The following is a 57,671-nucleotide window of genomic DNA, read 5'->3' on the forward strand; positions in this document are numbered from 1 at the left end:
CGTTAAAATCTACACCACAGACTTGAGAGCCTAAGGTCGGATACGACGTCCGGACTGCGTTCAGAATAAACTGGCCGGTTTACTCTGAACAGGGGGAATAATACAAGGTCGGATAAGCGAAGCGCCATCCGACATCGCCCCCCTAAATAACAGACAAAAAAATACCCGGCCGAAGCCAGGTATTTACCATCAATCAATAAGCACTAGCGACGAGCGCGAACGACCTGATACTTGCGGGTCAGATACTCGACCGGCGCACTCCAGACGTGCACCAGACGGGTGAACGGGAACAGCAGGAACATGGTCATGCCCAGCACCAGGTGCACGCGGAAAACAAAGGCCACGCCGTCCAGATGCTCAGATGCACCGCCCTGGAAGGTCACAACGGATTGCGCCCAACCCACCAGCTTCATCATTTCACTGCCGTCCATATGCTGCGCCGAGAACGGAATGGTCAGCAGGCCCAGCGCGCACTGTACGACCAACAGCGTCAGAATCAGGATATCTGCTGCGGTAGAAGTTGCACGAACACGCGGGTTGAACAGGCGACGTTTTAGCAGCAGGATGCCGCCAACCAGCGTCATCACGCCACACGCGCCACCGGCAAGCATGGCCATCTTCTGCTTCACGTCGATAGGCAGGAAAGACTCGTACATCCAGTGCGGCGTCAGCATCCCCAGGAAGTGCCCGGCAAAAATCCCCAGGATCCCGATATGGAACAGGTTCGACGCCAGATTCATGCCTTTTCTGTCCAGCATCTGGCTTGAACCCGCTTTCCAGGAGTACTGGCCGTAGTCGTAACGCAGCCAGCTGCCTACCAGAAATACCGTACCGCAAAGGTATGGATAGATGTCAAAGAAGAACACATTCAGAAAATGCATTATCACTGTCCTCCGATATTCAGATACTGCGGAGCGACGGCCCCGGCAAAACGACGCTGGTGGCTGCTGATTTCAGATTCGCCGCAGCCCTGGTCGGCAATAAATTTCACCTGTTCTTCTTCCCACACCGCGTCCAGCGCCTGTGGGGTATCGTCACGGGCTTCATCGGCAATCTGCTGGCTAACGCTCTCCACAACCACATCGCTTTGTGACAGACCGATCATCACGTCGAACAGCACCGCATATTTGCTTTCACGCTGCTTGAGACGCGCGCCCAGCAGAGCCAGAATCGGCGCGATATCCTGCAAGCCACCCCGCGCTTCAGATTCTGAGCGCTGGGAGAGGTATTCAAGATAAAGCGGCAGATGGTCCGGCAGCTCGCGGCTGTCGATTTCCATACCGGCCTGTTCGTACTGGCCCATCAGATTAACCATCGCCTGGCCGCGATCCCGGGACTCACCGTGTACGTGTTCGAACAGCAGCAGCGACGTTGCGCGGCCGCGGTCGAACAGTTCGCTGTAGCTCGCCTGGGCGTCCAGCAAATCTCCACCGCAAAGCGTGGAGATAAACTCATTGAGCTGTGCGGCTTGCTGCAGATCCAGCGCAACACCATCGGCTAAAGCATCGCGAAGCTCCTGCTGGTGCTGCCACAGGGCAGCGTCCGGGTATTCGAGCAGGCGTGAAATTACCAGAAGTTCAATCATGCTTGCGGCTCCGTTTTGCTGGAAACGTCAATGGCGTCGATGCGGCGGCTGTTGAACAGGTTGAACTTAGAGTCCGACCCGTGGCAGCCGTCGCCGAAGCTGAAGCCGCACCCTTTGCTTTCCGGGAAGGCTTCTGCCGCCAGCTCGCGGTGGCTGGACGGCACCACGAAACGGTCTTCGTAGTTGGCAATCGCCAGGTAGCGATACATTTCCTGCGCCTGGGCTTCGGTCAGGCCGACCTCTTCCAGCGCGCGGGTATCTGTAACGCCTTCCACGGTTTCAGCACGCTTATAATGGCGCATCGCCATCATACGTTTCAGGGCGCGCAGCACCGGCGCGGTATCCCCGGCGGTCAGCAGGTTCGCCAGGTATTCAACCGGAATACGCAGGCTTTCCACGTCAGGCAGAATGCCGGTATGCGGCAGCTCACCCGCATCGGCCGCAGACTGAATTGGCGACAGCGGCGGCACGTACCAGACCATCGGCAGCGTGCGGTATTCCGGGTGCAGCGGCAGCGCCAGCTTCCAGTCCATCGCCATTTTATAGACCGGCGACTGCTGGGCGGCGGTGATGACGCTGTGCGGAATGCCGTCTTTCAGAGCCTGCTCGATAATTTTCGGGTCGTTAGGGTCAAGGAAGATACCCAGCTGACGCTCGTAAAGATCCTTTTCGTTCTCGGTGCTTGCTGCCTGCTCAATGGCGTCCGCATCATAAAGCAGCACGCCCAGGTAGCGGATACGGCCTACGCAGGTTTCGGAGCAAACGGTCGGCTGACCGGCTTCGATACGCGGGTAGCAGAAGATGCACTTCTCTGACTTGCCGCTCTTCCAGTTAAAGTAGATTTTCTTGTACGGGCAGCCGGTGATGCACATACGCCAGCCGCGGCACTTGTCCTGGTCGATCAGCACGATGCCGTCTTCTTCACGCTTGTAGATGGCGCCGCTCGGGCAGGTCGCCACGCACGCTGGGTTCAGACAGTGCTCGCACAGACGCGGCAGATAGGCCATGAAGGTGTTTTCGAACTGGCCGTACATCGCCTTCTGCATGTTTTCGAAGTTCTGATCTTTGGCGCGCTTTTCAAATTCGCCGCCGAGGATCTCTTCCCAGTTCGGGCCCGCTTCGATTTTGTTCATGCGCTGGCCGGTGATCAGCGAGCGCGGACGGGCGATCGGCTGATGCTTGCCTTCCGGCGCGTTGTGCAGGTGCTGGTAGTCGTAGTCAAACGGCTCGTAGTAATCGTCGATGCCTGGCAGGTGCGGGTTAGCAAAGATTTTACCCAGCAGCAGAGCACGGTTACCCATGCGCGGCTGCAGCTTACCGTTGATTTTACGGATCCAGCCGCCTTTCCATTTCTCCTGGTTTTCCCAGTCGTTCGGGTAGCCAATGCCCGGCTTGGTTTCCACGTTGTTGAACCACGCGTACTCCATGCCTTCACGGCTGGTCCAGACGTTTTTACAGGTCACAGAACAGGTGTGACAGCCGATGCATTTATCAAGATTCAGCACCATGCCGACTTGTGAACGAATTTTCATTTTACGCTCTCCTGTTTCTGGTCGTTGCCTTCACCGTCTAACCAGTTAATGTCTTTCATCTTGCGGACCACCACGAACTCATCACGGTTGGAGCCCACGGTGCCGTAGTAGTTGAAGCCGTAAGCCAGCTGCGCATAGCCACCAATCATATGGGTTGGTTTCGGGCTGATGCGGGTCACCGAGTTATGGATACCGCCGCGCTGGCCGGTGATTTCAGAACCCGGCAGGTTCACGATACGTTCCTGGGCGTGGTACATCATCGTCATGCCTTCCGGCACGCGCTGGCTCACTACCGCACGCGCGGTCAGCGCACCGTTTTTGTTGAACACTTCGATCCAGTCGTTGTCCTCAATGCCCAGATCTTTGGCATCGATTTCACTCATCCAGACAATCGGGCCGCCGCGTGACAGGGTCAGCATCAGCAGGTTGTCGCTGTAGGTGGAGTGAATGCCCCATTTCTGGTGCGGCGTCAGGAAGTTCAGCGCCTTTTCCGGGTTACCGTTGGATTTTTTACCCATCACGCCTTTTACCGAGCGGGTATCAATCGGCGGACGGTAAACCAGCAGGCTTTCGCCAAAATCACGCATCCACTGGTGATCCTGATACAGCTGCTGGCGGCCGGACAGGGTGCGCCATGGGATCAGCTCGTGGACGTTGGTGTAACCGGCGTTATAGGAAACGTGCTCATCTTCAAGGCCGGACCAGGTCGGGCTGGAGATGATTTTGCGCGGCTGCGCCTGGATATCGCGGAAGCGGATTTTCTCCTCTTCTTTGTTGGTCGCCAGGTGCGTGTGGTCGCGGCCGGTAAACTCGCTGAGCGCGGCCCAGGCTTTCACCGCTACGTGGCCGTTGGTTTCCGGTGCCAGGGTCAGGATCATCTCTGCGGCATCGATCGCCGTGTTGATCATCGGCTGGCCTTTCGCCGGGCCGTCTGCCTTGGTGTAGTTGAGCTTGCGCAGCAGATCCATTTCGGTCTGGGTATTCCAGGCGATGCCCTTCCCGCCGTTACCGATGGTTTCCATCAGCGGGCCGATGGAGGTAAAGCGCTCGTAGGTTGCCGGGTAGTCACGTTCAACCGTCACCAGGTGCGGAGCCGTTTTACCAGGGATCAGATCGCATTCGCCCTTTTTCCAGTCCATCACGCCGAACGGCTGAGCCAGCTCTGCGGCGGAGTCGTGCTGGATTGGCAGCGTCACAACATCGGTTTCTTTCCCTAAGTGGCCAACGCACACTTCGGAGAATTTCTTCGCGATATCTTTGTAGATATCCCAGTCGCTTTTTGAGTCCCATGCCGGGTCAACGGCGGCGGAAAGCGGATGAATAAACGGATGCATATCCGAAGTATTCATGTCGTCTTTCTCATACCAGGTCGCCGTTGGCAGCACGATATCCGAGTACAGGCAGGTGCTCGACAGGCGGAAGTCCAGCGTCACCACCAGATCCAGCTTGCCGTCGAGGCCGTTATCCACCCACTCCACTTCTTCCGGCATCACGCCGCCTTCTATGCCCAGGTCCTTGCCCTGAATACCGTTTTCGGTACCGAGCAGATACTTAAGCATGTACTCGTGGCCCTTACCGGAGGAACCCAGCAGGTTAGAACGCCAGACGAACAGGTTGCGCGGGTGGTTGTTGCCCGCATCCGGCTGCTCCGCCGCAAAGCGAATGTCGCCGCTTTTCAGCTGCTGAGCCGTAAAGTCAGCCGCGCTCATGCCAGCCGCTTTCGCCTGCGCCGCGATGTTCAGCGGGTTGGTATTCAGCTGCGGTGAGGAAGGCAGCCAGCCCATGCGTTCCGCGCGGACGTTAAAGTCAATCAAGTGGCCGCTGTAGCGGGATTTGTCCGCCAGCGGGGAGAGCAGTTCTTCCGCAGTCAGCGACTCGTAGCGCCACTGGCTGGAATGGTTATAGAAGAACGAGGTGCTGTTCATGTGGCGTGGCGGGCGCTGCCAGTCAAGGGCAAACGCCAGCGGAGTCCAGCCGGTTTGCGGACGCAGCTTTTCCTGGCCCACGTAGTGTGCCCAGCCGCCGCCGCTCTGGCCGACGCAGCCGCAGAAGATCAGCATGTTGATCAGGCCGCGGTAGTTCATGTCCATGTGGAACCAGTGGTTCATCCCGGCACCGACGATGATCATCGAACGACCATGCGTTTTATCGGCATTATCGGCGAACTCACGAGCGATGCGTACGATGTTCTGACGGGAAACGCCGGTGATCTGCTCGGCCCACGCAGGGGTATAAGCTTTCACTTCGTCATAGCTGGAAGCGCAGTTTTCATCGTTCAGACCGCGTTCCAGGCCGTAGTTCGCCAGGGTCAGGTCGTAAACGGTGGTCACCAGCGCGCTGCTGCCGTCTGCCAGCTGAATACGCTTAACCGGCAGCTTGTGCATCAGCACGTTGTCGAGCTTGACGTTGCTGAAGTGCTCGGAGCTTTCGCCGCCGAAGTAAGGGAAGCCCACTTCGGCCACTTCGTCGTGGCTGCCCAGCAGGCTCAGGCGCAGCTCGGCCTCTTCGCCGCTGGTGCCGTCGCGCTGCTCGAGGTTCCACTTGCCCTTCTCGCCCCAGCGGTAGCCGATGGAGCCGTTCGGTGCCAGCAGCTCGCCGTTCTGGTTATCCAGAGCAACGGTTTTCCACTGCGGGTTGTTCTCCTGGCCCAGGCCATCGACCAGGTCAGATGCACGCAGCATGCGGCCCGCGGCATAGAACCCGTCACGCTCTTCGAGCATCACCAGCATCGGCATGTCGGTGTAGCGACGCACGTAGTCGGTGAAGTACTGGCTTGGGTTATCCAGGTGGAACTCACGCAGCATGACGTGGCCCATCGCCAGCGCCATCGCGGCATCGGTACCCTGCTTCGGCGCCAGCCACTGGTCGCAAAGCTTGGCGATTTCCGCGTAGTCCGGCGTGACGGCGACCGTTTTGGTCCCTTTGTAACGCACTTCGGTAAAGAAGTGGGCGTCCGGGGTACGGGTCTGCGGCACGTTAGAGCCCCAGGCCATGATGTAACTGGAGTTGTACCAGTCGGCGGACTCAGGCACGTCGGTCTGCTCGCCCCAGGTCATTGGTGACGCAGGTGGTAAATCGCAGTACCAGTCGTAGAAGCTCAGACAGGTCCCGCCAATCAGGGAGATATAGCGAGCGCCGGCGGCGTAGGAAACCATCGACATCGCCGGGATTGGCGAGAAGCCCGCGATACGGTCAGGACCGTAAGTTTTCGCGGTAAAGACGTTGGACGCCGCAATCAGCTCGTTCACTTCCTGCCAGCTTGAGCGGACAAAACCACCGCGACCACGGGCTTGTTTATAGCTTTTTGCTTTTTCCGGGTCGTTGATGATGGAAGCCCACGCGTCTACCGGGTCGGCGTGCACGGTTTTCGCTTCGCGCCACAGTTTAATCAGACGCTTACGCATCAGCGGGTATTTCAGGCGGTTAGCGCTGTAGAGATACCAGGAGTAGCTGGCGCCGCGAGGGCAGCCGCGTGGCTCATGGTTTGGCATATCCGGGCGGGTGCGCGGGTAGTCGGTCTGCTGGGTTTCCCAGGTGACGAGGCCGCTTTTGACGTAAATTTTCCAGCTGCAGGAGCCGGTGCAGTTTACACCGTGGGTAGAACGCACAACTTTGTCGTGCTGCCAGCGCTGGCGGTAGCCTTCTTCCCAATCGCGGTTGGTATCGAGCAGCTGGCCATGTCCGTCGGCAAAGGTATCACCCTTCTGTTTGAAGTAGCGAAACCGGTCAAGAAACTTACTCATCGGGATTCTCCTGATGTGGAGCCTGGAGGCTCTTCTGTGAAATCGACATTGCAGATTTGCTGGCACGGTATCGCGCGGATAAGGAGGCAGAATTGATAACGATCAACACACCAGGCGTTGTCTTACTGCCTGAAAAACGCGAATACCACCAAAGTAGCATGCGGAAATATTTTATAATTCATTGATAAGTAATGGTTATTTTTGATATTTGATTTTGCAGAGGTACAGTTCAGGCTGCAGGAGGTATTAAGGGGTAGGTACTACCAGACTCACCCAGCTCCGGAGCCGCAATTGATGTTCAGAGGGAGATATTAGTATGTTGTAACTAAGTCATGTTACTCATAAAAAAAGCGCGACCGAAGCCGCGCAGGGATAACCAAAATGGTCAATTTTTTAAAACTTATTTGGCAGATTTACGGCCGTACACGGCCCAGGTGATGACCACACAGACGATGTAGAACACCAGGAAAATTTTCATTGCTCCTGCCGGGGAACCGGTCAGCGCCAGCGAGGTCCCGAAAGCTTTAGGGATGAAGAACCCGCCTACGGCACCAATCGCCGAGATAAAGCCAAGCGCCGCCGCGGTGTCGGTTGCCGCTTCGCGCATGGCGTGTTCTTCAGTACCGCCGGCCGCTTTTACGCGATCCATAGTCAGCTTGCGGAAGATAACGGAGATCATCTGGAAGGTGGAACCACTGCCCAGCCCGGCCGTCAGGAACAGCATCAGGAACACGCCGAAGAAGGCAATAAAGTTGCCGCCCACGCCGTTATGCGGCAGCGTGGTGAACAACAGCGCGCTGAATACGGCCATGAAGATGAAGTTAATCAGCGAGACTCGGGTGCCGCCGAAACGGTCAGAAATCGCACCGCCAGCAGAGCGGGCCAGCGCGCCGAACAGCGGGCCAAAGAACGCGAAGTGCAGAATATTGATATCCGGGAACTGGGTTTTGGCCAGCATCGCGAAACCGGCGGAGAAGCCGATAAACGAGCCGAACGTCGCCAGGTACAGCACGCCCATGATCCACAGATGCGCACGCTTCAGAACCGGCAGCTGTTCGCGCAGCGAGGCCTTAGAGGCGGACAGATCGTTCATGCCAAACCAGGCTGCGATGGTGAAGATAGCCAGGAAAGGCACCCAGATCCATGCAGCATTTTCGAGGAACAGCATTGAACCGTCAGCCTGCTCCACGCCCGTGCCGCCGAAGATGGCGAACATAGAAAGGGAAATGGCCAGTGGTGCAACCAGCTGCATCACGCTCACGCCCAGGTTACCCAGGCCGCCGTTAATACCCAGCGCCCCGCCCTGTTTGGCTTTCGGGAAGAAGAAGCTGATGTTCGCCATGCTCGAGGCGAAGTTGGCACCCGCGAAGCCACAAAGCAGCGCGATGATGATAAAGACGCTGAATGGCGTGGTGGTATCCTGCACGGCAAAACCAAGCCAGACGCAAGGGATAATCAGGATGCCGGTACTGAACGCTGTCCAGCGACGTCCACCGAAGATAGGCACCATAAAGGAGTACGGAACACGAAGCAGCGCGCCGGAGACGGAAGGCAGCGCGGTCAGCATGAACAGCTGGTCGGTTGTAAAGCTAAAGCCCACCTTGTTCAGGTTCACCGCAACGGCGCTGAACAGCATCCAGACGCAGAAGGCGAGCAGCAGGCTCGGCACGGAAATCCACAGGTTGCGGCTGGCAATACGATGACCTTTTGTTTGCCAGAACTCGACATCTTCCGGACGCCAGTCCGTGACCAGCCCCGCGGATTTCTGCTCTTTATTGGACGACGCAGACATAAACACCTCAAATGTGTAAGAGTAATTGCCGCCACATTAGGGAGTATTGGTGAATCTAAATTGATGTATATCAAGGGATAATCGGACAGAATGGCGCTTATATTTTAACCATGATTCTTTGTGAGTAAGCCAAAATCACAAAAAAACTGTGGGTTTTCACTGCCCTGGAAGGGGTACAGCAGGGTTATAACCACCGTCATGCCACCAGTGGCAATTAAGGGGTAATCATTAGGGGGTATGGGTATACTCCGGGTGATGGCTGAAAATATGCCCACTCAAGCATGAAGGATACCCGATAAATGTTGAAGCGCCTGCTTTCCCCTCTCACTCTGGTTAACCAGTTAGCGCTGATTGTGCTGCTGCTGGCAACGCTCGGCGTGGCGGGAATGAGCCTTGCCAGCTGGCTCGCGCAAGGGATCCAGGGCAACGCCCACGCCATCAACAAAGCCGGGTCGTTGCGGATGCAGAGCTACCGTCTGCTGACGGCAATTCCGTTAACCGCTAAAGACGCCCCGCTGCTGACCGAAATGGAGCAAACCGCCTGGAGCAATGACTTGCAGGATGCAGCGCGCCGTGACGGCCAGCAGGCGCAGCTCATGCAGCTGCAGGATTACTGGCGCAGCACCCTTGAACCCGCCATCAGCCGTGCGCAGAACGCAGGCCAGGTGACACCTCATGTTGCCCAGTTCGTTGGTCGTATCGATCAGCTGGTCAGCTCGTTCGACAAAACAACAGAGCTGCGGCTCCACCGGGTGATCCTGCTGCAGCAAGGCATGGCTGCGCTGATGGGCTTACTGCTGGTCTTCACCGTTATCTGGCTGCGCAAACGCCTGTTACGTCCGTGGCGGCAGCTGCTGGCGATGGCATCCGCCATCGGCAAACGAGACTTTACCCACCGGGTCAGCGTCTCGGGCCGTAACGAAATGGCGACCCTCGGCATAGCGCTGAACAGCATGTCTGCCGAACTGGCGGAAAGCTACTCCGTGCTGGAGCAGCGCGTACGTGAGAAAACCGCCGGGCTGGAGCAGAAAAATCGCATCCTGTCGTTTTTATACCAGGCGAACCGCCGCCTGCACTCCCAGGCTCCCCTTTGCCAGCGGCTTTCCCCTGTTTTAAGCGAGCTGCAGCACCTTACGCCGCTGCGGAATATTGAGCTGCGCGTGTACGAATACGAAGACGAAGAAAACTACGACGAATACACCTACCAGCCGGACAGCAGCTGTGAGGAGCAGGGTTGCCACCTTTGTCCTCGGGCCCCTGCGGCGGAACCTGCCGAAACGAATGCGGTCAAATGGCGGCTTACCGATAACCATATTCAGTACGGTCTGGTGCTCGCTCAGCTCCCCCAGGGCAGCAGTCTGACCGCCGATCAGCAACAGCTTATCGAAACGCTCATCGAGCAGCTGACCGCTACGCTTGCCGTAGAACGACAGCACGAACATCAGCAGCAGCTGGTGGTGATGGAAGAACGCGCCACCATTGCACGAGAATTACATGACTCCATCGCCCAGTCGCTCTCCTGCCTGAAAATGCAGGTCAGCTGTCTACAAATGCAGGGAGCTGCGCTGCCGGACGAGATGCGTGAGCTGTTAAGTCAGATGCGTAACGAACTGAATACATCGTGGCGCCAGCTGCGCGAACTGCTGACCACGTTCCGCCTGCAGCTCATTGAGCCTGGCCTGCGGCCTGCCCTCGAGGCAAGCTGTCAGGAGTTCAGCGAAAAACTCGGCTTTAACGTTGAGCTGAACTATCAGCTGCCACCTCGTTTTGTGCCCTCTCACCAGGCCATTCACCTGGTGCAGATAGCGCGCGAAGCGCTGAACAACAGTTACAAACACGCACAGGCAACGGCCTGTGGCGTCTGCGTCGAACACCTCAACAAGCAGGTAAAATTAACCGTATGGGATAACGGCTGCGGAATACCAGAGAACGGAGAACGCAGAAACCATTACGGACTTATTATTATGCGAGACCGTGCGCAAAGCCTGCAAGGCGATTGCCAGATACGGGCTCGCGCTGGTGGCGGCACCGAAGTGGTCGTCAGTTTTATGCCCGAAGCACATTTGTCTTCTGCCACAGGAGTAAGCGATGAGTAACCCGGAAGCAGCAACTATCTTGCTGATTGATGATCACCCGATGCTAAGAACAGGCGTCAAACAGCTAATCAGCATGGCGCCTGAGCTGGCCGTTGTCGGCGAAGCCGGGAACGGGGCTCAGGGCGTTGAGCTTGCCGAAGCGCTCGACCCCGACCTGATTCTGCTGGATCTGAACATGCCCGGCATGAACGGACTGGAAACCCTGGACTGCCTGCGCGAAAAACCGCTGTCGGGCCGTATCGTGGTGTTCAGCGTCTCCAATCACGAAGAAGATGTCGTGACCGCACTGAAACGCGGCGCCGATGGCTATCTGCTTAAAGACATGGAGCCTGAGGATTTACTGAAAGCCCTGCAGCAGGCGGCCGCAGGTGAGATGGTCCTCAGCGAAGCGTTAACGCCGGTGCTGGCGGCAAGCCTGCGGGCGAACCGCGCAACCTCAGACCGTGACGTGAATCAGCTAACCCCGCGCGAGCGCGACATTCTCAAGCTGATCGCCCAGGGGCTGCCGAACAAAATGATTGCCCGCCGTCTGGATATCACCGAGAGTACGGTGAAAGTTCACGTCAAGCACCTGCTGAAAAAAATGAAGCTGAAATCCCGCGTCGAAGCGGCGGTCTGGGTGCATCAGGAACGTATTTTCTAAGGGTTCGTTCCCTCTTCCGGCAGAAGGTTATAACGAGGATCTTCTGTCGGTGCGGCCACCAGCGGTTCAACCTGTTTGAGCGTTATCCAGTTCGACGTTACCTTCTGTCCTTTATCATCCTCAAGCGTCACTGACAGGTGATACTCTCCGGCCTCGCCGTCCTGCGACGCAGGCATGATGACGCTCCAGCCATCGGTACTGTGATTGTTTGCAGGCGGCGTCAGGCTGAGCACCTGGGTATCCCCCTGCCAGCTGATATTGCGGATCGCGTTGTGCGCCCGAACCTGGAGTTTAAGCTCCACGGTCTCGCCCGGGTGCAGCTCCCACGGTGGTGTTGCCAGGAAGACTGACAGGGTTTTACGCTGGCGATATTCCATCACCGGCAAATGACTGCGTTCCACGCTGTCATAGCGGCTGCCGCGTAACGAGCTGGTTGTTGCCACCTCGGCGGAGGAGAGTTGCTTAGCCAGCGGAACGCCCATGCGGTAATTCAGCTTCAGGCCAAGATTATCCTGCCCTACGCCGTTCTCACCCTGCTTATGCTGCGCGGTAAAAGTCACCAGCGGCACCGGCGTATAACTCAGTCCCATCGTGACCGCTAAGGGGTTTCGATAACCCGTGCCGCTGTTGAACAAATCCACGCTGTCGCCAAAATACTGCTCGAGGCTAAGGCTGGTATTGATGTGGCGGTAAAACGGCAGCCACGCCTGCGCCGTGATGTCGTAGCCTCGCGCCAGGCGTTGCTCCAGCGTTTCGGTATCGTCCTGCCAGCCGTTCAGCGGATGGTAATAGTTGGCGGACAACCGCAGGTATTCCCCCCACGCCTCGGCACCGACGCCTGCCCGCCGCAGATGGTTCGACAGCTGGCTATCGTAAAACGTGTTGTACCCCAGCAGCCAGTTCCCAGCCACCCAACGCTGACCAACGCCGATATTGCCAGTCATGCCGTCTTCCTGCTGGGTAAAGCCGATCTGGCTCCAGGTCAGATAACGGTTGTTATCTTCCCAGGGACTAAAGAATGAACCGCTGCTGCCGTTCCAGCTCCCGTGCTGATCCACCAGCAGATTAAGGTTCGCTTTTCCCCATGGAGACAGCAACGACTCGGCTTCATCCGCGACTTTGTCAGTCAGGGCGTCTCTGATGCTGGTGAAGGCCAGAAGTCGTGCCTGATCGCCGGCGTCCAGGCCATCGTCGATCATGCTGGCCTCACCGAACTTCTTCGCCATCTCCGCAATATGCTTTGCAGCGGCGTCAGTTTCAGGAGCCATGCCCAAATCGGGGAGTTCTGCAGAGGCCGGAGGAAGTGCACCCTCATCCTTCCCGATAAAGGTCTGGCGGGTACTCGCAACCCCTCCAGCGCTGAGGAGTGTGTATGTCAGGGTCAAAAGTGGTACAGCTTTTTTAAACATCAGGAAATTATAACATCCTGAGCATCCAGTACACGTCTAAAGTCCGGGGTTAATGCCAAGCTTAATCCTAATTTAGCGCTACGCTTAGATATCCAGCCAGATGAGTATTCCTACATGAAAACACCGTTAATCGGTTTATCCGCCCTTCTGTTATCCAGTTGTTTTACAGCTCAGGCAGAAGGGCTTTTTATCCTGCAGTCACCCGCATTTACCGATAACGCTATGCTTGATAAGCAATACGCCGGAAATGCGAAAGATAATCCTAACTGCACCGGGAAAAATCTTTCTCCCCCTGTTGTCTGGAGCAATCCCCCAACCAATACGCAAAGCTTTGCGCTGCTTGTTCACGATCCCGAAGGGGCTAAGGGGCTGGGAGTCACCCATCTGGTGGCCTATAACATCCCGGCCAGCGCTACCGGCTTCACCGCCAATGAACTGCGGGACGGTAAAGGCTTTACTGGCGGAAAAAATACGCCCGGCTCGCAGGCCTGGCACGGTCCCTGCCCGCCACCCGGCAGCGGCGCGCATCACTATACCTGGACGCTGATTGCAACGGATTTACGTGCCGATGCGCTTCCGGCAGGCCTGACCCGGGAAGAGCTTTTCGCTAAGCTCAAGGGACACGCCCTGGCCGCGGCGGGGCTAATCAGCCGCTTTGGGCAGTAACGCCTTCAGCTCCGGGATGCAGGAGCCGCAGTTGGTGCCGCACCGCAGCTTCTCCCCCAGCATCGCGACGGTGTGACAGCCCGACGCGATGGCCCCCAGTATTGTCTTCTCGCCCACGCCAAAGCAGCTGCAAACCGTTCTGCCTGGGGCCGGTACTCCTCCGGGCGCCCGGCCCGCCAGCAGCGAATGCCGCCCATGCGGCGCATTTTCAAAAGCCGACAACACGGCCTGCCGGTCAATGTCCGGCCAGGCTTTTGCGGCATAGAAGGCCAGCATTAACCTGCCGTCGTGCCACGCCAGCAGATGATACAGCTCCCCGTCGCCGCTCGCGTACTGCAGCTGCCAGCCTCGACCGGCGGTCAGGGTTGCTGCCCAGGCCCGCGGATCGCTGTCCGCCGCGCAAAGAAAATGCGCCGCGCCCGGCGACGCCTGCCGCCACCACTGAATATCCTCCGCAAAGGCAATGTCACCGGCGGCAAAGATCTCGCCGTGCCACGCAGGCTTCCAGCGCTGAAGGCGAACCGCCGTCTGTTTGCTTTCCGGCTGGCCGGAATCGGCATCGCATACTTTCGCCACCAGGCTGTTTATCTGCCCCCTACGGGCAAACTGCTGGCTCCAGTGCATCGGTGAAAATACGCTTCCCGGCTGCTGATGGCCGCTCAGCTGCGCTCGGGCGACCATACCGCCCAGCGGGGATGCAATGCGCACCAGCCCTGCGTCCGTTATGCCATAGCGCTGTGCGTCCAGCGGATTAATCTCCAGGTACGGCATCCCGGTATGCTGCATCAGGCCCGGCACGTACCCGGTTCGCGTCATGCTGTGCCACTGATCGCGAATTCGCCCGGTGTTAAGCAGTAAGGGATAATTACGGTCGGTCAGGGCCGCTGGCAGCCGGGGATCGACCCCCGCCATCTGAAACCTGCCGCTTTTGCGCCAGCTTTTCACCGGGCCGTGGTGGGCTGCGGCAACGGGCCAGCGCACCGGATCCAGCTCGTCGTACTGCTGGCGGGTCAGCGTTGCCAGCCCGCCGATATCAAAGGCGCGTGAGCCGTTATTCTCATAGCCCGACAGCGCCGCATGTTCGCAAAAAATGTCCTGTGGATGCTGCCAGGCGAACATTTTTTCATAGCCGAGCCGCCGGGCAATCTGCGACAAAATCCACCAGTCGGCGCGGGCCTCCCCCGGCGGCGGCAGAAAGGCGCGCTGCCTTGAAATCCTGCGCTCTGAGTTAGTGACCGTGCCGTTTTTTTCTCCCCAGGCCAGCGCCGGAAAGCGCACGTGGGCGTAGCGCCCGGTGTCCGTTTTATCCACCACGTCGGAGACAATGACCAGCGGGCATTTCGCCAGCGCCCGCTCCACGCCGGAGGCATCCGGCAGCGAAACCACCGGATTGGTGCCCATGATCCACACGGCTTTTATTTCCCCCCGTCCTATGGCGTCAAACAGCTCCACCGCCATCAGGCCCGGCGTTTCGGCGATTCGCTCGCTGCCCCAGAAGCGCCCGAGCCGGGCGATGTCGGCAGGTTCAAAATTGAGGTGGCAGGCCAGCTGGTTTGCCAGCCCCCCGACCTCCCGACCGCCCATGGCGTTTGGCTGTCCGGTCAGCGAAAATGGCCCGCAGCCCGCGCGCCCGAGCTTGCCGCTGGCCAGATGCACGTTGATGATGGCGCTGCACTTGTCGCTGCCGCTTGAGGACTGGTTAATGCCCATGGTGTAGAGCGTCATGGCGCGCGGGCTGTCGGCAAACCACTGCCAGAAGGTGCGGATAGCCTGCGCATCCAGCCTGCAAAAGTCGGCGCATTTCTCCAGCGGCCACCCGGCTGCCAGCGCCAGCGCTTCGGCCTCGCCGTCGAACGTCTGGCCCGGCGGCCCGTGCCGCGTCAGATAATGAAGCAGGCCGACAAACAGCCCGGCGTCGCTGCCGGGCCGCAGCGCCAGGTGCAGATCGGCGATGTCGCAGGTCGGGGTACGGCGCGGATCTATCACCACGACTTTCATCTCCGGGCGCTGCCGTTTGGCCTCCGCCAGCCGCTGATAGAGCACCGGGTGCGTCCAGGCCGCGTTTGAACCTGCCAGCACCACCAGATCCGTCTGATCAAGATCCTCATAGCTGCACGGCACAAAATCCGCGCCGAACGCGCGTTTGTAGCCAACCACCGCCGAAGCCATGCAGAGCCGTGAATTCGTGTCGATATTCGCCGCGCCGATGAACCCCTTCATCAGCTTATTGGCAACATAGTAATCCTCGGTGAGCAGCTGGCCGGATGCATAGAACGCCACCGCCTTTGGGCCGAACTCCCGAATGATGTCCTGCAATTTTTGCGCGGCATGATCCAGCGCCGCCTCCCAGGCAACGCGCTCGCCGTTAACCTCCGGGAACAGCAGACGCTTTTCCAGACCGAGAGTTTCGCCAAGCGAAGCTCCCTTTACGCACAGCCGCCCGAAATTGGCCGGGTGCTGTACGTCCCCGGCTATTTTCACACCGCCGTTCTCATCGGTCAGGGCAGTTACGCCGCAGCCTACCCCGCAATAGGGGCAGGTTGAACGCACCGGGGCGCTCATGATGCCTCCGCGCGCGCAATCAGGGCATGGCTCCCTACCCAGACCATGCCCTGCTCTACCTTCACCGGCCAGGCGCGAACCGCCAGCTCGCCGTCCGGGCTTCGGCCGTCACGCAGGCGGAACCGGTGTTTATAAAGCGGAGAGATAACCACCGGTTCGCCCGCCACATCCCCTACGATCCCGCGCGAGAGCACATTCGCCACGCTGCCCGGCTCGTGGTTATCAAGGGCGTAAATCGCCTCGCCGAAGCGGAACAGCGCAATCTGCAGATCCCCCAGCCGGGCGCCAATGCCTGCCTGCGCCGGTATCGCGCTGATGTCGCAGACGGCCTGCCACGGTTTCACCGGCGGTATAATCTGTTGCTGCGGCTCAGCATCCGCTGGCTGCAGCTGCCCACGCAGCATCTGCCGCTGCACGGCTTCGTCCGGTTTGTCGCTGTTAACGGAAGAGCGGAACAGCGCGAGGCGGTCCGGGCTGTTCAGCGTGGTCTGCCACTCGCACTGATAAGTGGCCACCACGCCCGCCATCTCTTTCTCCAGCTCTTCGCCCAGGCCCAGGCTGTCGTTGAGCACCACGTCGCGCAGGTATTCCAGCCCGCCTTCGAGGTTATCCATCCAGGTGCTGGTCCGCTGGAGGCGGTCGGCGGTGCGGATGTAGAACATCAGCAGACGGTCGACGGTGCGGATCAGGGTTTCTCGGTCCAGATCGCTGGCGAACAGATCCGCGTGGCGCGGCTTCATGCCGCCGTTGCCGCAGACATAGAGGTTCCAGCCCTTCTCCGTGGCGATGACGCCGATGTCCTTGCTTTGCGCCTCCGCGCATTCGCGGGTGCAGCCCGAAACGGCCATTTTGATTTTGTGCGGCGAGCGCAGCCCCTTGTAGCGGTTCTCCAGCTCAATCGCCAGCCCGGTGGAGTCCTGCACCCCGTAGCGGCACCAGGTCGATCCCACGCAGGATTTCACCGTGCGCAGCGACTTGCCGTAGGCGTGGCCGGTCTCAAAACCAGCCGCCACCAGCTCCTCCCAGATAGCAGGTAGCTCTTCGAGACGCGCGCCAAAAAGGTCGATGCGCTGTCCGCCGGTGATTTTGCTGTAGAGCCGATAGCGTTTTGCTACCAGGCCTATGGCGATCAGCCCGTCCGGCGTGATCTCCCCGGCGGGCACGCGCGGCACGATGGAATAGGTGCCGTCTTTCTGAATATTGGCGAAATAGCGATCGTTGGTATCCTGCAGCGGCAGATGAGCCGGCTTAAGCAGGTATTCGTTCCAGCAGGATGCCAGCACCGAGGCCGCCAGCGGCTTGCAGATTTCACAGCCGTGCCCCTGCCCGTAGCGGCTGATGAGCTGGTCAAAAGTATGCAGATGGTTGACGCGCACCAGGTGGTAGATCTCCTGGCGGGAATACGCGAAGTGTTCGCAGATGTCTTTTTTGACCTCTACGCCCTGCTGCTGGAGCTGGTACTCCATTACCTGCTTCACCAGCGCGGAGCAGCCGCCGCAGCCCGTCGCGGCTTTGGTGCAGGCTTTTATCGCCGCCATATCACCCGCGCCGCCGTTTACCGCCGCGCAGACAGCCGCCTTGCTGACGTTGTGGCAGGAACAGAGTTGCGCCGCGTCAGGCAAAGCGCCGACGCCAGGCGTTTTTGATGCCGCCCCCGGCGAAGCGGGCAGGATCAGCGTTTCGGGCTGCGCGGGCAGCGCCATGCCGTTGAGCATCATCTGCAGCAGCTGGCTGTATTCGCCGCTGTCGCCCACCAGCACGCCGCCAAGCAGGGTTTTGCCGTCCGCCGAAACGACGATTTTCTTGTAGATCTGCCGTGGGCCGTTGGTCCACCGATAGCTCTGGCTGCCCGGCGTGCGCCCGTGGGCGTCGCCGAAGGAGGCGACCTCCACGCCGAGCAGTTTCAGTTTGGTGCTCATGTCGGCGCCGCGAAACGCCGTGCTTTCCCCGGCAAGCGTCGCCGTCGCCACCCGCGCCATCTGATAGCCCGGCGCAACCAGGCCAAAGATTTTGCCCTCCCACAGCGCGCATTCGCCGATGGCGTAAATCGAGTCGTCGCTGGTCTGGCAGTTGTCGTTAATGACAATGCCGCCTCGCTCACCCAGCGCCAGCCCGCAGCCGCCAGCCAGCTTGTCCTGCGGGCGAATACCAGCGGAGAAAACGATCAGATCGGTATCCAGACTCTCTCCGTCGGCAAAACTGAGACGCAGGCCTTCGGCTTCGGTAATCGCCGTCGTCGCCTTGCCGGTCAGCACCCTGACGCCAAGGTCGGAAATTTTCGCGCGCAGCATGGCGGCCCCGTCGTTGTCGAGCTGGACGGCCATCAGGTTTGGCGCGAACTCCACGACGTAAGTCTCCAGACCGAGCTGTTTAAGGGCGTTGGCGGCTTCCAGCCCCAGCAGTCCTCCGCCGATGACCACGCCACGCGTGGCGCCGCGCGCGCGTTCCGCAATGGCATCCAGATCGTCGAGCGTGCGGTAGACAAAGCAGCCGGGTAAATCATTGCCGGGTACCGGCGGCACGAATGGCCAGGAGCCGGTTGCCAGCACCAGCTTGTCCCACCACGTTTCATGCCCTTCGCTGTCGCGTACCAGGCGCTGCTGGCGGTCGATCTCCACGATGCGGGTGTGGCTGCGCAGTTCAATACCGTGTTCGGCAAAGAAATCCCCCTGCACCATAGACAGCGACTCCGCGCTGCGCCCGGAGAAGTATTCAGAAAGATGCACGCGGTCGTAGGCCGGATGGCGTTCTTCTCCGAATACCACGATGTGGTGCGTTTTATGTAAATTCAGCGCGACGCACCGTTCGAGGAAGTGATGCCCGACCATGCCGTGCCCGATCGCTACCAGCGTTGATTTTGTCATGTCGTCATCTCCGGCAGCCTGCGGCTGCATCTGGGGGGTAAAGTCGTCAAACAGGGCACCCGGAGTCACGGGAGCCGCGTTCAGAAGCACGTCTGTCAGTGCGCTGGCGGACTGAATGTCACCCATCAGCAGCGCGCCGGTGAGCCTGTCATCGCGCAGATGCAGGCAGCGGTAGTGTCGGGAAAGTGGGTCGAAGGCCGTCAGAACGCGGGTGCCGGGCCGCTCGCTTAAGTCGCCCGCTGAAAATAATGGAATGCCGCTGACCTTGAGCCGCGTGCCGCGATCCTGATAGCTGAAATCAGCGGCAGGCGATCCCGCCAGCCTTGCGGCGAGCACGTCGGCCTGCTGCAGACAGGGAGCCACCAGCCCCCAGGTTTGCCCGTCAATCTCACAGCATTCCCCCAGCGCGCTGACGTGCGGGATCTGGCTGCGCAGCTGGGCGTCAACGCGAATCCCCCGTTCACAGGGCACGCCGCTTTTCTGCGCAAGGGAGATATTCGGCCTGACGCCGGTGGCGATAACGACCCGTCCGGCAGCCAGCTCGCGGCCATTGCTGAGCAGTACGCGGTCATTGCCGATGCTTTTAATGCCGCAGTTCAGCTCGCACGCAATGCCGCGGGCCGTTAAAGACTCTTCCAGCAGCAGCCCCGCCTGCTGGTTAAGCTGAAGATCCATCAGCCACGGCTGACGGTGAATAAGCGTGACGGGGATACCCCGCGCGTTTAAGGCCGCGGCGGCTTCCACCCCAAGCAGGCCTCCGCCCAGCACCGCCACGTTCCCCGCCCCGCGCAATATCGCCTCGACGTCCGCCAGGGTGCGGAAACAGTGGACGTGAGGCAGGGTATGGCCGGGGATCGGCGGGATAAAGGGCAGCGAGCCCGTGGCAAATACCAGCTCGTCGTACTCCATGCTGCGACGGGAAGTGCGGACAGTTTTGTCGGCGGTAGACACCGACAGAACGGCCTCACCGGTCAACAAATTAATGCCCCTCTCCTGATACCAGGCCTGGTCATGCAGCTGCGTCGCGGCGGCTGGCTTCTCCCCTGCCAGAACCGGCGACAGCAGGATGCGGTTGTAGCTCAGCGCTGGCTCCTCGCCAAATACCGTGATGTCCAGCCGTCCGGCCGCCAGCGAGGTGAGCTGTTCCACCAGGCGGACAGCCGCCATGCCGTTACCGATGACAAGCAGGCGTTGCTTCATGGTCGGCTCCTCAGGCGGCCTTAGGCTGCTTTTCATAGAGGAAACGCAGCACCTGCTGGCGCAGATGGTGGTAGCGTCCGTCCTCCGCAAGGGCAACCCGGCTGCGTGGTCGAGGCAGGTCAACCTGCAGCGTCTCGCCAACCGTAGCCGCCGGGCCGTTGGTCATCATCAGCACGCGGTCGGAGAGCAGCACGGCTTCGTCCACATCGTGCGTTATCAGTACGATGGTCGTTTGCAGCTCCTGCTGGATGTGCATCACCGTGTCCTGCAGGTGCGCCCGGGTCAGCGCGTCCAGCGCGCCGAAAGGCTCATCCATCAGCAGAACCTTCGGCTTCATGGCCAGCGCCCGCGCGATGCCCACCCGCTGCTTCATGCCGCCGGAAATCTCCCCGGGATGTTTGTTTATCGCGTGGCCCATCTGCACGCGCTCCAGGTTGTGAACGATCCACTCCCGGCGTTCGGCACGGCTCATGGTGCGGCTGAAAACCTTGTCCACCGCCAGCGCAACGTTCTCAAAGCAGGTCATCCACGGCAGCAGAGAGTGGTTCTGAAAGACCACTGCGCGATCCGGGCCCGGGCCTGCTATCTCCCGGTTGTCGCACAGCAGCCCGCCTTCGGAAGGCAGCGTGATGCCCGCAATCAGATTAAGCAGCGTGGACTTGCCGCAGCCGGAGTGGCCGATCAGGCTGATGGTTTCCCCCTCATGGATATCGAAACTGACGTTGCTTAAGGCCAGGAACTCACCGCTGGCGGTGGAGAAGCGCTGGCTGACGTTTTGCAGCTGAATGATTTTTTTCATGGTTATCCCCTTATTTTTCCTGCCAGCTGAAGCGGCGGGCGAGCCACATCAGCCCCTGCTCAAGCAGCAGCCCCACAACGCCGATGATGACAATCGCGATCAGGATGTTTTCGACGTTGAGGTTGTTCCACTCGTTCCAGATCCAGAAGCCGATCCCCAGCCCGCCGGTGAGCATTTCCGCCGCGACGATCACCAGCCAGGCGATGCCGATAGAGAGCCGGACGCCGGTCAGCACGGCGGGCAGGACCGCAGGGAATAAGATGCGGCGCATCACCGTCCACTCGGAGAGCTGCAGCACGCGCGCCACGTTGTGATAATCCTCCGGGATGCGCTTCACCCCTTCGGCGGTATTGATGATCATCGGCCAGATAGAACAGATAAAAATGGTCCAGCCCGAGGCCGGTTCGGCCTTCTGGAACAGCAGCAGGCCGATAGGCAGCCAGGCCAGCGGGCTGACCGGCCGCAGCAGGGCGATAACCGGATTGAACATTCTGCCCATAAAGGTGAAACGGCCAATCAGAAAGCCTGCCGGGATCCCGACCAGCGCCGCCAGGCCAAAGCCCACCGCCACGCGCTGCAGGGAAGCGAGCACGTTCCAGCCGATGCCCATATCGTTTGGCCCGGCGTTATAAAACGGGTCGGCGAACAGGGACATGGCGGAGTCGAGCGTGCTGAGCGGCGTGGGGAAACCTTTGCTGGTGACGGCGGCAATTTGCCAGCCAACCAGCAGCAGCGCCATGCCCAGCCCTGCCGGGATCAGCCGTTCCAGCAGGCTCCGGCTGGCCTGCCGCCACCACGGTTTACGTCGGCGAACCGTTACCGGCGGCAGGATAATCACTTCTGCCACCGGCGGCGCTGCGTCTTGTTCTGCTGTTTTATGGGCCTGTGGATTCATCATATTTTCCCTCAACGTTTTATGGCGAAGCTTGCTGCGTAGGCGGCAGGGTTGCTGCCGTCCCATTGGCTGCCGTCCATGAGCGTGCTGGCGCGCATCGTGCTGGCAGGCACGGCTACGTTGCCTGCGGCCGCGGCGGCCTGCCGGTAAATATCAAGACGGTTGATGCGCGTGGCGACGGCTAAATAATCAGGATCGCTATCCAGCAGGCCCCAGCGGCGGTGCTGGGTCAGGAACCACATGCCGTCCGAGAGCCACGGGTAGTTCACCTCTCCGTCGCGGAAAAACTGCATGCCGTGGTCGTCGTGCCATTTTTTACCCAGCCCGTTGTCGTATTCGCCGAGCATGCGCGGGGTGAGGTAGCCGACTTTAGTATTCAGGTAAGCTCGCCCGGCAAGCACGCTGGCGGTTTCGCGGCGGTTTGCCTCACTGGCATCTATCCAGCGGGAAGCCTCAAGCACGGATGCCACCAGCGCGCGGGCGGTATTAGGATTCTGGTCAACCCATGCGCTGCGCGTGCCCAGAATCTTTTCGGGATGATCGGCCCAGATGGACTGGGAGGTTGCCGCCGTAAAGCCGATGCCGTCGTTGATGGCCCGCTGGTTCCAGGGTTCCCCCACGCAGTAGCCGCTCATATTGCCGATACGCATGTTCATCACCATCTGCGGCGGCGGGACGACCACGGTGCGGACGTCGTTGAACGGATGGATCCCGGCGGCGGCCAGCCAGTAATAGAGCCACATGGCGTGGGTCCCCGACGGGAACGTGTGGGCGAAGGTGAACGTACCGGGCGCGCTGGCGGCGATCAGCTTTTTCAGGCTCGCGGCATCGGTGACGCCCTGCTTCGTCAGCTCCATGGCCACCGTAATGGCCTGGCCGTTATTGTTGAGCGTCATCAGGTTTGCCATCGCCTGCTGTTTGCCCGCGATGCCCAGCTCAAGGCCGTAGATCAGGCCGTACAGAACGTGGGCCGCATCCAGCTCGCCGGAGACCAGCTTGTCGCGCACCGCCGCCCAGCTCGCCTCTTTGCTCGGCACAATCGTTATGCCGTGTTTTTTGTCGAAGCCCTTCACCGAGGCCATCACGATGGAGGCGCAGTCGGTTAGCGGGATAAAACCCACCTTCACAGTTTCCTGCTCCGGCCCGTCGCTGCCCGCCGCCCATGCGGCATTCATCAGGCCAGGCAGTAAATAAGCCCCGCCCAGCGCGGCGCCTGCCTGTAAGAATCGTCGGCGGGAAAGCGTTGTTGCGTTGTCACCCATCGGCCTGCTCCTGAAAAAAAGTAAAAAAAAAAGCGCCCGTCAGTGTGGGAATACACTGAAGGACGCCTTTGTCCGGCCAGGCCCGCCCCGCCGTTGGGGAAGCCTGAGAAAACCATATTGTTAAAGGAGTAATGCAACCTGCGTGCCAGCTTATAAACCCGATGATTCCGGCATTTTTATGCTTAATGCGGGTAAATACGCACCAGGAAAATGCATGAAATGCCCATTCTCTGTGCAGCTACTCCTTTGGGGGTAGCGTCCAGATATCTGCCACGGCCACCATCGCCCCAGCCACTTCAACCATGCGCTTATTCTGGTTCATCGCCATTTTACGCAGCGCCTGCCAGGCCTGCTCTTCGCTGTAGCCCTGATGGCGGATCAGCAGCCCTTTCGCCTTTTCAATAACCTTGCGGTCAGCGAGCGTGGTCTCCAGCGAGGCGAGCCTGCGGGCCATAGACTCCAGCTGCTGCGCCTGCTGGCGGACAAGCACCAGCAGATGGCGGTCGAGATAATGGTCGCCTGGCCGGGCCTCTTTGGCTCCCGCGATCAAATTCGCCATCTCGTCGTCGCTGGCATCCGGCTCGTTCAGCGCCTGCCCCAGCGCGCGCTGTGCCTGAGCCAGAACGTTATGGATCAGCGTTTCTTCTATGTCCCTCAGCGCATCAATGCGGGCTGTCAGCAGGGTGAACCAGCGCGAAACAAGCGCTGATGCATCTTCCGCCCGGTTAAGCCTGGTGCAGGCCTGTCGCCTGAGCTGCTCCATTTCCCGGCAGGGTTCGGCGCAGCTGCGATACCGTTCGCGCAGCGGCTCGTCCGCCATGCTGTAGAAGGTCTCAAAACAGTGCTGCTGGCCGTCTATTCTGTCCACCAGCTGCTGGCGCAGCGCTTCGTCAAATTCGCCTCGGGTGAAGCCGAGCGCGCCAATTGCCCGTTCCTGCCCCGCCAGCTCCTTGCCCTGCATAAAGCTGAATAAGGTGGCCAGCGCCCGCGCCACGCCCGGTTCGTCCACCGCGCTGCTGGTTTGCGGGACGATGCACAGTAAGTGCCTCAGCGTGGTGTTGAACTGCTCCATGGCTTCGACAGGGTCAATTTGCCGGCTGGCGATTCGCTCGCGCAGCGCCGCAAGCTGTTCAAGGGAGTACAAGGCGCAGGCAAGGCTGGCGACCAGCCCGCTGCCGGGAAGGTAATCCGGCTGCAGCAGGCTCTGCTGAAAGCAGGCGATTTGCTGGTCAACTTCCTGCGCATAATCGAGACGTACTTCGCCAAACTGGCGGCCCCCGGAACACAGCCAGATATTGGAGGCTCCGCGTTCGCGCTGTAGCATATGGGCCAGCTTCGCGATCCGCCCGGTAAGCTGCCCTATTTGCAGCAGATCCTGGAGCTGTGCGCGCTCCCGTGCCTTAGCAATAAGCAGAAAGTTGTGGGCAGTGGGATTCATAAACGCTCCTGAAAGGCTCTTGCCGCTGATATCCTTTAGCGAAGCAAAAGTCGTGCCTTAAGGAGAAAAGGAGAGAAAAATGCAGAAAATAGTGATTATCGCCAACGGGGCCGCCTACGGCAGCGAGTCTTTGTTCAACAGCCTGCGGCTGGCTATTGCCCTGCGCGACCAGCCGGAGGCACCCGAGCTTAAGCTGTTTTTAATGTCGGATGCCGTCACCGCCGGGCTGCAGGGCCAGAGGCCCGTCGAGGGGTATAACATCCAGCAGATGCTGGAGATCCTTACCGCGCAGGACGTGCCGGTGAAACTCTGTAAAACCTGTGCCGACGGGCGGGGTATCTCCAGCCTCCCGCTGGCGGACGGCGTGGCTATCGGCACGCTGGTGGAGCTGGCCGAATGGACGCTGCAGGCCGATAAAGTCCTGACCTTTTAAATCAGGGGGCGGCAAACCCCGGCTCAAAGCTGCCGCCTTCCTGCTCCGGTTTCCGGAGCCAGTCGCGAACCTGATTGACCAGCTCGTCCAGGCAGTCGTCGTGCATGCCGCGATTTTTAAGCTCCTGTTCAAGGGAGAACAGATACTGGGCATTGGTGCCCAGCGGGCCGCTGGCGGCGGCGATAAGCGGCGCGATGATTTGTGCGCGGGTATCGGCTTCATACAGCGGGTGGCGGGGATCCATAATAAAAACCAGCGCGTTGACGGTGCGGCCATCGTCCAGCTCAAGCCGGCACCAGGTCGGCAGGTAGCAGCCGGTGATCATTTCGCGCTTCCAGACCAGCGTCAGCTCCTCTTCCAGAATCGCTTCCGGCAGACGGTACGCCAGGCCGGTGGTGCGGCCCCCCTCTTTCAGCGCCAGCATTCTACCCGGCTGGCAGGCGGTGCCTCGCCCGGCCGTCAGGCGCAGGCAGAAGGCGCGATGCCAGCCGACCAGCGTGCCGGGTGCTGACTCTTCGAATTCGAACGCCGGGTTCCACATTAAGGAGCCGTAGCCAAAAATCCATACCGGGCTCTGGTCGGGACGACAGGCAAGCGTTGCCGCAAGAGAAGCCGAACGCTGTTCCGGGGACCACAGCAACGACTCCTCAATGGAACCAAATGCCGTTTTGCAATCCGCTTTCAACAAGAAATCACGCGTTAACACCATACACCTCCGCCACTGCATACTTCCCTGTGACTACGTCAGATGCGCCTTCCCGGCTTTATTTACTGCTCACTTATAGAGCAGCATTTTGCTGACGATAAGCAATTAGCGGGTCGCTGGCAAGTTTGATGGCGATCACAAAATAATAAAAATGTCATCAAAACCTGCCAGGCTGAGGGAGGGAATGGGGAAAGTGAAGCAAATACATTCAATTATGCAGCGCTACTTTTTCCTGTGCCATTTGTCGTCGTCGCCCTTTTCATACTGATGCTTCACGGCGGCCCAGGCGACCTTATGGGAGGTTTCTTCCCGGCTGGCATCCCCCTTGCGATCCTCTTTGTCCTTGTATTCATCCCATGCGCTGTTAAACGCCTCTTTATAGATATCCTGCGCGTGGGCGGGCAGAAAGTTTTGTACGCTGTCTGGAAGGTCACTTTTGCTTTTGTATGGCATAGCATTCTCTCCTGCGTGGGTAAACGTTAAGTGTGAAACATGCAGAGTGTTACCGCCAACTTTTGATAAATTTTAAAAAAAATATAATTTTATCACGCTGTTTTTAAATGGTTATTTAACAGTAATCATTTATTATGACCAACTTAAGCAAGAACCATATTAAAGCCGTAAAAATAGGTAAATTTTCCCGAGGTGTTGCTATTTATTGCTATATTAATACCGTAAAAAACTATGACTATAATAAAGAAATTGCTTATCACCTGTGGAGATGGAGTATCTGAATGACAAAAACAACACATGAGGCGGTGAAAACCCGCCATAAGGAGAGTTCTCTCATTTTCCCGATTCTGGCGCTGGCGGTACTGGCCGTGTGGGGATCGGGTCAGTCGCTGCCGGTGGTGGTGGGCATCAACATTCTTGCCCTGGTCGGTATCTTAAGCAGCGCCTTTAGTGTAGTACGCCACGCTGACGTTCTCGCCCACCGCCTGGGTGAACCTTACGGCTCATTAATTCTCAGCCTTTCCGTCGTTATTCTTGAAGTCAGCCTCATCTCCGCTTTAATGGCAACGGGTGACGCCGCGCCGACGCTGATGCGCGACACGCTCTACTCCATCATTATGATTGTTACCGGCGGCCTGGTGGGCTTCTCCCTGCTGCTGGGCGGTCGAAAATTCGCTACCCAGTACATGAATCTGTTCGGCATCAAACAGTACCTGATAGCGCTGTTCCCGCTGGCGGTGATTGTGCTGGTGCTCCCGACGGCCCTGCCGGAAGGCAATTTCAGCACCGGGCAGGCGCTGATGGCGGCGGCAATCTCTGCGGCCATGTACGGCGTGTTTCTGCTTATCCAGACCAAAACGCACCAGAGCCTGTTTGTCTACGAGCATGAAGATGAGGCCGACGACGATGACCCGCACCACGGCAAGCCGTCGGCGCACAGCAGCACCTGGCATGCAGCCTGGCTGATTGTCCATCTGGTGGCGGTTATCGCCGTCACCAAAATGAACGCTGGCCCGCTGGAGTCGCTGCTGGGCACGCTCAATGCCCCGGCGCAGTTCACCGGCTTCCTGGTTGCGTTGTTGATCCTCTCCCCGGAAGGACTGGGGGCGCTGAGGGCGGTGCTGAACAATCAGGTGCAGCGCGCCATGAACCTGTTCTTTGGCTCCGTGCTGGCAACGATTTCACTGACCGTGCCTGCGGTAACGCTGATTGCGATGCTGACAGATAACGACCTGATCTTCGGCCTCGGCAAACCGGAAATGGTGGTGATGCTGACCTCGCTGGTGTTGTGCCAGATTTCATTTTCGACGGGCCGCACCAACGTGCTGAACGGGACGGCTCACCTTGCGCTGTTCGCCGCTTATCTGATGACGATATTTGCCTGATTTTGCCCCGGACATAAAAAAGCCCTTATCGCGAGATAAGGGCTTTTTACTTTGGCGTTGTCGGATGACGCGCCGCTTATCCAACCTACGAAAGCTGACTTAGTGGCTGGTATCCAGCGGCTCGAATCCCTTCACCAGATCGTCAATCGCTTTGATCTGCTTGAGGAACGGCTCAAGCTTCGCCAGCGGCAGCGCGGACGGGCCGTCGCAGCGTGCGTTTTCCGGGTCCGGGTGGGCTTCGATGAACAGGCCAGCCAGACCGGTTGCCATACCGGCACGTGCCAGCTCGGTAACCTGAGCGCGACGACCGCTGGATGCTGAGCCAAACGGGTCACGGCACTGCAGCGCGTGGGTCACGTCGAAGATAACCGGGGAACCGTTGGAAACTTGCTTCATTACGCTGAAGCCCAGCATGTCAACGACAAGGTTGTCATAGCCGAAGTTCGCACCGCGGTCACACAGGATGATCTGGTCGTTGCCGCCTTCCTGGAATTTATCAACGATGTTACCCATCTGGCCCGGGCTGACAAACTGAGGTTTCTTAACGTTGATAACCGCACCGGTTTTCGCCATCGCTTCAACCAGGTCGGTCTGGCGAGCCAGGAACGCTGGCAGCTGGATAACGTCGACCACGTCAGCAACAGGCTGCGCCTGGCTTGCTTCATGCACGTCGGTGATGATCTTCACGCCGAAGGTTTGCTTCAGCTCCTGGAAAATCTTCATCCCCTCTTCCAGACCTGGGCCACGGTAAGAGTGAATAGATGAACGGTTAGCTTTGTCGAACGAGGCTTTGAACACGTAAGGGATACCCAGCTTCTGGGTTACGGTCACGTAGTGTTCGCAGATACGCATCGCGAGATCGCGCGACTCCAGCACGTTCATGCCGCCGAACAGCACAAATGGCAGGTCGTTTGCGACCTTGATATCGCCAATCTTAACCACTTTTTGTTCCATCTTTATCTCGCCTTATTGGGAAACATGTAAAAATTTAGCATCAGTGCAGGGTAATCTGCTTATGCGAAATCGAGTTAATTTGCGCCTTGATCATTTCGCTGACCGGGTCTTCAGGGCACTGCTCAACGAAATAGCTGAGATCGCTGAGCGCCACGTGCTCGCAGTCGAGTTGGGCGTAAATCAGGCCGCGGTCGCGGATTTCGTACGGATCTTCCGGGTTGAACTGCAGCAGGGCTTCACTCGCCCGCAATGCCAGCTCCATCTGCCGCTCTTCCATCAGTGAAGATTTCAGCGTGTCGAGCAGTTTGCGGATCACCTCGGCGTTATCGGCCTCATCAAGATCTTCTTCAAACAGTTCAGCGCTTGGGTTGATGTTACCCTTCAGCCACACTTCCAGCGTGTGTTCGTCAAGCGTGTCGCCGTTGAACGGGTTAATTAGCCACATTTCACCGTCGAGCCAGTCACCGCGCAGAATAAGCTGCGTCGGGAAGATAACCGGCATCAGCGGGATATCCAGGCTTTCCGCCACCCACAACAGGATGGCACCCAGTGACACCGCGCTGCCACGGCGATTTTTCAATACCTGATCCAGCCACAATGCGTCTGAAAGACGGTAAACACCGCCTGCATCTTTGAAACCCCATTCGCCGTAAAACAGTTCAAGCAGCTTTTCAAGCTGCTGGTCGGCATCATCTGCCTCGCAGATATCTTCCCGCGCCTGACGGACTAACTGTTCCAGCTGCGTGCGGACTTCCGCAACGGGAAAATCTTCCCGGATCACCTGCGAAACTAAAATCATCCCCTCACATAACGGCGCCTGATTGAATTCAAAATCGGCTAACGGACTCATACAAACCCCAATAACGGTATTTTTGTGGTGGCGAGTTTAACGATGATGTAGAGCACCACCAGCGCCAGCAGGAAGGCAAACAGACGAACCTGTTGGCTGCGCGGACGTCGGCCCAGCACAATAAAACCCAAAACGATGTAGATGATAACGCCAAACAGTTTCTCAGTCAGCCACGTCCCTTGCGGAGTGAACGGATAGAAATGCGTCATCATCACCAGTGCAATACCGCTGCCCAGCAACAGCGTGTCGTTGATATGCGGCACAATGCGCACCCAGCGCTTGTTGGACAGGGTGCTTTCGCGATACTGCCACCAGTAGCGTAGTACAAACAGGCTCACCGAAATGATGGCTGTCAAAATATGCAAGTGCTTGAGCGCAAAGTAAGTTGCCATCAAAAGCGTTCCTTATCTTAGTTATAACGTCCCAGAGTCAGACGATCGTTGCCGCCATAGTCCTGACAGGTCTGCACGTCAACAAAACCAGCGGCGCTAAACAGGTGCTGTACCTGCTTCGCCTGTTGCCAGCCGTGCTCCAGCAGCAGCCAGCCGCCGGATTCAAGATACTGTCGGGATGACTCAACCAGCGTGTGTAAATCTGCCAGGCCCTGGTTCTCAGCAACCAGCGCGCTCAGCGGCTCAAAACGCACATCGCCCTGGGCAAGATGCGGATCGTTGCCGTCGATATAAGGCGGATTGCTGACAATAATCGAAAAACGCTGCGTATTGAGCGCACTAAACCAATTGCTTTGCAAGACCCTGACATTGGTAATGCCAAGCCGAACGGCATTCTCGCGGGCAAGCTCTACGGCTTCGGGAATGAGATCCAGAGCGGTAACGGAACAGTCAGGGCGTTCGCTGGCGAGGGCAAGGGCAATCGCCCCCGTCCCCGTACCGAGATCGAGCACGGCACAAGGCTCATCGGGCATGCGGGCCAGGGCCTGCTCAACCAGGCATTCGGTATCCGGGCGGGGAATAAGCGTGACGGGGGAAACGCGCAGGGGTAGCGACCAGAACTCTCGCTCCCCGACCAGATGCGCGACAGGCTCGCCGCGTACACGACGTGACAGCAGTTCATCGAGCTGCTGTTCCTGCGCTGCCGTAAGCACCGTCTCACCAAAGGCCAGAATGAACGTGCGGGCCTTACCCGTGACAAACCCAAGCAGAATTTCCGCGTCGCGACGCGGACTTTCGCTCTCAACTAGTTGGGCTATCCCCTGCTTAAGCCACTGCTGAAAATCCATTAATCCTGCTCGGAAAGCGCCGCCAGCTGGTCGGCCTGGTATTCCTGCACGATAGGCTCAATCAGCCCGTCGATTTTGCCTTCCATCACTTCATCGAGACGGTAGAGCGTAATATTGATGCGGTGATCGGTCACGCGGCCCTGCGGGAAGTTGTAGGTACGGTTACGGTCGGAACGGTCGCCGCTGCCCAGCAGATTACGGCGCGTTGAGGCTTCTTCCTGCTGGCGCTTAGCCATTTCTGCCGCACGAATACGCGAGCCGAGAACGGAAAGCGCCTTCGCTTTGTTTTTGTGCTGAGAACGCTCGTCCTGGCACTCAACGACGATACCAGTTGGCAGGTGAGTAATACGAATAGCGGAGTCGGTGGTGTTAACGTGCTGACCGCCTGCGCCTGACGAGCGGAAGGTATCGATTCGCAAATCGCCCGGGTTGATATCCGGCAGCTCTGCTTCCGGGATTTCCGGCATCACGGCAACGGTACACGCGGAGGTGTGAATACGCCCCTGCGATTCCGTAGCCGGAACACGCTGCACGCGGTGGCCGCCAGATTCAAACTTCAGACGGCCGTAGACGCCCTCGCCGCTGATTTTAGCGATAACTTCTTTAAAGCCACCGTGTTCACCTTCGTTGGCGCTCATGATTTCCACTTTCCAGCGGCGGGATTCCGCGTAGCGGCTGTACATACGGAAAAGATCGCCTGCGAACAGCGCCGCTTCGTCACCGCCGGTCCCGGCGCGAACTTCCACGAAAGCATTACGCTCATCATCAGGATCTTTTGGCAGCAGCAGGACCTGCAACTGCTGCTCTAACGCTTCGCTGGCGCTTTTCGCCTCGTTGAGCTCTTCCTGCGCCATTTCGCGCATTTCCGGGTCGTCGAGCATGCTCTGGGCGGTTTCAATATCTTCCTGAACCTGGCGCCATTGCAGGAAACAACGCGAGACATCGCTCAGCTGGGCATATTCACGGGAAAGCGCGCGAAAGCGGTCCTGATCGGCGATGGTGGTTGCGTCTCCTAGCAGGGCCTGAACTTCTTCATGGCGCTCCTGCAAGGCTTCCAGTTTGGCAACAATAGAAGGCTTCATGGGCGGTGTATCACCTTGTAATAAGAGTTGTTGTGCTAATCCAGCCCGAGGCTGTTACGAAGGATCTGCAGGCGTTCGTCATCCCCGTCACGGGCAGCCTGCGCAAGTGATTTGGTTGGTGCGTGGATCAGGCGGTTGGTTAACTTCCAGGCCAGATCCTGTAGAACAGTTTCGGCGTCGGCACCCTGAGAGAGTGCGGCAAGCGCCTTGCCGGCCAGGTCGTCGCGAATCAGCTCCGCCTGGCTGCGGTAATCGCGGATGGTCTCGGTTGCGCTCTGCGCGCGCAGCCAGGCCATAAATTCACTGCACTCCTGCTCGACGATGGTTTCTGCTTCCACAGCGGCAGCTTTGCGCTGGGCGAGGTTGCTCTGAATAATCGCCTGCAAATCATCAACGCTATATAAGTAGGCGTTGGCAAGCTTACCCACCTCCGGCTCGACATCGCGCGGTACGGCAATATCCACCAGCAGCATCGGCTGGTTACGACGCGCTTTCAGGGCGCGCTCGACCATCCCTTTACCAATGATCGGCAGCGGGCTGGCGGTGGAGCTGATAATAATATCGGCGTCACGCAGGCGCTCATCAATGTCGCTCAGGCCGATAACCTCTGCACCAACCTCATCGGCAAGGACCTGGGCACGCTCGCGGGTACGGTTAGCGATAACCATCTTCTTCACGTTGTGCTCGCGCAGATGCCGGGCAACCAGCTCAATGGTTTCGCCCGCGCCGACCAGCAGCACGGTAACCGTTGAGAGCGATTCGAAGATTTGCCGGGCAAGCGTACAGGCGGCAAACGCCACGGATACGGCGCTGGCGCCGATTTCGGTTTCGGTACGCACGCGTTTAGCAACGGAGAAGGATTTCTGGAACATGCGCTCCAGCTCGCTGGAGAGCGAGTGGCCTTTTTGCGAATCGGCAAACGCCTTTTTCACCTGGCCTAAAATCTGCGGCTCGCCGAGAACCAGAGAATCCAGCCCGCTGGCCACGCGCATCAAATGGCTGACGGCGTGATTATCATGGTGCCAGTAGAGGCTTTTACGCACATCCTCTTCGTTGAGGTTGTGGTAATTGCACAGCCAGCGCACCAGCTGTTCTTGAAGGTTTTCCTGCTCTTCCACGCTCAGATAAAGTTCGGTGCGGTTGCACGTAGACAGCACTACCCCGCCCTGTACGCTCGGCTGTTCAAGCAGGCTACCTAAAGCCTGGTCGAGCGTGTCCGGCGAAAACGTAACGCGTTCTCGCAGCGATATAGGTGCAGTTTTGTGGTTGATGCCTAGCGCTAACAGGGTCATTGAGCGGTCTGAGTAATACCGATGTTGATAAGGATTTCTGGGCGCATCATACAGGATGCGGGCGGTCAATAAAAGAGAGCCACCCTTTGTGGGGTAGCAGGTCAATTTTTGATTTAGGATAACTTGACCATAGACGCCCCGGCTGTGCGCCGCTAGCATGAACGGTTGACTACAATAACGAATTAAAAGGATAAGTTGCGCTATGTTAATGCCAAAAGCCCGTCTGATGCGCCTTCTGCCCCTCGCCAGCCTGGTTCTGGCAGGGTGTGCAATCAACCAACCTACCGGTCCTGGCAAAAGCCCGGACTCGCCGCAGTGGTTGCAACACCAGCAACAAGTGCAAAAAATCACCCAGTATCAGACCCGTGGCGCTTTCGCCTGGCTTTCTGATAGCCAAAAAGTTTACGCGCGCTTTAACTGGCAGCAAACCGCGGCGGACAGATACCGCCTGCTGCTCACCAACCCGCTGGGCAGCACCGAACTTGAGCTGAATGCCAAACCGGGCGAGGTGCAGTTAACCGACCGCAACGGCAAGCATTACGTTGCCGACGACGCCGAAGAGATGGTTGGCAAGCTGACCGGGATGCCTATCCCGCTTAACAGCCTGCGCCAGTGGATGCTTGGCCTGCCGGGCGAAGCGACAGACTATAAGCTGGACAGCCAGTATCGCCTGAGCGAAGTGAACTACACCCAGGACGGCAAAACCTGGAAAGTGGTTTATAACGACTACGACGACAACGTGCAGCCCTCCCTGCCGTCGAATATGGAACTGCGCGAAGGCGACCAGCGCATCAAGCTGAAAATGGATAACTGGACCGTTAACTAATGCTGACCCGCTGGCCGTCTCCGGCAAAACTGAATCTTTTCCTGTATATCACTGGCCGTCGAGAAGACGGCTACCATACTCTGCAGACGCTGTTTCAGTTTCTGGACTATGGCGACACTATCACTATCGAGCCGCGTCATGACGGGGTAATAAACCTGCTAACGCCGATAGATGGCGTGGCGGACGAAGATAATCTGATTGTGCGCGCAGCTCTGCTGCTACAGGACGAGGCCCGCCGTTTGGGCAAGCTGCCAGCCGGAGCCGGAGCAAATTTAGACGTTGAAAAACGCCTGCCAATGGGTGGAGGGCTGGGCGGAGGCTCTTCCAATGCGGCGACGGTGCTGGTTGCACTGAACCATTTGTGGCAAACCGGGTTGAGCGAAGACCAGCTGGCAGAGTTGGGCGTTTCGCTAGGAGCGGACGTCCCGGTGTTTGTGCGCGGCCATGCGGCCTTTGCGGAGGGCGTTGGCGAGAATCTCACTCCTGTCGACCCCGAAGAAAAATGGTATCTGGTTGCCCACCCCGGCGTGAGCATTCCGACTCCCGTTATCTTCAACGATCCTGAGCTGCCGAGGGACACGCCGAAACGCTCCGTTGAAACGTTACTGAATTGTGAATTTAGTAACGATTGTGAGCTTATCGCAAGAAAACGATTTCGTAAGGTTGATGAGCTGCTTTCCTGGCTGTTAGAATACGCGCCGTCGCGCCTGACTGGCACCGGCGCTTGTGTGTTTGCTGAATTTAACACCGAGTCCGCAGCCCGCCAGGTGCTTGAGCAAGCCCCGGAATGGCTGCACGGTTTTGTTGCGCGAGGCATCAATCTCTCCCCGCTGCACCAGGCCATATCCGGGCAAGCTGAGTATTGGTGACAACGTCACCTCGTTTCAGACGTTGCATCAAGCTCTTTATACACCGCCTGGATGGGTGTTGCCCCACCCTTACCTGCCGCATTGTTGCGGTAGCATCCATCCGCCACTGGACGCATGCCTGAGGTTTTTCTCGTGCCTGATATGAAGCTTTTTGCTGGTAACGCCACCCCGGAACTAGCACAACGTATTGCCAACCGCCTGTACACCTCTCTTGGTGACGCCGCCGTCGGTCGTTTTAGCGACGGTGAAGTAAGCGTACAAATCAACGAAAATGTACGCGGTGGTGATATTTTCATCATCCAGTCCACCTGTGCTCCCACCAATGACAACCTGATGGAACTCGTTGTTATGGTCGACGCCCTGCGCCGCGCCTCTGCAGGTCGTATCACCGCTGTTATCCCTTACTTTGGTTACGCTCGTCAGGACCGCCGCGTGCGTTCTGCTCGTGTGCCAATCACGGCAAAGGTTGTCGCTGACTTCCTTTCAAGCGTTGGGGTTGACCGTGTTCTTACCGTGGACCTGCACGCAGAACAGATTCAGGGCTTCTTCGATGTGCCGGTAGACAACGTCTTCGGTAGCCCAATCCTGCTGGAAGATATGCTGCAGATCGGCCTGGAAAACCCAATCGTGGTTTCCCCGGACATCGGCGGTGTCGTCCGTGCTCGAGCTATCGCTAAGCTGCTTAACGATACCGACATGGCTATCATCGACAAACGTCGTCCTCGCGCTAACGTCTCTCAGGTTATGCACATCATTGGTGATGTGAGCGGCCGTGACTGTGTGCTGGTTGACGATATGATCGATACCGGCGGTACCCTGTGCAAAGCTGCAGAAGCGCTGAAAGAGCGTGGTGCAAAACGTGTATTCGCTTACGCCACTCACCCAATCTTCTCCGGCAACGCGGTTCATAACCTGCGTAACTCCGTGATTGATGAAGTGATTGTCTGCGATACCATTCCACTGTCTGATGAAATCAAAGCCTTGCCTAACGTCCGCACCCTGACCCTGTCCGGTATGCTGGCCGAAGCCATTCGCCGTATCAGTAACGAAGAGTCAATCTCTGCGATGTTCGAACATTAATCGAGCCCGCTTTTAAAACCCGCTGCGGCGGGTTTTTTCGTTTTAACGTTCCCTGTTTTAGCACAGCCTCCTTCACCTGCCTCTATGACAGATGATGCGCTCACGGATGAATCAAGTGAAAAACGTATCTTCTCGAGTTTTGCCTTTCCGCGCTTTTATCGACGCCTGCTGGCGTGAAAAATACACCGTGTCCCGTTTTAGCCGCGATGCCATTGCTGGTATTACCGTTGGGATCATCGCCATTCCTCTGGCTATGGCGTTGGCTATAGGTAGCGGCGTCGCTCCGCAGTATGGCCTTTATACGGCCGCCGTCGCGGGTATTGTCATTGCGTTAAGCGGTGGCTCTCGCTTCAGCGTGTCAGGGCCAACCGCCGCCTTTGTCGTTATCCTTTATCCCGTCGCCCAACAGTTTGGTGTAGCGGGCCTGCTTGTCGCCACGCTCATGTCCGGGGTTTTCCTGATCCTGTTCGGGCTGGCGCGGTTTGGCCGCCTGATTGAATACATTCCGCTGCCGGTGACGCTCGGCTTCACGTCGGGAATTGGCATCACCATTGCCACGATGCAGATCAAGGATTTCTTCGGTCTGCAGCTTGAGCACGTGCCGGAACACTACCTGAATAAAGTCGCCGCGCTGGCGATGGCAATGCCAGGCCTGAATGTTGCCGACGCCGTGACTGGCATCGTGACGCTTGCCGTTTTGATCCTCTGGCCGCGCCTGGGCATTCGCCTGCCGGGCCACCTTCCCGCGCTGCTGGCGGGTTGTGCCGTGATGGGCGTGATGCATCTTGCCGGATGGGACGTGGCGACTATCGGCTCCCGCTTCCATTACCTGCAGGCAGACGGCACCCAGGGCAACGGCATTCCGCAGCTGCTGCCGCAGCTGATGCTGCCATGGAATATCCCGCACTCCAGCTTTACGCTGAGCTGGGATTCACTGACCGCCCTGCTTCCCGCCGCCTTTTCAATGGCGATGCTCGGGGCCATTGAGTCCCTGCTGTGTGCCGTCGTGCTGGACGGGATGACGGATACCAGGCATAACACTAACGGCGAGCTTATCGGCCAGGGGCTGGGTAACCTGATCGCCCCGTTCTTTGGTGGGATCACCGCCACTGCTGCTATTGCGCGTTCTGCGGCTAACGTTCGCGCGGGCGCGACGTCTCCCGTTGCCGCCATCATCCATTCGCTGCTGGTGATCATGGCGCTGCTGGTGCTTGCCCCGCTGCTGTCATGGCTTCCGCTGTCGGCTATGGCCGCGCTGCTGCTGATGGTGGCATGGAACATGAGCGAGGCGCACAAGGTCGTGGAGCTGCTGAGGCGTGCGCCGAAGGACGATATCATCGTCATGCTAATGTGCATGTCGCTGACCGTCCTGTTTGATATGGTCATCGCCATCAGCGTGGGGATCGTCCTGGCTTCTCTGCTGTTTATGCGTCGCATTGCCCGCTTAACTAAACTGGCACAGTTAAAAATCGCCACGCCGGACGGTGTGCTGGCCCTGCGCGTGACCGGGCCACTGTTCTTTGCCGCTGCCGAAGGGCTGTTTAACCAGCTGGCCCAGCGGGTTGAGCAACACCATCTCATTATTCTGCAGTGGGATGCCGTGCCGGTGCTGGACGCGGGCGGACTGGATGCGTTTATGCGTTTTGTGGCAAAGCTGCCGGAGGGCTGTGAATTGCGGGTCACGAATCTTGAATTCCAGCCGCTGAAAACGCTGGCTCGCGCGGGCGTCAAACCCATTCCCGGCAGGCTGGATTTCTTCGCCGACGTGCAGGCCGCGCTGGCAAAATGACATAAAAAAGCTCAGCGGTTTGGCTGAGCTTTTTTTAATTCCGCTTAATACTTAACTGTGGCGATGCTGCTCATCGCGGCGGCAGCGTTTATCATAATGGCGTATCCACCAGTAGCGGTCGCACACTTGTTCACGACCACCGGCTCGCGCACCGGCCAGCCAGAGCACTGCACCTACAAAGATACTAAGCACTGCTCCATGGGCAAAGATTTGTGGGAAATTGAACTGAGGCAACTGGTTCAGAATGGAGTAACCAACGCCACCCACCATGACAAACAACCCCAACCCCATGAGAATATTACCGAGCAACGAAGCGTTTCTGCGTTTCATCTGTCACCTCCGGATGGTTCCTGGGTCGGCGGGGAATATCCCCTTTCCTTGTGTGTAAAGTATAGACAACACTGCCGCTTAGCATTTGCGATAGCGATCGCAATTACGAATGAAAGTATGACAAAAGTTTACAAATAAGCTGCTGAATCACATGAAATTCTAATGGTTCCGTATTTGAACTATTCGGAATATCCGTTCCACATGCAAAGCGCTTTGTCATCACGACTACGGCGCAGTAAACTACGCGGCTTGAATCTGCTTTCAGGATGGAAAACGTGAGTATTAAATTGATTGTCGGCCTGGCAAACCCAGGCGCGGAATATGCGGCAACTCGCCACAACGCCGGGGCCTGGTACGTTGACCTGCTGGCCGAACGCCACAACCAGTCGCTGAAGGAAGAGGCAAAGTTTTTTGGTTATACCGCGCGAATTAACCTGGCCGGTGAGGACGTTCGCCTGCTGGTGCCGACCACGTTTATGAACCTGAGCGGTAAAGCCGTAAGCGCTATGGCGACCTTCTTCCGCATCGCGCCGGACGAAATCCTCGTTGCCCACGACGAACTGGATCTGCCGCCTGGCGTGGCAAAATTTAAGCTCGGTGGCGGGCACGGCGGCCATAACGGCCTGAAAGACATCATTAACAAACTGGGCAATAACCCGAACTTTCACCGCTTACGGCTGGGAATTGGTCATCCGGGCGATAAAAACAAAGTTGTTGGCTTTGTGCTGGGCAAGCCGCCGATCAGCGAGCAGAAGCTTATCGATGACGCGGTAGACGAAGCGGCACGCTGCACGGAAGTCTGGCTGAAAGAAGGCCTGACGAAGGCGACCAACCGCCTGCACGCTTTTAAAGCTCAGTAAGGCTGCGCGCCCCGGCCCGCGCCATTTCCACACACCTTTAAAACAGTTTAGGTGTATAATAGGCAAAGTTATTTCCATTTTTTCATTGAGTTAACATTAACTCATTGATATCAAAGCTATTAAGGTGATTTAAACCATGGGATTCAAATGCGGTATCGTCGGCTTGCCGAACGTCGGTAAATCCACCCTGTTCAACGCGCTCACCAAGGCGGGAATTGAAGCAGCAAACTTCCCGTTCTGTACCATTGAGCCGAACACCGGCGTGGTGCCGATGCCGGACCCACGCCTGGACAAGCTGGCCGAAATCGTAAAACCTCAGCGTATCCTGCCTACCACCATGGAATTCGTGGATATCGCCGGCCTGGTGAAAGGCGCGTCTAAAGGTGAAGGCCTGGGCAACCAGTTCCTGACCAACATCCGCGAAACCGAAGCTATCGGCCACGTGGTGCGCTGCTTCGAGAATGACAACATCATTCACGTGAACAACAAGGTTGACCCGGCTGACGACATCGAGGTGATCAACACCGAGCTGGCCCTCTCCGATCTGGATACCTGTGAACGCGCGATGCACCGCATACAGAAGAAAGCTAAGGGCGGCGACAAAGACGCAAAAGCCGAGCTGGCCGCACTGGAAAAATGCCTGCCACAGCTGGAAAACGCCGGTATGCTGCGCGCGCTGAACCTGAGCGAAGAAGACAAAGCGGCAATCAAATACCTGAGCTTCCTGACGCTGAAGCCAACCATGTACATCGCTAACGTCAATGAAGACGGCTACGAAAACAACCCATACCTGGACAAAGTCCGTGAAATCGCGGCAGCCGAAGGCTCCGTGGTGGTGGCGGTTTGCGCAGCGGTTGAGTCTGATATCGCCGAGCTGGACGACGCCGACCGTGACGAGTTCATGGCCGAAATGGGTCTGGAAGAGCCAGGCCTGAACCGCGTAATCCGCGCCGGTTACGAACTGCTGAACCTGCAAACCTATTTCACCGCTGGCGTAAAAGAAGTTCGCGCATGGACAATCCCAGTCGGGGCCACCGCGCCGCAGGCTGCAGGTAAAATCCACACCGACTTCGAAAAAGGCTTTATTCGCGCACAGACCATCGCGTACGAAGACTTTATCACCTACAAAGGTGAGCAAGGCGCGAAGGAAGCAGGCAAGATGCGTGCGGAAGGTAAAGACTACATCGTGAAAGATGGCGACGTGATGAACTTCCTGTTCAACGTCTAAATAAAATTTGCCGTCTCATGAGGTTCCGCTGAATCTCATAAGAGCCGTAGAAAACTATAAAATCCACGCAATTGCGTGGATTTTTCATTTCACAATGTCTCAAATAATAATAGCGACGAAGCGCAGCTAAAATTAAGTACGCCTGTGCGTAAAATCACTTCCATATTCACGCTCTCGGGCACGGTTGAAACGCGAGTAAGCACGTTGCAGATAAAAGGCTGGCCAGAGCGTGCAGAGAATGGTCACTTATCGGGTAGAGAGGTGGTGAATAGTTAGCAATAGACAACTCCCCTCGGCAAGAATTATTTTATTAAGTCTGTATGTTAATCCACAAGAGCCCAGGTTAATAAATGCGCCGTAAAAATGTGAACGATTATCAAGCTTTTATCGCCGTGGCTCGAGAAAAAAGCTTCACCAAAGCGGCCGCTCAGTTAGGTGTCTCACAGTCGGCGCTGAGCTACACGGTGAGGACTCTTGAAGCAGACCTTGGTCTTCGTCTTCTTACTCGAACCACACGTAGCGTTTCTGTGACGGAAGCTGGCGAGCGGCTACTTTCCCGTATAGGGCCACATTTCGACGAAATTGAAAGTGAGATCGCCGCGCTCAGCGGATTACGGGATAAACCAGCCGGTACTGTGCGAATTACTGCCGTTGAACATGCAGCCGATACAATTCTCTGGCCTAAACTCGCCCCGGTGATGCTTGAGTATCCTGATATCAACATTGAAATTATCAGCGAGTACGGACTCAAAGATATCGTCGCTGAGCGTTATGATGCCGGTGTTCGGTTGGGAGAACAGGTCGATATGGATATGGTTTCTTTGCCCCTTGCCAGGGACTTCTGTTTTGCAGTGGTCGGGGCCCCCTCGTATTTTAAGGGGAAGACATATCCGGGAACGCCTCGTGATTTAAACGAGCACAGCTGTATCAGATTACGCCTGCCTACTCATGGCGGATTCTATACCTGGGAGTTTCGGAAGGATAAAACTGAAATTAAGGTTCGCATCGATGGACAAGCGACTTTCAGCACTATAAATATGATGAGACAGGCCGCCCTTGATGGGCTGGGGCTTGCTTATCTGCCGCTAGATACCGTGGAGAATTATCTTGAAAACGGGTTGTTAGTCCAGGTGCTTACTGACTGGTGCCCACCGCGTCCCCCCTACCATCTTTACTACCCCAGCCGTCTACAGCATTCTCCGGCATTTGCACTTGTGCTCGAAGCACTCCGCATCCAATAACCTTTGAACGCTGTTTGTCCTGGTCCATATCGTACTCTGTTGCTTATAACCCCATTAAGAAAATCTCCTTCTAAGCCCATGCGAAATTAAGCCTCTAATTTCTGAATACTGAAGAGATTAAGATGGCCACTGAAACAATCTGTGTTCTTTCAGCGGCCAGGGCCGTCATCATGTAAATGAAGGAGTCTTGCAATGAGTAATAAAACAGGTGGATTAAGCCGCCGAAATTTTATATTGACAAGTTCAGTGGCCTCCGCAGGATTTCCGATGGCGGGTCATGCTTCAGCCCTGCTCTCACCTACCCCTCGAACATCAGGTACCACGACACACGTAGATGGAATCACAGTCAGCAGCGTCCTGTTCCGCAACAATGAGATAATGATGTCCGGAAACGTCTACGTGCCCCCGGATTTCAGCCAAAACCGTCAATACGCTGCTATTGTCGTTGTCCACCCTGGTGGTGGTGTTAAGGAACAGACAGCTGGCCTTTACGCCCTCAAGCTGGCTAAAGAAGGATTTGTCACTCTGGCGTTTGATGCCTCCCATCAGGGGGCCAGTGGCGGATTACCGCGCTTTGTTGATGATCCTGTGAAGCGAGTCGCCGATTTCTATAGCGCAGTCGATTACCTGACGACTCTCCCTTATGTCGATAATAATCGCATTGGCGCATTAGGCGTTTGTGCAGGAAGTGGTATCACGGTTAAAGCGTCGATGACGGAACGCCGAATCAAAGCGCTGGCAACAGTCAGTGCCGTGGATGTCGGAGCGGCGACCCGTAAAGGCTGGGCTGGAACAACATCTGAATCTGAACTCATTGCGACTCTGGATGCTGTTGCTAAACAGCGCACAGCAGAAGCAGCGGGCGACGCACCGGCTTATGTCAACTATGTGCCCAAATTGGGTGACACCAGTGCCCCAAAAGATCTTCAGGAAGCTGCGGACTACTATCTGACCGAACGCGGAAAATATCCGACTTCCACCAACCAAATGCTGATGACAAGTATCAGTACGCTGGCGTCATTCACCGGGTTTGAAGGGGCAGATGTCTATTTAACGCAGCCGCTTCTGATTGTAGCCGGTAGCAAAGCTGGTTCGCTCTGGCACAGCCAGGAATTACACAAAGCTGCTGCTTCTGTTCAAAAAACGCTGCATATCATCCCAGGTGCGACGCACATGGATCTCTATGATGGTCAGGGTGCAACGGTTGCCGCGAGTGAGCTGGCTCCTTTCTTCAAAAAGAATCTCGTTTAGGTATAGCTATCCATGAAAAAAAATCCACTTCTTGAAAAATTTACGCTCGGTAAAGGTGTGACTCTGCGCAACCGTATTGTGATGGCACCCATGACAACATGGGCGGGTAATGATGACGGCACAGTATCGCATGAGGAAGAAGCTTATTATCGTCGACGTGTTCAGGACATTGGGCTGGTGATTACCGGCTGTACTCATGTTCAGGAAAATGGCATCGGATTTACGGGGGAATTTGCTTCATATGACGACAAATTTATTCCCGGTTTAAAGCGTCTTGCGGCGGCGGCAAAAAGCGGTGGAGCACCGGCAATCTTACAAATTTTCCATGCTGGTGTGAAAACCAGCCCTGAACTAGTTTCAGATATCGTAGCGGCAAGCGCTGTTCCCGGTGATGCTGGGCCTTTCGCACCTTCCGTTATTCCTCGCACACTTACCTGCGCAGAAGTCGAAACTGTTATTCAAGCTTTCGGTGAAACCACTCGCCGTGCCATAGAAGCAGGATTCGATGGTGTTGAGTTACATGGTGCCCATGGCTTTTTACTTCAGAACTTTTTCTCACCTCATTCCAACCGAAGAGACGATCAATGGGGCGGCTCTATTGAAAACCGTATGCGTTTCCCTCTCGGCGTCATCGACAGTGTGCGTAACACAATTGCAAAACATGCAACCAATCCCTTTCTGATGGGATACCGTATTACGCTGGATGAGCATTATGACGATGGGTTGCGCATTGATGAGTCTCTTCAATTGGTTGATCGCCTTGTCGACAAAGGTATTGATTATCTTAACGTATCACTCGGTAATGCCCTTGAAGCCAGAGCAGTTGATTCGCCGAATGGACCCAAAGCCATCGAAATCGTGCGCGATCACCTTGCTGGACGTATACCTCTGATTGTTGCCGGACAGTTGCGAACGCCAGAGCAAGCCGAGGATGCTGTTAAAGCAGGGGTATCTTTGACTGCCGTAGGTCAGGGAATGGTGATGAACCCAGACTGGGTTAAGTTCGTAGAGGGCAAAGCTGAAGGTAAAATTGCTCTCGATATTGCTGCATCTGATGCTGAACAACTTGCTATACCCCAGAAACTCTGGCGTGTAATTGAGGAAACAACCGGCTGGTTCAACATTCGTTAGATGTGGCCCAGCTAAAGAACGCAAATCGCAGTTTTCGAAACGAGTATAAAATGAGTAAACGCTAAAGGCCAGCACATGAAAAAGTTATTATAATCAGCAAAATACAATCTAGATTATACGTCCTCCCTCTCCGTTGCCCCATGTCGATTCACGCAATCACATGGACTTCGCTGATAAAATCCACGCCGCCGCGTGGATTCAGACTGATGACAAACCTAAAGCGAATGCGTTTCGCAAAGATCTCACCGAATAAATAACAAGGAAAATCAATTCGTTGATTTTCGCCTGCTTATCACAAAGAAGGAAAAACCACGCTTTTTCCTTCTTTGTCAGCAATCTAAATCCACGCCGCCGCGTGGATTTTTTTATGTGACAAAACACATGACTCGTAATCAGTCATTTCCTCCTCAACCAATCGTTGCAGCAGCGTCAGATATGATGATTTTCTACCTCGATAATTAGTACCACCCTATATTTTCCATTAAATGTGATATATATCACGCAAACCATCGATTTTAATCCCTTTTGATTGCATGAAGCCTATCGCATAAATAGGCCAGGCTGATTAAGCATTATTAATAATATTTACACCATGATTGTCAGTTTGTTATTACCCCCTTGTATGGCGTGGCTTCAGCCTGTTATTAAAAATAATCCAAAAGTAAATTTTAATAAATGATAATGGCTCATTATCATTGTTAGTATCAGGCGTAATTTTGCTTATTTAATGAAGTATGTTACTTCTCATGCCCTGAGTGTCTTTATATGCGCCATATAAATTATTAAAGGCAACTCTATATTGTAGCCGCAGAGCATTTAATGATGCCAGGTGGTTAATATAATGTTAAATACAAGCAGGAGTCATTATGAGCAGACAAAAAAATTACGGCAAAATCTTCATGTTTTTGTTGGTATCACCTTTAACAGTCCTGGCCTCTGAGAGTAGCCTGATGACTCAGGACAACGGTGCACCCGTCGGCGATAATCAAAACTCACAGACTGCCGGTCCCAATGGGCCCACGTTACTCCAGGATGGCCATTTAATTCAGAAGCTGCAGCGTTTCGACCGCGAAAGAATACCTGAGCGTGTTGTGCATGCACGGGGAACAGGCGCTTTTGGAGAGTTTAAGGCTGAGAAAGATATTTCTGATCTGACAAAGGCAAACGTATTTTTACCAGGAACGACAACTCCCGTATTTGTTCGCTTCTCAACGGTAATACACCCTAAGGGTTCCCCGGAGGAATTAAGAGATCCACATGGTTTCGCCATAAAATTTTATACCTCACAGGGAAACTGGGATTTAGTTGGCCTAAGCGAACCTGTATTTTTCATCCGTGATGCGATTAAATTCCCTGACATGATTCACTCGCTTAAACCGTCGCCGGTGACCAACGTCCAGAATCCCGAGCGGTATTATGATTTTTTCAGCCACCAGCCTGAAAGTACCCATATGCTGACTCGTATCTTCTCTTTCCACGGCATACCCGCCTCATACAGAGAAATGGATGGCTTTGGCGTACATGCCTTTAAATTCATCAATAAGAAAGGTGAAATAACTTATGTGAAGTTCCACTTTAAAAGCCATCAAGGGGTTAAGGGCTACAACGGGGCCGAAGCACAAAAGATGCAGGGAAAAGACTTTAACAATCTGACGAATGATTTATACAGCACGATAAATGCCGGTAAGCTCCCGGTGTGGGACTTATACATTCAGACGCTCAAGCCCGAACAGTTAAACGATTTCAGCTATAACCCCTTAGATGATACGAAAGAGTGGCACGGTGTACCGGAAACCAAAATTGGCACGCTGACATTAAATAAAGTTCCCAAAAACTTCTTCGAAACGACCGAGCAGGTCGCCTTTGATCCTTCTAACTTCATTCCCGGCATTGAAGCTTCCGAAGACCGTATGTTACAGGGCCGTCTGTTCTCTTACGCAGATACCCACATGTATCGCCTGGGTGCTAATTACCAGCAGATCCCGGTTAACCGCCCGAAGGTCGCTGTGAAAAATTATAACCAGGAAGGGAGTGGTCATCATGGCCAGACCTCTGGGGAGGTAAACTATCAGCCTTCGGTGAATGATAATGGCCTGAAGGATGATGCCGCTTATAAAGCCTCCACGCCTCTCCTCAGCGGAAATGTGCAGCAACAGATGATTGCCAAAACCGACAATTTCGAGCAGGCAGGTATTTTTTATCGTTCTTTAACGCCTTTACAGCAAAACGATCTTATCCAGGATTTAGGCGATGACCTCCTGAAAGTCCAGAACAAGCAGGTGCGATCTACCATGCTGAGTTATTTCTATAAGGCTGACGCTGACTATGGTAAGCGTTTGGCAGCACACACAAAAGACGATGTAGCAGTGATAGAAAAAATGGCTGCTGAACTGCAAAACTAACTAATGAGGTCTGCCTGTGCAAGCAGGCAGAATTAGCCAATGAACATAATCGCCAGATTTGTCATTCTCGCACTGATGTTATTATCCCAACCCTCTGTCGCATCGATTAGTCCTGCCGTTATTGATGCCGCCCGCGTCGGTAACCTTGAGGTAGTAAAACAATCAATCAGCTCCGGCGCTAACGTGAATGACACGGACAGCAACGGTTATAGCCTGCTGATACTTGCTACTTATCATGGCCAATATAGTGTCGCCCGCTACCTTTTAGCTCAGGGTGCCGATCCGGGCTTGTTAGATAACCATGGACGAAGCGCGCTGATGGGTGCCGCATTTAAAAACGATATCGGTGCGGCCAGGATATTATTAGGTAATCCACGCACGGATGTTAACCAGCAAAACCCCGTCGGACAAACTGCGGCGATGTATGCCGCTCTGTTTGGACATAAGGATTTTTTAACCTTTTTACTTTCTCACGGTGCCGATCTGGCCCTCAATGATAAAAAGGGTAACACCGCCGCCTCCCTTGCCGCCGCTCAGGGCAATCAGTCGCTGGCGGACTGGATCTCGACCCGGAGCGTTCGCTAGCCCCTTCTGCAATTAAATGGAATAGTTGGTCTGTCACAAACGGGCCGTCCACATCATTAACAAAATGCCGGAAATCTACCGGCATTTGCTCTAATCACTATGTTAACTCGCCGTTATTTATAAAAAATGTTGACGACAGCTTCTGCATTAGCCATACCGGGAGCGAGGATTTTCTCAGTCTGGTAGTAACGGGCTGCAAGGGGGATTTTTACGGTCCCCCCTTCCACTGGCGGCGTTAAGTTCCAGGTATCTCCATCACTCCAGACCGTTGTTGGTGCTGTTGCCGCTGCATTGATATCGTCAGGGGTATAGCCTAACTGGATCCCTACACCTTTCGCAGCATCTGCACCTGTATCAATGGCGATAACCTTACCGGAAACAGGATTCGCCGGTACGACTGAAATGGTGAAGGTATTCGCTGTTCTGAACCCTCCTGTCGGTGTATTAGAACCATCTATCGTCTGGTAACCATGGTAGCCATAAAATCCATTAAATTTAGGACAGTTTTGCAAAACGATGGAGGAGTCAATCCATTTTGTCGTCGACCCAACCCCTGAGAAAGTTGCATCGTTGATACTGTATTTTCCCAGGTTGACGATCGTATTAGCCGGCGTGGTGCAGGTTTGCGTCACAAATCGGCTACTGCCCGTAAAACTGACATTTAACAGCGAAATGGGTAAACCACCGTAACCTGACTGAGGTGGAACCACCCAGGCCCAATGCGGGAAAGAACTTGCATTAACAACGGCTCCGGATGCGATTGCGCCAGTCTTGACCAGTGCGACGCCAAAATATTTAACATGCGGCCCTAGCCCGTTATCTCCTGCCCTATCCAACGAGATGGGATCGGTGGTGGAGATTAATGATGTCCCGAGGAAAATTTTTCGGCCTTCGTTACCATTTTTCCAGATAACGACACCGACACCAGGTACATTCGTCGGGAAAACCGGCACCGAGCCATAAAGTGTTGTCATCGTAGTTGGCGAGCCGGAAGGAAGGTTAGTTGGCTTCATCGCCATTGTCACATTAAATGCACCATCACAGTAAATGCCTATTGTTTGCGAGGAGTACCCCATCTGGGTCGCCCAAATAGTGCTTCCTACATCCATGTCTTCACCAGCCGTTGATGATGAGACGGTGACATTGGGAACAATGGTCAGGGGAGGAAATGCTGTTGAAGGCCGACACGTTACCGCTGCGTTTGCTTGCTGGCCAAATACTGACAATATTCCGAATAATGCAACAACCAGGTGCCAGAATGTTTTTTGGCGAATCTTCATGTTAATGACTCCATGTAATACTTATCGTGCAGACATATCAAGCCATCATGTCGACACTTTATTTTAATTATCAGGCTGTGTGTTAAAAAAGAAATAAGTGCAATTCTTTCTTTTTATTAAGCTAATCAAACAAATCCAATCCTACATTTATAAAACGTATTACTCAAGTTATAAGCAGTCACCACCAGCTGGACAACAAAATGCATAACATAATGATTATTAATGGTATTTAATAAAAAAATACAAATTAACTCTAATCACATTTTAGTCAATTATGAATAACAAAAATCAAATTTAAGTTAAGTGTAAAAATGCTGCAATGAACAGAAACCTCACCGCACAACAAAGGTCCATAAGAATATTAGAAACCACAAATATTTTCCCACTTCATAAATTTTCCGTTCGTGAGCCATGATAGTTTCATTTTTGTGAACTATTATCTGCACAGGTTATTTTTTCTGCGCTTCGCTCATTGGAATTCGGTAGTAATGGATGTGAAAGCTCTTTGCGTGATCCTTCCTCGGGGTATCGTCGGCCTTTGAAGTTATTTTCGCCACAAGCCGATGGATGACATAAACTGATCTGCCCAAGTTGATTCCTACAACAGAAGGCAGACCAACAGCATGTCCGAAAACAACTATCATCCACCGAAAGTGTGGACCTGGAACAAATCCGAAGCCGGACAATTTTCCAATATCAACCGCCCGGTTGCCGGGCCAACGCACGACAAAGCGCTGCCAGCCGGCAAACATCCGCTACAGCTCTATTCCCTCGGTACGCCGAACGGTCAGAAGGTTACGATTCTGCTGGAGGAGCTGCTGGCGCTTGGCGTAAGCGGGGCGGAGTACGATGCGCACCTGATACGCATTGGCGAAGGCGATCAGTTCTCCAGCGGCTTCGTGGAGGTGAACCCTAACTCGAAAATTCCGGCGCTGCTCGATAATTCAGCTAACCCGCCGGTTCGCGTATTTGAATCCGGCTCGATTCTGCTCTATCTGGCAGAGAAGTTCGGGCACTTCATCCCGAAAGAGGTTGCCGCTCGTACCGAAACGCTGAACTGGTTGTTCTGGCTGCAGGGCTCCGCGCCTTATCTGGGCGGTGGTTTTGGGCACTTCTTCCACTATGCGCCGATGAAAATCGAATACGCCATCAACCGCTTTGCGATGGAAACCAAGCGCCAGCTGGACGTGCTGGATCGTCAGCTTGCCGACCACCGTTTTATTGCGGGCGATGAGTATTCCATTGCGGACATGGCAATCTGGCCGTGGTACGGCGCGCTGGCAAAAGGCGGGCTTTACGACTCGGCTGAATTCCTCGATGTCGCATCATATAAGCACTTCCAGCGCTGGGCAGAGGAAGTGGCAAACCGCCCGGCAGTGAAACGCGGACGTATTGTTAACCGCACCTGGGGCGAGCCTTCAGAGCAATTGCATGAACGTCATGATGCTTCTGATTTTGAGCTGCGTACCGAAGACAAAAAGGTCTGATCCCATAGAAAATGCAGGCGATTTTTCTCCTGTAACGTCTCTCCTTAGAGACTCCTGTGCCATGCAAGCGCTCCCGCGTGAGCATGGTATCCTCTCCCGCAGCGCCTGCCCGGTGCCGATGTTTTTCTCAGCTAAACAAGCTAAGCCATAGTTTTTTATGCTTAATTAATTTTCCGTGGCCAGCAAATAAAAATTTAACTCCGCGCCGTAGCCTCTAGCATAAGATCATCATAAAAATGTTACACAAAGGTAAATGATGAGTAACCAGTCGGCAACCTATGACGAGGCGATCGCCCAACCCTTCCTTCATGAACAAGATTTGGCAGACAGAATCGATGCTTTGCCCGTCTCTCGTGGGCTATGGCTCTTTATCTCACTGCTGGCGCTGGGGGGCTTTTTCGAACTATACGATCTCTTTCAGACGGGTTACATCAGCGGCGGGTTGATCGCGGAGGGGATTTTCCATACCGGTTCACAGGGCGTGTTTGGCTTCGCGGATCAGGCTGCATTTGCCTCCGCCACATTCCTTGGCCTGTTTCTCGGTGCCAGCCTGCTCAGTCCCTACGCCGACCGCCTGGGCCGCCGCACAACGTTCATGTTTGCGCTGGCCTGGTACGGCGCCTTTTCGCTGCTTATGGCCTTTCAGCATCAGGCGGAATGGGTAATTTTTCTGCGTTTTATGGTGGGAATTGGCTTAGGTATTGAGCTGGTGACCATCGATACCTATCTGACTGAATGGGTTCCTGCCCACCTTCGGACAAGGGCATTCGCCTTCTCGTTCTTCATTCAGTTTCTTTCCGTTCCCGCCGTGGCCATTATGTCGTGGTGGCTCGTGCCGCAGACGATATTGGGGCTTAGCGGCTGGCGCTTCGTGGTGATTGCCGGGGCCGTCGCTTCATTTCTGGTCTGGATGGTTCGTCAGGGCCTGCCTGAATCGCCCCGCTGGCTGGTGCAAAAGAAGCGTTATCAGGAGGCGCGGGAAGTGATGTGGGATATGGAGCGCCGTTGCGGCCTTTCCACAAGCACCGAGTTTCCCGTTCGGGCGGCCTCAGAAAGCGATATGAAACCGCAGCAGGGACGTTTTAAGGATATCTGGTCGCCGCGCTACCGGGGACGCACCATGATGCTGGTAGTGATGAACTTCTTCCAGGCGATCGGCTTTTTCGGTTTCGGTAACTGGTTACCCGCCCTGCTCTCCGGCAAGGGGGCTTCGGTCACCCACAGCCTTTTGTACGCCTTTTTCATCACTCTGGCCTACCCGTTAGGCTCGCTGATTTGCAGCCGCTTTGCGGACAAGATGGAGAATAAATGGCAAATCGTCCTCTCCTGCCTGACGACGGTGGTCTTTGGCTCGCTGTTTGCGCTGCAAAACAATCCCGTATGGCTGATTCTGTGCGGCTTCTTTATCACCTGGTCTAACGCCTGGCTAACCTACAGCTATCACTCGTACCAGTCGGAAGTCTTCCCGACCTATATTCGCGCGCGTGCGGTGGGTTTCTGCTACTCCTTCAGCCGTTTGTCGACCGTGTTCAGCAGCATCCTGATTGGCCTTATTCTGCAATACAGCGGCTCAATTGGCGTGATCGCTTTCATCGTCATCAGCATGCTGATTGTGATGCTCACGATTGGCATTTTTGGGCCAAAGACCCGGGGCATCGACCTGGAAAATATCTGACAAACCAGTCTCGTTGGTCGGATAAACGTAGTGTCATCCGACACAGCAACCATCAGCGGTGGATGACGCTATGCTTATACACCCTAGCCGCTCTTCGGAGCGGCGCTGTTTATTATTTATTCATTCTTTGCAGCTGGATCTGATCGGCCTGTTTCGCCTGCTCCGCCAGCGCTTTAAACTGCGGCGGCGTGTAGAAATCTGCCGGCGCTTTCAATCCTTTCATATTATTGCCTTTATGAATTTGCAGCTCTCCGAGGCTGTTTAGCGGTACACCAGCTACCTCGGCGGGCATCATAATGCGATAGCGTTCAGCGCGCTCAAAAGGCACTTCGGTCGGCAGGCGGTTTTCACTCAGATCGTAATTGCGGTTCAGCACCAGGAACTTATCCGGTACCCGGCGCTTGCTGTTCCACCAGTCGCCGTCCAGGTCGCGGAATTCCCTTTCGGTTTCTTCTTTGCTGACGGCCCCTAGCTGTATGAGCGCCGAATGTAGCGCTTTATCCATTGCGTGATTGTAGGCCTCCGTGGATCCTGCATGGCCCTGCAAAATAACGTTTATTGCCAGACGTGCGCCCAGCAAATTGGAGTACAGATCTTCCGGTGAGAAAGCGGATATCTCTTCAGAGAAGCCGGGCACGGACTGGAAGCCATACCATTGGGCAACTTCATGCCACTGCGCCATCTGGAAAGCGAGATGGCCCGCCAGCCAGGCGGCTAAAGTATAGCGATCCGCCATCGCGGCCGGAGGCGTAAAAGCGTGGAGCTGAATGCGGCGCAGGCCCAGTTCCTCGCTGAAGAAGATCCGCCAGTCCTGGCCAAGCCTTGAGTAGATGTGCGAGAAGAGATAAAGCGTGTTGTCCGCCGTGTCGCGCACGTGCGCAATATCGATAAAGCCGCCGCGATGGGTGTATATCAGGCCACTTTTCTCTTTGCTTAAGCCAACGATATTTTTCACCGCCCCGAACGCACTGTCGTTATAGTGGTGTTCGCCAAGGGTGGAGGCCGTCAGGACGTTACCTATCTGGTAGACCGGAATGGGGACGCCGATTGCCCGGACGTGAAGGTCGTAGCCAAAAGCACAGCAGGGCCGCAAAGACTCCGGCGGGGTGAGATTCTCCACAACGGGCCAGACGCGTTTCGCCTGCTCTATGGGTAAAATATCGGTCGCTGGCGTCTGCGCGCCATAACTTACAGATGACATACCAAGCAACAGTGTTAAAAGCCATAAACGCATTAAAATGCCTCCGCGACCTGGAAATAAAATCCGGCGCTCTCTTTCCCAAATCCCAAATCGAGACGAATATTCATATCTGGTTTGACCTCAAAGCGATAACCCACACCCGCCGTTGGCAGCGGCGCATGGTCGGAAAGATCCTCTTCGCTACCGCCTAAGGCCCCCATCCCTAGCCACAAAACATAGCCGTTTCGCCAGTCCAGCTTTTTGCGGTATTCCACCTGGGTGCTGATCACGTCTTTATCGCGGTAGCGGCCCTGGTAGTAACCCCGCATCCGGTTGTCGTCGCCTAATTCAGACAGCCGATCCCATGGCACATTCCCACGGGCAAAGCGTCCCCAAAGGTCGAACGCCAGCACGTCCGCCTCGTTAAGAGGATGATAATAATTATATTGCAGCTGCAAAACGGTAAAGTGATTATCCGAGCCAAACGCCGGATCAAAGTCGCTGAATTCCGCACTGAAAAACTGACCACGCCGCGGCCGGGTAATCACATCCCGCGAGTCATAGTTGAGGGTTGCGGTCACGCCTGAGCTTTTTGAATCTTTTGCCGCGTCATAGCGGGAGAAATTATCGTCAGGTCGGGTGTTTTCTATCTCGGTGGCATGCAGCGTTGAATAGTCCCAGCCAACCCCCACGTACAGATGATCGATGACCTGACGCATTATCTGCGGGTGGATTTCAATCGCCTGGTCCGTGTATTTCTGTTCATTCCCCTGTGCCGCATCATAGCCAATGCCCCAGAATCCTGTGGGGACATTCGACAACGATCCATCGACAAACATGCGCCATTTGTCACCGCTGAAGAAGGTGTAGGACTTCATGCCCACGCCCAGCGCCCCGCTGGTGCTGACGAAACCGGTGAAAGAGATAGAGGAGTTCTGCGTAGTTTTATCTTTCGGATCGACGCGATAGACCCCGGCAATCGCCGTTCCCAGACCGAGCTTCAGCTCAGGGGTATAAAACGGTCCGGGCAGCACGCTCCAGTTGATGCCTTTGCTGGGATCGTACTGATTGTCCGCCCCCAGTTTGCCAAGAAAACCGTCAATCTCATCGCGAGTCATGCTGCAGGCATTTTTCGATACGGACAGCACGCTTAGCAAGCCGAGGAACAATACGCCATATTTGCTCATCAGAATCGGTATTCGCCCGCCATGAAGAAGCTGTTTCGCTCGTTAAAGCCAATCTCTGTCAGCACGTTAAAATTCTGCGTAATTTCATACTGCGCGCCTATCAACGTGTTCCATGGCGACGTCAGATGCTGTTTAACATCAAACCGTCCCTGATCGTCCTTATTCACCGTGTTGATCAGCGGCTGAAGCTGTGCGGGCATATTGAGGTCAGACAGGCTGCCCCTGAACTCCTGCTGAACGTCCTGGTACATTGCGCCAACCCACAGGCTCAAATGCGACGGCCCGGAAATCCCCTTTAGCTCGAAGCGATAGCCCACGCGAGGTGAAACCGTCAGGGCGGAAATTTTACCGTCGAGGATATCGAAATCGGTGCGGGTGTAGTTGGTATCCACCAGGCCAAACCAGTTCTGGTATCCCCCGGCGAGGGTGAAGCCTGCGCCAAAGGTTTGCCCTTTGAAATCAAGTTTAAAATCAATATCCTGCAAATCACCGCTGCGGTTAAGGTTATGCACGGATGAAGCGATAACGCGGTCGATACCGGTGTAGCGGGACGGGTCGGCATCCACCGAAACGTTTGAAACGGACGATCCTTTGGTGTAGCCCATCAGCCCGTAGACGTTCAGGAAGGGAAAGACCCACATATCCAGACGCAGGTTTTCACTCTTGCTGCGTTCGCGAGTATTGCCGACGGCAATATCAAACATATCTGTTGGGATGGCGTGGGTGCCGAGCTTTAGCCCGGAGAATGTAATACTGTCAACGTCGACGTTCTGACGCATATTCATATAGCTGAGGTTGACGCCGAACGGCAGCGGAATGGAATAACCCCGCGCCCGGGCTTCGTCTCCCCAGATGGGAAAAGTGCTGCTGTCAGCTGGCGTCCCCGTGTCCGCCGCAGCCAGTGCGTGTCCGGATAACAACAGTAGCGGCAGCGCAAACATCCGGTTGTGTTGTTTACCCTTCATTGTTCTCTTCATCCAAACCCTCTCGATACTGCGCCCGTGTGGACCAACAGCTCATGCGTTTTTATTGATATTCGTGTTGCCGTCAAGACGGGAAATTCCTTTTACAGCCCCGCCCCAACGTTGAAGTAAACCGCCTGCTCATTGTCGCTGAAGGCGACATCGACGCCCGTGCGCAGACCAAACTTGCGGGCAATCAGATAACGGAACCCGCCGCCCCACGCCACTTCCGTTGAATCATATAGCTCATCGGCCTCTTTGCTTGCGCTCCCCGCGCCAACAAATCCCTGCAGGGTCCAGCGCGGCGTCATCTGCCATTCCAGCTGCGTTTGCACCGTGCTGACATAATCCCCCTGATAGCGGTAGCGCGAGATACCCCGCAGATTGATATACGGGCGTGCCATCGGCGGTAAATGACCATCCTGGTTTGACAGCGACTGATAATCCCCTGCCAGCACCAGCGTAAAATCATGACCGAGCGGCTGGAAATATTTGCCGTCAATCGACAGCTGGTTGTAACGGTAATCCCCACCGAGGAAGCTGGTGTAGAACTGATATTGCCCCGTCACCGACAGCCCGCTATGGGGATAAAAAAAGTTATCCGTCGTGTCGTACTGCACCATCAGCCCGAGGGCTGATGTCGTGCTGTTTTCACCCAGCACGCGCTGGAGCGCCCGATTGATAACTTTGTTATCGGCAGAAATTTCCATGTTGGCATAAAATTGTGAAGCACCCACAAAGAACGGGGTATCACCTACCCGAAACAACAGCCTTTGCAGCCCGCCGTATCCCTTCGTCTGGGTGCTGACGCCTTTTCCCTCGCCGAACCCCAGCGTATCGCCAGAATAAATGTCGAGATTGACGTCCGCATACCCCATCGCCACCAGATAGCGGATGCTGTCGTCATTCCAGGTGTGGCGATGCCCGCCACCGACAAACCAGGTGCCGTTTTGGGTGGCTCCGCCGCCAAACGCCGTCATCGCGGGAGGAATCAGCCTGCCGTTCTGGCGATTTTTCGATCTTTCACTGTCCTCGGTATCATGCAGGAACAAGCCAAACAGCCCGCCGCCATACCCCACCGCCGGTTCGGTTATCACCACCGGGATCGGCAGAAAACCGTAGCGGTTATCAGTGAGATACTCACTCATATCCAGCATGCCGTCCGACTTATCGATCATCCCGCTGGCACCGGCGGCCATCGGTAAACACAGCCCAACGGTCAGAAAACACAGCAGCCTCCCGATCATAAGCCTCACCCAGAAAAATGATAATTTTGTCTTATTTTTCAAACACACACAATGTTGATTGATGCTTTATTACTGAATTGAGCATAGACCAGCGTGAAACATATACAAGCAGCCTTGTCCCTAAGGCAAATACGGCCAAAGCGGATCAAAAGTGATACCGGCGTCGGCAAAATATCACCTTGTTATTTTTTTGTATTCAAAATGTGATTCAAACCGCAATTTTTGCTGCGATTTTATACAACGGGATGACTTCTTGTTATTCATGGCGCGACGCAAAATTAAAATGAAACACTGTGCCGCCATATGGAACACAACAACAAAAGCCCCCTTCCGGAGAGCTATCAATGAGCAACAATTTGCAGTCGGCCGCCCTGGTGCTATCGGTACTTAATTACTTCACCCTGCAGAAAACACGCTGGGGCGTAAGGGAGCTGGCGCGTGAGATAGGCCGCAGCCCTTCGGTCGTGCAGCGGGCGTTGACCCTGCTCGAGGCAGAAGGCTATCTCCACCAGGAGGAGGCAGGCCGAACTTACCAGCTTGGCTTTCGCTGTATCGAACTGGGGCATCTGGCCAATGAGACGCGGCAGTTTTCACAAATTGCTGCGCAGTGTCTTAAACCACTGGTTGAACAGAGTGGTGAAACGGTTTTTATCTACCGTCGCCGGGAGGATATATCCGTCTGTAGCTATATCCAGGAAAGCAGCCAGCATATTCGCTTTACGACTACCGTCGGCGAGTCCTTATTTTTACATCAGGCTCCGTTCACCCAGGTCACGCTGGCGTTTATGAAACCGGAAGAGCGGCTTGACTATTTATCCCGCCACCAGCTGCAGGCGGACGCTGCGCTACTTGAAACGCTGGAGCTCTTTGCGCAGCAGGGCTACGCCAGCTCCCATGAGGCCTGGCAGCCGCACACCCAGGGGCTGTCAGTACCGTTATTCAACGTGCAAAAAGAGGTCGCCGGTTCGCTGTGTATCGCGGCCTCTACCCTGCGTGACGATCTCATTGTTTATAAACCGTTGCTTATTCAGGCGGCAGTGAAGCTCAGCCCGGTACTTTAAAAAACATAATAAAGACAACACAACATCCCTAAACAGACAGGTAAATTCTATGCATCCACATGTCTCTCTGGAGTCGGCGGGCAACTCCCCTGCTATTTCTGTTTTCCGGCCAGCAATATTTCTGGTGATTGTCGCCCTGTCGTTTTTGGGGGCGATTATCGGTATCCAGATTATTGTCACCCTGGGTATCTCGGCTAACACCTCAATTATCGGCGCCGTACTGGCTATATTGCTCTCCCGTATCCCCGGTGAGATCTTTGCCAGCTTCCGCTTTATTGATGCCCAGAACCTGGCGCAAACGGCTATCTCTTCCGCCACCTTCGCCGCCGCTAACGGCCTGCTCATCTCAATTGGCGTGCCGTGGGTGCTGGGGATGCATGAACTTATCTGGCCGATGCTCGCGGGTGCGTCGCTGGCGTTGGTTATCGATGGCACCATCCTGTATGGCGTATTTAACACCCGTGCTTTCCCGGCCAATGCACCCTGGCCTGCGGGAGTTGCCACAGCGGAAACATTGTGGGCAGGTAATAAAGGCGGCAAGCGGCTGGGCCTGCTGCTGGTCGGCTTCGCCCTTGGCATTGGGGGAGCCGCCTTTGGCATTCCCATGGCGTCGGCCGGCATTGCTTTCATCGGCAGCATTTTTGCTCTGCTGATGTTCGCCGTCGGCCTGCTGGTCAGAGGGTTTTCCGAGTCCGGGCTGATTCCCTATAACCTCTATGAACACTATGTCCCACACGGCTTTATGATTGGTGCCGGGCTTGTTGCCCTGGTGCAGATTGCGCTGATCGTGATTCGCAAAAGACGCGACCTTAACGAAGAGAGCGGCCCCGAAAGCGAAGAGCTAAAGCAAAGCGCAAGCCGCCTGAAAAACACGTTGCTCAAGGGTGCCGTGTTCTATTTCATCACCGCCCTTCTGCTGACGCTTATCACGCAAATCTTCACCCAGATGTCGCTGCCAATGCTGATTGGTTTTCTGCTCTTTGCTACTGCCGCCGCGCTAGTTCAGGAGATGGTCGTTGGCATGGCCGCCATGCACTCTGGCTGGTTCCCGGCTACTGCGGCGGCGCTGATTTCTCTGATGATCGGCCTGTTGCTCGGCTTCCCCGCACCGGCCCTTGC

At 55.8% G+C, this 57,671-nt stretch carries 46 protein-coding genes (1 of these 46 running past the window's edge); 20 read left to right on the top strand and 26 right to left on the bottom strand.

Translation table 11 applies throughout. The features are described 5' to 3' along the window. Positions 1-203: 203 nt before the first annotated feature. From narI to HYQ67_RS00025, 5 genes are all read right to left on the bottom strand, one after another. Positions 204-881, bottom strand: a complete 678-nt coding sequence (narI, locus tag HYQ67_RS00005; RefSeq protein WP_202300479.1) for a respiratory nitrate reductase subunit gamma — start codon at positions 879-881, stop codon at positions 204-206. 2 nt (positions 882-883) lie between these two features. Next, a complete protein-coding gene (gene narJ, locus HYQ67_RS00010; protein WP_202300480.1) occupies positions 884-1,585 on the bottom strand; it encodes a nitrate reductase molybdenum cofactor assembly chaperone in 702 nt (233 codons plus the stop codon). Further along, positions 1,582-3,117 (bottom strand): nitrate reductase subunit beta, encoded by a 1,536-nt coding sequence (gene narH / locus HYQ67_RS00015; RefSeq protein WP_202300481.1) that lies wholly within the window; start codon positions 3,115-3,117, stop codon positions 1,582-1,584. Before narH ends, narJ begins: the two co-directional genes overlap by 4 nt. After that, positions 3,114-6,860, bottom strand: coding sequence for a nitrate reductase subunit alpha (locus tag HYQ67_RS00020; protein WP_202300482.1), 3,747 nt, complete (start codon positions 6,858-6,860; stop codon positions 3,114-3,116). Before HYQ67_RS00020 ends, narH begins: the two co-directional genes overlap by 4 nt. A 400-nt stretch (positions 6,861-7,260) precedes the next feature. Beyond that, positions 7,261-8,652 carry a NarK family nitrate/nitrite MFS transporter gene (locus HYQ67_RS00025; RefSeq protein WP_202300483.1) on the bottom strand — a complete coding sequence of 464 codons (1,392 nt, stop codon included), beginning with the start codon at positions 8,650-8,652 and terminating at the stop codon, positions 7,261-7,263. 299 nt (positions 8,653-8,951) lie between these two features. On the opposite strand from HYQ67_RS00025, the gene narX reads away from it, so the two are divergent. Next, positions 8,952-10,748, top strand: a complete 1,797-nt coding sequence (narX, locus tag HYQ67_RS00030) for a nitrate/nitrite two-component system sensor histidine kinase NarX (RefSeq protein WP_202300485.1) — start codon at positions 8,952-8,954, stop codon at positions 10,746-10,748. Next, entirely contained in the window at positions 10,741-11,391 is a 651-nt protein-coding gene (gene narL, locus HYQ67_RS00035; protein ID WP_202300487.1) for a two-component system response regulator NarL, read from the top strand. The genes narX and narL overlap by 8 nt, the downstream gene beginning before the upstream one ends. On the opposite strand, the gene HYQ67_RS00040 is transcribed toward narL, so the two are convergent. Further along, a complete protein-coding gene (locus tag HYQ67_RS00040; RefSeq protein ID WP_202300489.1) occupies positions 11,388-12,800 on the bottom strand; it encodes a YchO/YchP family invasin in 1,413 nt (470 codons plus the stop codon). The two genes, narL and HYQ67_RS00040, sit on opposite strands and share 4 nt — an antisense overlap. Before the next feature lie 114 nt (positions 12,801-12,914). Between HYQ67_RS00040 and HYQ67_RS00045 the strand changes: the two genes are divergently transcribed. Then, on the top strand, positions 12,915-13,466 hold the full coding sequence (locus HYQ67_RS00045; protein ID WP_202300491.1) for a YbhB/YbcL family Raf kinase inhibitor-like protein: 552 nt from the start codon (positions 12,915-12,917) through the stop codon (positions 13,464-13,466). Here the strand turns inward: HYQ67_RS00045 and HYQ67_RS00050 are convergent. The 6 genes from HYQ67_RS00050 to HYQ67_RS00075 all read right to left on the bottom strand — a co-directional run bounded on the left by HYQ67_RS00050 (position 13,443) and on the right by HYQ67_RS00075 (position 24,486). Then, positions 13,443-16,028 carry a nitrate reductase gene (locus tag HYQ67_RS00050; protein ID WP_202300493.1) on the bottom strand — a complete coding sequence of 862 codons (2,586 nt, stop codon included), beginning with the start codon at positions 16,026-16,028 and terminating at the stop codon, positions 13,443-13,445. The two genes, HYQ67_RS00045 and HYQ67_RS00050, sit on opposite strands and share 24 nt — an antisense overlap. Next, entirely contained in the window at positions 16,025-20,092 is a 4,068-nt protein-coding gene (nirB, locus tag HYQ67_RS00055; protein ID WP_202300495.1) for a nitrite reductase large subunit NirB, read from the bottom strand. The genes HYQ67_RS00050 and nirB overlap by 4 nt, the downstream gene beginning before the upstream one ends. A 10-nt stretch (positions 20,093-20,102) precedes the next feature. After that, positions 20,103-20,891, bottom strand: a complete 789-nt coding sequence (locus HYQ67_RS00060; protein WP_202300497.1) for an ABC transporter ATP-binding protein — start codon at positions 20,889-20,891, stop codon at positions 20,103-20,105. 10 nt (positions 20,892-20,901) lie between these two features. After that, complete coding sequence (ntrB, locus tag HYQ67_RS00065; protein WP_237391032.1) at positions 20,902-21,786, bottom strand: nitrate ABC transporter permease; 885 nt, start codon at positions 21,784-21,786, stop codon at positions 20,902-20,904. Between the two features lie 11 nt (positions 21,787-21,797). Next, the gene (locus HYQ67_RS00070) at positions 21,798-23,048 is read right to left on the bottom strand and encodes a CmpA/NrtA family ABC transporter substrate-binding protein (protein ID WP_202300500.1); all 1,251 of its coding nucleotides are present in this window, start codon (positions 23,046-23,048) and stop codon (positions 21,798-21,800) included. Between the two features lie 238 nt (positions 23,049-23,286). Next, the gene (locus tag HYQ67_RS00075; protein WP_202300502.1) at positions 23,287-24,486 is read right to left on the bottom strand and encodes a nitrate- and nitrite sensing domain-containing protein; all 1,200 of its coding nucleotides are present in this window, start codon (positions 24,484-24,486) and stop codon (positions 23,287-23,289) included. Between the two features lie 79 nt (positions 24,487-24,565). Here HYQ67_RS00075 and HYQ67_RS00080 point away from each other — a divergent pair, with 79 nt between their 5' ends. Beyond that, complete coding sequence (locus HYQ67_RS00080) at positions 24,566-24,919, top strand: DsrE/DsrF/TusD sulfur relay family protein (protein WP_202300504.1); 354 nt, start codon at positions 24,566-24,568, stop codon at positions 24,917-24,919. A gap of 1 nt (position 24,920) precedes the next feature. Here the strand turns inward: HYQ67_RS00080 and HYQ67_RS00085 are convergent, their stop codons facing one another. Both HYQ67_RS00085 and chaB read right to left on the bottom strand, forming a co-directional pair. Then, positions 24,921-25,625 (bottom strand): gamma-glutamylcyclotransferase, encoded by a 705-nt coding sequence (locus tag HYQ67_RS00085; protein WP_202301037.1) that lies wholly within the window; start codon positions 25,623-25,625, stop codon positions 24,921-24,923. A 222-nt stretch (positions 25,626-25,847) separates the two neighbouring features. Continuing rightward, the gene (gene chaB, locus HYQ67_RS00090) at positions 25,848-26,078 is read right to left on the bottom strand and encodes a putative cation transport regulator ChaB (protein ID WP_202300506.1); all 231 of its coding nucleotides are present in this window, start codon (positions 26,076-26,078) and stop codon (positions 25,848-25,850) included. A 281-nt stretch (positions 26,079-26,359) separates the two neighbouring features. Here chaB and chaA point away from each other — a divergent pair, with 281 nt between their 5' ends. Continuing rightward, entirely contained in the window at positions 26,360-27,463 is a 1,104-nt protein-coding gene (gene chaA, locus HYQ67_RS00095; protein WP_202300508.1) for a sodium-potassium/proton antiporter ChaA, read from the top strand. A 99-nt stretch (positions 27,464-27,562) separates the two neighbouring features. On the opposite strand, the gene kdsA is transcribed toward chaA, so the two are convergent. The 6 genes from kdsA to hemA are packed head-to-tail and all read right to left on the bottom strand — an operon-like array spanning position 27,563 to position 32,881. Next, positions 27,563-28,417, bottom strand: coding sequence for a 3-deoxy-8-phosphooctulonate synthase (kdsA, locus tag HYQ67_RS00100; RefSeq protein ID WP_202300510.1), 855 nt, complete (start codon positions 28,415-28,417; stop codon positions 27,563-27,565). A gap of 40 nt (positions 28,418-28,457) precedes the next feature. Further along, on the bottom strand, positions 28,458-29,267 hold the full coding sequence (gene sirB1, locus HYQ67_RS00105; protein WP_202300512.1) for an invasion regulator SirB1: 810 nt from the start codon (positions 29,265-29,267) through the stop codon (positions 28,458-28,460). Beyond that, positions 29,264-29,659, bottom strand: coding sequence for a SirB2 family protein (locus tag HYQ67_RS00110; protein ID WP_202300514.1), 396 nt, complete (start codon positions 29,657-29,659; stop codon positions 29,264-29,266). The genes sirB1 and HYQ67_RS00110 overlap by 4 nt, the downstream gene beginning before the upstream one ends. 17 nt (positions 29,660-29,676) lie before the next feature. Beyond that, complete coding sequence (gene prmC, locus HYQ67_RS00115; protein WP_202300516.1) at positions 29,677-30,507, bottom strand: peptide chain release factor N(5)-glutamine methyltransferase; 831 nt, start codon at positions 30,505-30,507, stop codon at positions 29,677-29,679. Further along, the gene (prfA, locus tag HYQ67_RS00120) at positions 30,507-31,589 is read right to left on the bottom strand and encodes a peptide chain release factor 1 (protein ID WP_202300518.1); all 1,083 of its coding nucleotides are present in this window, start codon (positions 31,587-31,589) and stop codon (positions 30,507-30,509) included. The genes prmC and prfA overlap by 1 nt, the downstream gene beginning before the upstream one ends. 35 nt (positions 31,590-31,624) lie before the next feature. Further along, positions 31,625-32,881 carry a glutamyl-tRNA reductase gene (gene hemA / locus HYQ67_RS00125; RefSeq protein WP_202300520.1) on the bottom strand — a complete coding sequence of 419 codons (1,257 nt, stop codon included), beginning with the start codon at positions 32,879-32,881 and terminating at the stop codon, positions 31,625-31,627. Between the two features lie 202 nt (positions 32,882-33,083). On the opposite strand from hemA, the gene lolB reads away from it, so the two are divergent. The 4 genes from lolB to dauA all read left to right on the top strand — a co-directional run bounded on the left by lolB (position 33,084) and on the right by dauA (position 37,445). Beyond that, positions 33,084-33,707 (top strand): lipoprotein insertase outer membrane protein LolB, encoded by a 624-nt coding sequence (gene lolB / locus HYQ67_RS00130; RefSeq protein WP_202300522.1) that lies wholly within the window; start codon positions 33,084-33,086, stop codon positions 33,705-33,707. After that, positions 33,707-34,576, top strand: a complete 870-nt coding sequence (gene ispE / locus HYQ67_RS00135; protein ID WP_202300524.1) for a 4-(cytidine 5'-diphospho)-2-C-methyl-D-erythritol kinase — start codon at positions 33,707-33,709, stop codon at positions 34,574-34,576. The genes lolB and ispE overlap by 1 nt, the downstream gene beginning before the upstream one ends. Before the next feature lie 132 nt (positions 34,577-34,708). Further along, entirely contained in the window at positions 34,709-35,656 is a 948-nt protein-coding gene (gene prs / locus HYQ67_RS00140; protein ID WP_008454180.1) for a ribose-phosphate diphosphokinase, read from the top strand. A gap of 115 nt (positions 35,657-35,771) precedes the next feature. Beyond that, positions 35,772-37,445 carry a C4-dicarboxylic acid transporter DauA gene (gene dauA, locus HYQ67_RS00145; protein WP_431355421.1) on the top strand — a complete coding sequence of 558 codons (1,674 nt, stop codon included), beginning with the start codon at positions 35,772-35,774 and terminating at the stop codon, positions 37,443-37,445. A gap of 51 nt (positions 37,446-37,496) precedes the next feature. On the opposite strand, the gene ychH is transcribed toward dauA, so the two are convergent. Continuing rightward, complete coding sequence (gene ychH / locus HYQ67_RS00150; RefSeq protein ID WP_202300528.1) at positions 37,497-37,775, bottom strand: stress-induced protein YchH; 279 nt, start codon at positions 37,773-37,775, stop codon at positions 37,497-37,499. Between the two features lie 275 nt (positions 37,776-38,050). Between ychH and pth the strand changes: the two genes are divergently transcribed. The 7 genes from pth (at position 38,051) to HYQ67_RS00185 (ending at position 46,473) form a co-directional block, all read left to right on the top strand. Further along, on the top strand, positions 38,051-38,635 hold the full coding sequence (gene pth / locus HYQ67_RS00155) for an aminoacyl-tRNA hydrolase (protein ID WP_202300530.1): 585 nt from the start codon (positions 38,051-38,053) through the stop codon (positions 38,633-38,635). A 136-nt stretch (positions 38,636-38,771) separates the two neighbouring features. Next, a complete protein-coding gene (gene ychF / locus HYQ67_RS00160; protein ID WP_202300532.1) occupies positions 38,772-39,863 on the top strand; it encodes a redox-regulated ATPase YchF in 1,092 nt (363 codons plus the stop codon). 350 nt (positions 39,864-40,213) lie between these two features. Next, complete coding sequence (locus HYQ67_RS00165) at positions 40,214-41,104, top strand: LysR family transcriptional regulator (protein ID WP_202300533.1); 891 nt, start codon at positions 40,214-40,216, stop codon at positions 41,102-41,104. Positions 41,105-41,296: 192 nt separating this feature from the next. After that, a complete protein-coding gene (locus HYQ67_RS00170; protein ID WP_237391020.1) occupies positions 41,297-42,355 on the top strand; it encodes an alpha/beta hydrolase in 1,059 nt (352 codons plus the stop codon). 12 nt (positions 42,356-42,367) lie between these two features. After that, entirely contained in the window at positions 42,368-43,486 is a 1,119-nt protein-coding gene (locus tag HYQ67_RS00175; RefSeq protein WP_202300535.1) for an NADH-dependent flavin oxidoreductase, read from the top strand. An 866-nt stretch (positions 43,487-44,352) separates the two neighbouring features. Next, on the top strand, positions 44,353-45,888 hold the full coding sequence (locus tag HYQ67_RS00180) for a catalase (RefSeq protein WP_272929745.1): 1,536 nt from the start codon (positions 44,353-44,355) through the stop codon (positions 45,886-45,888). A 39-nt stretch (positions 45,889-45,927) separates the two neighbouring features. After that, positions 45,928-46,473, top strand: coding sequence for an ankyrin repeat domain-containing protein (locus HYQ67_RS00185; RefSeq protein ID WP_202300537.1), 546 nt, complete (start codon positions 45,928-45,930; stop codon positions 46,471-46,473). Between the two features lie 113 nt (positions 46,474-46,586). Here HYQ67_RS00185 and HYQ67_RS00190 read toward each other — a convergent pair whose 3' ends face one another. Next, positions 46,587-47,753 (bottom strand): fimbrial protein, encoded by a 1,167-nt coding sequence (locus HYQ67_RS00190; protein WP_202300539.1) that lies wholly within the window; start codon positions 47,751-47,753, stop codon positions 46,587-46,589. A gap of 623 nt (positions 47,754-48,376) precedes the next feature. Here HYQ67_RS00190 and yghU point away from each other — a divergent pair. Both yghU and HYQ67_RS00200 read left to right on the top strand, forming a co-directional pair. Next, the gene (yghU, locus tag HYQ67_RS00195; RefSeq protein WP_202300541.1) at positions 48,377-49,240 is read left to right on the top strand and encodes a glutathione-dependent disulfide-bond oxidoreductase; all 864 of its coding nucleotides are present in this window, start codon (positions 48,377-48,379) and stop codon (positions 49,238-49,240) included. A 256-nt stretch (positions 49,241-49,496) separates the two neighbouring features. Continuing rightward, the gene (locus HYQ67_RS00200; RefSeq protein WP_202301041.1) at positions 49,497-50,915 is read left to right on the top strand and encodes an MFS transporter; all 1,419 of its coding nucleotides are present in this window, start codon (positions 49,497-49,499) and stop codon (positions 50,913-50,915) included. Positions 50,916-51,027: 112 nt separating this feature from the next. Here HYQ67_RS00200 and HYQ67_RS00205 read toward each other — a convergent pair whose 3' ends face one another. The 4 genes from HYQ67_RS00205 to HYQ67_RS00220 all read right to left on the bottom strand — a co-directional run bounded on the left by HYQ67_RS00205 (position 51,028) and on the right by HYQ67_RS00220 (position 55,491). Continuing rightward, positions 51,028-52,149: a DUF4056 domain-containing protein gene (locus tag HYQ67_RS00205; RefSeq protein WP_202300543.1), complete on the bottom strand. Its 1,122-nt coding sequence runs from the start codon at positions 52,147-52,149 to the stop codon at positions 51,028-51,030. Then, entirely contained in the window at positions 52,149-53,282 is a 1,134-nt protein-coding gene (locus HYQ67_RS00210) for a BamA/TamA family outer membrane protein (protein WP_202300545.1), read from the bottom strand. Before HYQ67_RS00210 ends, HYQ67_RS00205 begins: the two co-directional genes overlap by 1 nt. Beyond that, positions 53,282-54,247 (bottom strand): hypothetical protein, encoded by a 966-nt coding sequence (locus tag HYQ67_RS00215; protein WP_237391022.1) that lies wholly within the window; start codon positions 54,245-54,247, stop codon positions 53,282-53,284. The genes HYQ67_RS00210 and HYQ67_RS00215 overlap by 1 nt, the downstream gene beginning before the upstream one ends. A 101-nt stretch (positions 54,248-54,348) precedes the next feature. Continuing rightward, positions 54,349-55,491, bottom strand: coding sequence for a BamA/TamA family outer membrane protein (locus HYQ67_RS00220; RefSeq protein WP_237391023.1), 1,143 nt, complete (start codon positions 55,489-55,491; stop codon positions 54,349-54,351). A gap of 344 nt (positions 55,492-55,835) precedes the next feature. On the opposite strand from HYQ67_RS00220, the gene HYQ67_RS00225 reads away from it, so the two are divergent. Beyond that, on the top strand, positions 55,836-56,552 hold the full coding sequence (locus tag HYQ67_RS00225) for an IclR family transcriptional regulator (RefSeq protein WP_202300547.1): 717 nt from the start codon (positions 55,836-55,838) through the stop codon (positions 56,550-56,552). 49 nt (positions 56,553-56,601) lie between these two features. Then, a protein-coding gene (locus tag HYQ67_RS00230; RefSeq protein WP_202300549.1) for an OPT/YSL family transporter crosses the window boundary here: on the top strand, positions 56,602-57,671 show its 5' portion. It continues 568 nt past the right edge of the window; only the first 1,070 of its 1,638 coding nucleotides appear in the window; the start codon lies at positions 56,602-56,604; the stop codon falls past the right edge of the window.

Origin of the sequence: Dryocola clanedunensis subsp. sulfonylureivorans (genome assembly GCF_016756775.1) — a bacterium.
GTDB classification, from domain to species: Bacteria; Pseudomonadota; Gammaproteobacteria; order Enterobacterales; family Enterobacteriaceae; genus Dryocola; species Dryocola clanedunensis.

Coding starts and splice junctions, on each gene's coding strand:
- HYQ67_RS00025 (WP_202300483.1), bottom strand. CDS start 8,652: ATGTCTGCGTCGTCCAATAAAGAGCAGAAATCCGCGGGGCTGGTCACG.
- ychF (WP_202300532.1), top strand. CDS start 38,772: ATGGGATTCAAATGCGGTATCGTCGGCTTGCCGAACGTCGGTAAATCC.
- HYQ67_RS00080 (WP_202300504.1), top strand. CDS start 24,566: ATGCAGAAAATAGTGATTATCGCCAACGGGGCCGCCTACGGCAGCGAG.
- kdsA (WP_202300510.1), bottom strand. CDS start 28,417: ATGGAACAAAAAGTGGTTAAGATTGGCGATATCAAGGTCGCAAACGAC.
- HYQ67_RS00205 (WP_202300543.1), bottom strand. CDS start 52,149: ATGCGTTTATGGCTTTTAACACTGTTGCTTGGTATGTCATCTGTAAGT.
- ychH (WP_202300528.1), bottom strand. CDS start 37,775: ATGAAACGCAGAAACGCTTCGTTGCTCGGTAATATTCTCATGGGGTTG.
- narX (WP_202300485.1), top strand. CDS start 8,952: ATGTTGAAGCGCCTGCTTTCCCCTCTCACTCTGGTTAACCAGTTAGCG.
- lolB (WP_202300522.1), top strand. CDS start 33,084: ATGTTAATGCCAAAAGCCCGTCTGATGCGCCTTCTGCCCCTCGCCAGC.
- HYQ67_RS00185 (WP_202300537.1), top strand. CDS start 45,928: ATGAACATAATCGCCAGATTTGTCATTCTCGCACTGATGTTATTATCC.
- narJ (WP_202300480.1), bottom strand. CDS start 1,585: ATGATTGAACTTCTGGTAATTTCACGCCTGCTCGAATACCCGGACGCT.
- HYQ67_RS00190 (WP_202300539.1), bottom strand. CDS start 47,753: ATGAAGATTCGCCAAAAAACATTCTGGCACCTGGTTGTTGCATTATTC.
- HYQ67_RS00225 (WP_202300547.1), top strand. CDS start 55,836: ATGAGCAACAATTTGCAGTCGGCCGCCCTGGTGCTATCGGTACTTAAT.
- narH (WP_202300481.1), bottom strand. CDS start 3,117: ATGAAAATTCGTTCACAAGTCGGCATGGTGCTGAATCTTGATAAATGC.
- HYQ67_RS00050 (WP_202300493.1), bottom strand. CDS start 16,028: ATGAGCGCCCCGGTGCGTTCAACCTGCCCCTATTGCGGGGTAGGCTGC.
- HYQ67_RS00180 (WP_272929745.1), top strand. CDS start 44,353: ATGAGCAGACAAAAAAATTACGGCAAAATCTTCATGTTTTTGTTGGTA.
- hemA (WP_202300520.1), bottom strand. CDS start 32,881: ATGACCCTGTTAGCGCTAGGCATCAACCACAAAACTGCACCTATATCG.
- sirB1 (WP_202300512.1), bottom strand. CDS start 29,267: ATGAGTCCGTTAGCCGATTTTGAATTCAATCAGGCGCCGTTATGTGAG.
- HYQ67_RS00020 (WP_202300482.1), bottom strand. CDS start 6,860: ATGAGTAAGTTTCTTGACCGGTTTCGCTACTTCAAACAGAAGGGTGAT.
- HYQ67_RS00170 (WP_237391020.1), top strand. CDS start 41,297: ATGAGTAATAAAACAGGTGGATTAAGCCGCCGAAATTTTATATTGACA.
- HYQ67_RS00045 (WP_202300491.1), top strand. CDS start 12,915: ATGAAAACACCGTTAATCGGTTTATCCGCCCTTCTGTTATCCAGTTGT.
- prmC (WP_202300516.1), bottom strand. CDS start 30,507: ATGGATTTTCAGCAGTGGCTTAAGCAGGGGATAGCCCAACTAGTTGAG.
- chaB (WP_202300506.1), bottom strand. CDS start 26,078: ATGCCATACAAAAGCAAAAGTGACCTTCCAGACAGCGTACAAAACTTT.
- narL (WP_202300487.1), top strand. CDS start 10,741: ATGAGTAACCCGGAAGCAGCAACTATCTTGCTGATTGATGATCACCCG.
- ntrB (WP_237391032.1), bottom strand. CDS start 21,786: ATGAATCCACAGGCCCATAAAACAGCAGAACAAGACGCAGCGCCGCCG.
- nirB (WP_202300495.1), bottom strand. CDS start 20,092: ATGAAGCAACGCCTGCTTGTCATCGGTAACGGCATGGCGGCTGTCCGC.
- HYQ67_RS00165 (WP_202300533.1), top strand. CDS start 40,214: ATGCGCCGTAAAAATGTGAACGATTATCAAGCTTTTATCGCCGTGGCT.
- HYQ67_RS00210 (WP_202300545.1), bottom strand. CDS start 53,282: ATGAGCAAATATGGCGTATTGTTCCTCGGCTTGCTAAGCGTGCTGTCC.
- ispE (WP_202300524.1), top strand. CDS start 33,707: ATGCTGACCCGCTGGCCGTCTCCGGCAAAACTGAATCTTTTCCTGTAT.
- HYQ67_RS00075 (WP_202300502.1), bottom strand. CDS start 24,486: ATGAATCCCACTGCCCACAACTTTCTGCTTATTGCTAAGGCACGGGAG.
- HYQ67_RS00040 (WP_202300489.1), bottom strand. CDS start 12,800: ATGTTTAAAAAAGCTGTACCACTTTTGACCCTGACATACACACTCCTC.
- yghU (WP_202300541.1), top strand. CDS start 48,377: ATGTCCGAAAACAACTATCATCCACCGAAAGTGTGGACCTGGAACAAA.
- HYQ67_RS00110 (WP_202300514.1), bottom strand. CDS start 29,659: ATGGCAACTTACTTTGCGCTCAAGCACTTGCATATTTTGACAGCCATC.
- HYQ67_RS00220 (WP_237391023.1), bottom strand. CDS start 55,491: ATGATCGGGAGGCTGCTGTGTTTTCTGACCGTTGGGCTGTGTTTACCG.
- chaA (WP_202300508.1), top strand. CDS start 26,360: ATGACAAAAACAACACATGAGGCGGTGAAAACCCGCCATAAGGAGAGT.
- HYQ67_RS00215 (WP_237391022.1), bottom strand. CDS start 54,247: ATGAAGGGTAAACAACACAACCGGATGTTTGCGCTGCCGCTACTGTTG.
- prfA (WP_202300518.1), bottom strand. CDS start 31,589: ATGAAGCCTTCTATTGTTGCCAAACTGGAAGCCTTGCAGGAGCGCCAT.
- HYQ67_RS00175 (WP_202300535.1), top strand. CDS start 42,368: ATGAAAAAAAATCCACTTCTTGAAAAATTTACGCTCGGTAAAGGTGTG.
- HYQ67_RS00070 (WP_202300500.1), bottom strand. CDS start 23,048: ATGGGTGACAACGCAACAACGCTTTCCCGCCGACGATTCTTACAGGCA.
- narI (WP_202300479.1), bottom strand. CDS start 881: ATGCATTTTCTGAATGTGTTCTTCTTTGACATCTATCCATACCTTTGC.
- HYQ67_RS00060 (WP_202300497.1), bottom strand. CDS start 20,891: ATGAAAAAAATCATTCAGCTGCAAAACGTCAGCCAGCGCTTCTCCACC.
- HYQ67_RS00200 (WP_202301041.1), top strand. CDS start 49,497: ATGAGTAACCAGTCGGCAACCTATGACGAGGCGATCGCCCAACCCTTC.